Annotated in this window: 46 protein-coding genes and 1 pseudogene; 26 read left to right on the top strand and 21 right to left on the bottom strand. The window is 57.1% G+C overall.

Going from position 1 to position 45,211, the window contains the following annotated elements:
- From DXY37_RS13775 to DXY37_RS10175, 3 genes and pseudogenes are all read left to right on the top strand, one after another.
- Positions 1–74 (top strand): annotated as a pseudogene (locus DXY37_RS13775) (photosystem II protein D2); the annotation flags it as partial.
- A gap of 322 nt (positions 75–396) precedes the next feature.
- Entirely contained in the window at positions 397–1,797 is a 1,401-nt protein-coding gene (locus DXY37_RS10180) for a DUF2079 domain-containing protein (protein WP_115126582.1), read from the top strand.
- 198 nt (positions 1,798–1,995) lie between these two features.
- On the top strand, positions 1,996–3,531 hold the full coding sequence (locus DXY37_RS10175) for a DUF2079 domain-containing protein (RefSeq protein ID WP_244277076.1): 1,536 nt from the start codon (positions 1,996–1,998) through the stop codon (positions 3,529–3,531).
- Here DXY37_RS10175 and DXY37_RS10170 read toward each other — a convergent pair.
- Together DXY37_RS10170 and DXY37_RS10165 are read right to left on the bottom strand one after the other, a co-directional pair.
- Entirely contained in the window at positions 3,425–4,840 is a 1,416-nt protein-coding gene (locus DXY37_RS10170; RefSeq protein WP_115126581.1) for a DUF2079 domain-containing protein, read from the bottom strand. The two genes, DXY37_RS10175 and DXY37_RS10170, sit on opposite strands and share 107 nt — an antisense overlap.
- The gene (locus tag DXY37_RS10165; protein ID WP_244277074.1) at positions 4,827–6,374 is read right to left on the bottom strand and encodes a glycosyltransferase family 39 protein; all 1,548 of its coding nucleotides are present in this window, start codon (positions 6,372–6,374) and stop codon (positions 4,827–4,829) included. Before DXY37_RS10165 ends, DXY37_RS10170 begins: the two co-directional genes overlap by 14 nt.
- A 52-nt stretch (positions 6,375–6,426) precedes the next feature.
- Between DXY37_RS10165 and DXY37_RS13365 the strand changes: the two genes are divergently transcribed.
- The 5 genes from DXY37_RS13365 (at position 6,427) to DXY37_RS10140 (ending at position 12,466) form a co-directional block, all read left to right on the top strand.
- Positions 6,427–6,564, top strand: a complete 138-nt coding sequence (locus DXY37_RS13365) for a hypothetical protein (protein ID WP_170951848.1) — start codon at positions 6,427–6,429, stop codon at positions 6,562–6,564.
- 286 nt (positions 6,565–6,850) lie between these two features.
- Positions 6,851–8,479: an iron uptake porin gene (locus tag DXY37_RS10155; protein ID WP_115126578.1), complete on the top strand. Its 1,629-nt coding sequence runs from the start codon at positions 6,851–6,853 to the stop codon at positions 8,477–8,479.
- A gap of 197 nt (positions 8,480–8,676) precedes the next feature.
- Complete coding sequence (cysK, locus tag DXY37_RS10150) at positions 8,677–9,645, top strand: cysteine synthase A (protein ID WP_115126577.1); 969 nt, start codon at positions 8,677–8,679, stop codon at positions 9,643–9,645.
- Positions 9,642–10,370, top strand: a complete 729-nt coding sequence (locus DXY37_RS10145; protein ID WP_115126576.1) for a J domain-containing protein — start codon at positions 9,642–9,644, stop codon at positions 10,368–10,370. The genes cysK and DXY37_RS10145 overlap by 4 nt, the downstream gene beginning before the upstream one ends.
- On the top strand, positions 10,370–12,466 hold the full coding sequence (locus DXY37_RS10140; RefSeq protein WP_115126575.1) for a phospholipid carrier-dependent glycosyltransferase: 2,097 nt from the start codon (positions 10,370–10,372) through the stop codon (positions 12,464–12,466). The genes DXY37_RS10145 and DXY37_RS10140 overlap by 1 nt, the downstream gene beginning before the upstream one ends.
- Here DXY37_RS10140 and ndhO read toward each other — a convergent pair.
- Positions 12,445–12,702 (bottom strand): NAD(P)H-quinone oxidoreductase subunit O, encoded by a 258-nt coding sequence (gene ndhO / locus DXY37_RS10135; RefSeq protein WP_115126574.1) that lies wholly within the window; start codon positions 12,700–12,702, stop codon positions 12,445–12,447. The two genes, DXY37_RS10140 and ndhO, sit on opposite strands and share 22 nt — an antisense overlap.
- A 58-nt stretch (positions 12,703–12,760) precedes the next feature.
- On the opposite strand from ndhO, the gene DXY37_RS10130 reads away from it, so the two are divergent.
- Both DXY37_RS10130 and DXY37_RS10125 read left to right on the top strand, forming a co-directional pair.
- Positions 12,761–14,017: a cation:proton antiporter gene (locus DXY37_RS10130; RefSeq protein ID WP_115126573.1), complete on the top strand. Its 1,257-nt coding sequence runs from the start codon at positions 12,761–12,763 to the stop codon at positions 14,015–14,017.
- 27 nt (positions 14,018–14,044) lie between these two features.
- Positions 14,045–14,989: a TIGR01777 family oxidoreductase gene (locus tag DXY37_RS10125; protein ID WP_115126572.1), complete on the top strand. Its 945-nt coding sequence runs from the start codon at positions 14,045–14,047 to the stop codon at positions 14,987–14,989.
- On the opposite strand, the gene DXY37_RS10120 is transcribed toward DXY37_RS10125, so the two are convergent.
- From DXY37_RS10120 to DXY37_RS10105, 4 genes are all read right to left on the bottom strand, one after another.
- Positions 14,925–15,200, bottom strand: coding sequence for a hypothetical protein (locus DXY37_RS10120; RefSeq protein ID WP_115126571.1), 276 nt, complete (start codon positions 15,198–15,200; stop codon positions 14,925–14,927). The genes DXY37_RS10125 and DXY37_RS10120 overlap by 65 nt on opposite strands.
- Positions 15,197–16,402: a lipid-A-disaccharide synthase-related protein gene (locus DXY37_RS10115; protein ID WP_115126570.1), complete on the bottom strand. Its 1,206-nt coding sequence runs from the start codon at positions 16,400–16,402 to the stop codon at positions 15,197–15,199. The genes DXY37_RS10120 and DXY37_RS10115 overlap by 4 nt, the downstream gene beginning before the upstream one ends.
- Before the next feature lies 1 nt (position 16,403).
- Positions 16,404–16,823, bottom strand: a complete 420-nt coding sequence (locus DXY37_RS10110) for a hypothetical protein (RefSeq protein WP_115126569.1) — start codon at positions 16,821–16,823, stop codon at positions 16,404–16,406.
- 63 nt (positions 16,824–16,886) lie between these two features.
- A complete protein-coding gene (locus tag DXY37_RS10105; protein ID WP_115126568.1) occupies positions 16,887–17,297 on the bottom strand; it encodes an iron-sulfur cluster assembly accessory protein in 411 nt (136 codons plus the stop codon).
- A 111-nt stretch (positions 17,298–17,408) separates the two neighbouring features.
- On the opposite strand from DXY37_RS10105, the gene zds reads away from it, so the two are divergent.
- The 3 genes from zds to DXY37_RS10090 are packed head-to-tail and all read left to right on the top strand — an operon-like array spanning position 17,409 to position 19,864.
- Entirely contained in the window at positions 17,409–18,875 is a 1,467-nt protein-coding gene (zds, locus tag DXY37_RS10100; protein ID WP_115126591.1) for a 9,9'-di-cis-zeta-carotene desaturase, read from the top strand.
- A 4-nt stretch (positions 18,876–18,879) separates the two neighbouring features.
- The gene (locus tag DXY37_RS10095) at positions 18,880–19,329 is read left to right on the top strand and encodes an SRPBCC family protein (RefSeq protein ID WP_067098778.1); all 450 of its coding nucleotides are present in this window, start codon (positions 18,880–18,882) and stop codon (positions 19,327–19,329) included.
- Entirely contained in the window at positions 19,280–19,864 is a 585-nt protein-coding gene (locus tag DXY37_RS10090; protein WP_136975592.1) for a hypothetical protein, read from the top strand. The genes DXY37_RS10095 and DXY37_RS10090 overlap by 50 nt, the downstream gene beginning before the upstream one ends.
- Here the strand turns inward: DXY37_RS10090 and DXY37_RS10085 are convergent.
- From DXY37_RS10085 to DXY37_RS10065, 5 genes are all read right to left on the bottom strand, one after another.
- Complete coding sequence (locus DXY37_RS10085) at positions 19,843–20,652, bottom strand: uroporphyrinogen-III synthase (protein ID WP_115126566.1); 810 nt, start codon at positions 20,650–20,652, stop codon at positions 19,843–19,845. The genes DXY37_RS10090 and DXY37_RS10085 overlap by 22 nt on opposite strands.
- Positions 20,649–21,860 (bottom strand): glycosyltransferase family 2 protein, encoded by a 1,212-nt coding sequence (locus tag DXY37_RS10080; protein ID WP_115126590.1) that lies wholly within the window; start codon positions 21,858–21,860, stop codon positions 20,649–20,651. The genes DXY37_RS10085 and DXY37_RS10080 overlap by 4 nt, the downstream gene beginning before the upstream one ends.
- A 69-nt stretch (positions 21,861–21,929) precedes the next feature.
- Positions 21,930–23,546, bottom strand: a complete 1,617-nt coding sequence (locus DXY37_RS10075; RefSeq protein ID WP_115126565.1) for a glycoside hydrolase family 3 N-terminal domain-containing protein — start codon at positions 23,544–23,546, stop codon at positions 21,930–21,932.
- The gene (gene rbfA, locus DXY37_RS10070) at positions 23,539–23,940 is read right to left on the bottom strand and encodes a 30S ribosome-binding factor RbfA (RefSeq protein ID WP_115126564.1); all 402 of its coding nucleotides are present in this window, start codon (positions 23,938–23,940) and stop codon (positions 23,539–23,541) included. Before rbfA ends, DXY37_RS10075 begins: the two co-directional genes overlap by 8 nt.
- Before the next feature lies 1 nt (position 23,941).
- Complete coding sequence (locus DXY37_RS10065; RefSeq protein ID WP_066911775.1) at positions 23,942–24,148, bottom strand: DUF751 family protein; 207 nt, start codon at positions 24,146–24,148, stop codon at positions 23,942–23,944.
- A gap of 361 nt (positions 24,149–24,509) precedes the next feature.
- On the opposite strand from DXY37_RS10065, the gene DXY37_RS10060 reads away from it, so the two are divergent.
- From DXY37_RS10060 to DXY37_RS10050, 3 genes are all read left to right on the top strand, one after another.
- Positions 24,510–24,725 carry a hypothetical protein gene (locus DXY37_RS10060; RefSeq protein ID WP_115126589.1) on the top strand — a complete coding sequence of 72 codons (216 nt, stop codon included), beginning with the start codon at positions 24,510–24,512 and terminating at the stop codon, positions 24,723–24,725.
- A 113-nt stretch (positions 24,726–24,838) separates the two neighbouring features.
- Complete coding sequence (locus DXY37_RS10055) at positions 24,839–25,591, top strand: putative 2OG-Fe(II) oxygenase (RefSeq protein ID WP_115126563.1); 753 nt, start codon at positions 24,839–24,841, stop codon at positions 25,589–25,591.
- Positions 25,592–25,685: 94 nt separating this feature from the next.
- A complete protein-coding gene (locus DXY37_RS10050; protein ID WP_115126562.1) occupies positions 25,686–26,414 on the top strand; it encodes a glutathione S-transferase family protein in 729 nt (242 codons plus the stop codon).
- Here the strand turns inward: DXY37_RS10050 and DXY37_RS10045 are convergent.
- On the bottom strand, positions 26,386–27,096 hold the full coding sequence (locus DXY37_RS10045; protein ID WP_244277070.1) for a DUF6816 family protein: 711 nt from the start codon (positions 27,094–27,096) through the stop codon (positions 26,386–26,388). The genes DXY37_RS10050 and DXY37_RS10045 overlap by 29 nt on opposite strands.
- On the opposite strand from DXY37_RS10045, the gene DXY37_RS10040 reads away from it, so the two are divergent.
- Positions 27,095–27,358, top strand: a complete 264-nt coding sequence (locus tag DXY37_RS10040) for a chlororespiratory reduction protein 7 (protein ID WP_115126561.1) — start codon at positions 27,095–27,097, stop codon at positions 27,356–27,358. The two genes, DXY37_RS10045 and DXY37_RS10040, sit on opposite strands and share 2 nt — an antisense overlap.
- Before the next feature lie 3 nt (positions 27,359–27,361).
- Here the strand turns inward: DXY37_RS10040 and DXY37_RS10035 are convergent, their stop codons facing one another.
- The gene (locus DXY37_RS10035; RefSeq protein ID WP_115126560.1) at positions 27,362–27,937 is read right to left on the bottom strand and encodes a shikimate kinase; all 576 of its coding nucleotides are present in this window, start codon (positions 27,935–27,937) and stop codon (positions 27,362–27,364) included.
- Positions 27,938–27,988: 51 nt separating this feature from the next.
- Between DXY37_RS10035 and DXY37_RS10030 the strand changes: the two genes are divergently transcribed.
- Positions 27,989–28,909 carry a 6-carboxytetrahydropterin synthase gene (locus DXY37_RS10030; RefSeq protein ID WP_067098810.1) on the top strand — a complete coding sequence of 307 codons (921 nt, stop codon included), beginning with the start codon at positions 27,989–27,991 and terminating at the stop codon, positions 28,907–28,909.
- The gene (locus tag DXY37_RS10025; protein WP_244277068.1) at positions 28,887–29,591 is read left to right on the top strand and encodes a RibD family protein; all 705 of its coding nucleotides are present in this window, start codon (positions 28,887–28,889) and stop codon (positions 29,589–29,591) included. The genes DXY37_RS10030 and DXY37_RS10025 overlap by 23 nt, the downstream gene beginning before the upstream one ends.
- Here DXY37_RS10025 and DXY37_RS10020 read toward each other — a convergent pair.
- Positions 29,561–30,025: a hypothetical protein gene (locus DXY37_RS10020; RefSeq protein ID WP_244277066.1), complete on the bottom strand. Its 465-nt coding sequence runs from the start codon at positions 30,023–30,025 to the stop codon at positions 29,561–29,563. The genes DXY37_RS10025 and DXY37_RS10020 overlap by 31 nt on opposite strands.
- An 85-nt stretch (positions 30,026–30,110) precedes the next feature.
- Between DXY37_RS10020 and DXY37_RS10015 the strand changes: the two genes are divergently transcribed.
- Positions 30,111–31,292 (top strand): GNAT family N-acetyltransferase, encoded by a 1,182-nt coding sequence (locus tag DXY37_RS10015; RefSeq protein ID WP_115126559.1) that lies wholly within the window; start codon positions 30,111–30,113, stop codon positions 31,290–31,292.
- Between the two features lie 24 nt (positions 31,293–31,316).
- On the top strand, positions 31,317–31,691 hold the full coding sequence (locus DXY37_RS10010) for a DUF4346 domain-containing protein (protein WP_115126558.1): 375 nt from the start codon (positions 31,317–31,319) through the stop codon (positions 31,689–31,691).
- A 6-nt stretch (positions 31,692–31,697) separates the two neighbouring features.
- Here the strand turns inward: DXY37_RS10010 and DXY37_RS10005 are convergent, their stop codons facing one another.
- The 3 genes from DXY37_RS10005 to rimO all read right to left on the bottom strand — a co-directional run bounded on the left by DXY37_RS10005 (position 31,698) and on the right by rimO (position 36,133).
- Positions 31,698–33,272: a B12-binding domain-containing radical SAM protein gene (locus DXY37_RS10005; protein ID WP_115126557.1), complete on the bottom strand. Its 1,575-nt coding sequence runs from the start codon at positions 33,270–33,272 to the stop codon at positions 31,698–31,700.
- A 237-nt stretch (positions 33,273–33,509) separates the two neighbouring features.
- Positions 33,510–34,679: an MFS transporter gene (locus DXY37_RS09995; RefSeq protein WP_244277064.1), complete on the bottom strand. Its 1,170-nt coding sequence runs from the start codon at positions 34,677–34,679 to the stop codon at positions 33,510–33,512.
- 53 nt (positions 34,680–34,732) lie between these two features.
- A complete protein-coding gene (gene rimO, locus DXY37_RS09990; protein ID WP_244277062.1) occupies positions 34,733–36,133 on the bottom strand; it encodes a 30S ribosomal protein S12 methylthiotransferase RimO in 1,401 nt (466 codons plus the stop codon).
- A 75-nt stretch (positions 36,134–36,208) separates the two neighbouring features.
- On the opposite strand from rimO, the gene DXY37_RS09985 reads away from it, so the two are divergent.
- Positions 36,209–37,150, top strand: a complete 942-nt coding sequence (locus DXY37_RS09985) for a vitamin K epoxide reductase family protein (RefSeq protein WP_115126584.1) — start codon at positions 36,209–36,211, stop codon at positions 37,148–37,150.
- A gap of 46 nt (positions 37,151–37,196) precedes the next feature.
- On the opposite strand, the gene nadB is transcribed toward DXY37_RS09985, so the two are convergent.
- The 3 genes from nadB to DXY37_RS09970 form a co-directional block, all read right to left on the bottom strand.
- Positions 37,197–38,882, bottom strand: coding sequence for an L-aspartate oxidase (nadB, locus tag DXY37_RS09980; RefSeq protein WP_115126554.1), 1,686 nt, complete (start codon positions 38,880–38,882; stop codon positions 37,197–37,199).
- 91 nt (positions 38,883–38,973) lie between these two features.
- Entirely contained in the window at positions 38,974–39,351 is a 378-nt protein-coding gene (gene psbU / locus DXY37_RS09975) for a photosystem II complex extrinsic protein PsbU (RefSeq protein ID WP_066911821.1), read from the bottom strand.
- A 117-nt stretch (positions 39,352–39,468) separates the two neighbouring features.
- Positions 39,469–40,245 (bottom strand): DUF3120 domain-containing protein, encoded by a 777-nt coding sequence (locus DXY37_RS09970; protein WP_115126553.1) that lies wholly within the window; start codon positions 40,243–40,245, stop codon positions 39,469–39,471.
- A 41-nt stretch (positions 40,246–40,286) separates the two neighbouring features.
- On the opposite strand from DXY37_RS09970, the gene DXY37_RS09965 reads away from it, so the two are divergent.
- Genes DXY37_RS09965 through DXY37_RS09950 form a run of 4 tightly spaced genes read left to right on the top strand, consistent with a single transcriptional unit; the run spans position 40,287 to position 45,151 of the window.
- Complete coding sequence (locus DXY37_RS09965) at positions 40,287–41,195, top strand: undecaprenyl-diphosphate phosphatase (protein WP_115126583.1); 909 nt, start codon at positions 40,287–40,289, stop codon at positions 41,193–41,195.
- A gap of 19 nt (positions 41,196–41,214) precedes the next feature.
- A complete protein-coding gene (locus tag DXY37_RS09960) occupies positions 41,215–42,609 on the top strand; it encodes a TIGR03279 family radical SAM protein (protein WP_115126552.1) in 1,395 nt (464 codons plus the stop codon).
- A 24-nt stretch (positions 42,610–42,633) separates the two neighbouring features.
- On the top strand, positions 42,634–44,337 hold the full coding sequence (locus tag DXY37_RS09955) for a TolC family protein (RefSeq protein ID WP_115126551.1): 1,704 nt from the start codon (positions 42,634–42,636) through the stop codon (positions 44,335–44,337).
- A 10-nt stretch (positions 44,338–44,347) separates the two neighbouring features.
- A complete protein-coding gene (locus DXY37_RS09950; RefSeq protein WP_115126550.1) occupies positions 44,348–45,151 on the top strand; it encodes an inositol monophosphatase family protein in 804 nt (267 codons plus the stop codon).
- Positions 45,152–45,211 lie beyond the last annotated feature (60 nt).

The raw sequence follows: 45,211 nt of genomic DNA, 5'->3' as shown, positions 1-45,211 counted from the left end.
TGGCACCGGCTGACCAGCCGCACGAAAACTTCGTCTTCCCTGAAGAGGTTCTGCCTCGCGGTAACGCTCTCTGATCAAGCCAAAACATTCAATCATTGGGTCCCCATAGGGACCCTTTTTTTATTGCTTATGGCAATATTTTTCAATTCGTACGCTCAAACGATGGTTGCTTCCGATCTCAGTCACAGATGTTTTGTTTTGACATGAATTCATGGTTTTTCTGGTGGGGCAGCTTTAAAGATTTTTTGAAGGATTGGTATTGATCGAGGTGATGTTTTAATGTTGTTCGGTTGTGTGTTTCGAGAGCCTAAGGCCTGCAAAGTTTCGATTTAAATTATTTGTTGGAAGCTTATTGTGCCGTTCAGTGTTTTCTCGTCTGTCGAACGAACTCTGACTATGAAAGTATCCATTGCTTTGTCAGCGGTTTATGTATTGATCCTTTTTGTTACTGCAAGTGTTCAGCACTTCTTGTTAGGTACTGGCGTTTGGGATATTGGCTTGTTTGTGCAATTCAGTTGGCTGATTAGTGAAGGCAAAATTAATGCGATAAGTAGTCTGAGGGATATATCTCCGCTTCAGGATCATTTTTCTCTTTTGTTGCTTCCTTTGGGCTTGATTTATAGATTTTTCCCTTCTCCGTTTTCTTTGATAGGGCTCCAATCTATCGCTTTGGGATGTATGCCTGCAGTGGCCGGGTGGATTGCATGGCGGAGAAGAATTTGCCCTGAGCTGATATGGGCATTGCTAATAGCAATTGTGCTATCGCCGTACCCTTTTCTTGTAAACCGCGGTGACTTTCATCCTGATGTTCTGACAGTGCCGCTGATGTTGATTGCTATCTCGGATGTGCAAAGGACACAGCGGAATAGATATTATTGGTGTCTCTTTTTAACACTTTTTGCTAAAAATGCTCAGGCTTTATTCGGCTTTGGACTTGGATTGTATGCCTGCGCTAAGGGAAAGTATCGACGTGGTTTAATCACTATAATCATTTCCCTCGGGTGGTGGTTTTTGGCAACCGCACTCTCGAGTCAAGGAGGAGATCATGTCGCAATAAGGATGGGTTACTTAGGCGATACAAAGTTGGAGATGATGCTGACACTTTTGACTCGACCGTGGGTTGTTTTTGGTGTTGTTTCTGTTGAACAGGTTTTCTTGTACACCTTGGGTTTGTGCCTGCCATTTCTTCTTTTGTTTAGAAAAGCAGCCTGGCCTGCCTTGCTTGGATGCCTACCTGTTTACTTGACTAATGTGGTTTCTGCTTCTGGTATACAGCGTGAACTTGACCACCACTACTCTATTGCGATTTTCGTATTTTTAATAGCAGCCTGCCTTGACTGTATGCCTGATTTGTCAGTAAAAGCATCTCGTATTCATCGAAAAATTTTATATTTAACCATTCTCTTTTCGTTGGTAGCTTTTTTGGGTTACGCGCGAATTGCTTATTTCCAGAGTCGTTATTGGCCGCGTCTAGCAGAGGCTCAGGAGTTTTTCCAGGTATCAAATAAAATAGGAGGTGATGAATCGGTTCTCACGGTGAGTGATTATGCGGTTCATCTGGCAGGCAGGGATTTGATTGAGCAAATTGAAAAAAATAAATTTGAGAATTATTCTGATTTTGATGTAGTCGTTTTGCCTGGTATTAAAGCAAGCACTAATGATTCTTCTGGAAGGCTGAGACGAGTTAAGGATGTGAAGCTTGGATTGCTGGTATCAAGAGTCTTGGTCGGCGCTAAATCTGAAGGCTATAAATGTGATTCTAATGGTGGATATGTTACTACTTGCAGAAAGCAATAATTTGCAGTTCCTTTGCTAATAAATTTCTTCTATTTCCTTTGTCTCTCGGGTTTTCAGTTCCGTCGTTATCTGTGATGTCATGCTTTGTTTTGAAGTGCGATGTTTTTGGTCGGTCTGATGCATGAGTCTGATTTCAGCTCAGTGATTTGGCCTAAGCGTTTGTTGTGGCTCGCCTCTGGCTTCTGGATCCTTACTTTCTTGATCCAGCTTTGGCGCCTTGAGAGCCTCAGCGCCACTTATGACCAGGCTCTGTTTCTTCAGGAGCTTTGGTCAACGTCCCAGGGACGACTGTTCGAAAGCAGTTTGTCTTCGGTGCTTTCCGGAGCTGTGACGAGTGATGGTGCGCTCCCTTCGGTGAATTATCTCCACCTTGGTCAGCACGCGAATTTCTTGACCCTGGCGATCTCCCCGCTGGTGGTTGTGATGGGTCGTTGGGCCTTGCCTTTTGCCCAAGTTTCAGTTCTCACGGCTTCTGGCCTGGTGCTCTGGCGGATCGCATCGCGTTGTTTGGATGCCGATCTCGCATTCAGGATCACAGTGGCCTACTTCTTTAGTGGTGCCATTCTCGGTCCTGCGATTGAGAATTTTCACGATCTGATCTGGATTCCTCTCCTCGGTTTCCTGGTGGTGGAAGGCCTGATGGAACGACATCGATGGCAGGTTTTGCTGTCAGCAGTGCTCCTGTTGCTAGTGCGAGAGGACAGTGGTCTGGTTCTTTTTTCTCTGGGTCTATGGGCCCTGATACGGCGACCCTCTGAGCGTTATTGGGGCGTTGCGCTGATGTTGGGAGCTCTGGGATGGGTGTTGATCGTTACGGGATGGATCCAGCCTGCGGTTGATTCCTCCCTGGCCGATCGATTCCTTGCCGAAAAGTTTGGCCATCTTGTCGAGGATCCGTCCCGAGGCACGGTTGCCCTGATGCTCGCGATGCTCCGTGAGCCCCTGGCGGTCCTACAGGCACTCGTTTCACCGCCTGGCGCCACGCTCGGTTTCGTGCTTGCGCTCACGTTGCCGCTGCTATTCATCCCTCTTCTTTCTGTGGATGCTCTGTTGCTGGTCTCAGCACCATTGTTTGTTGCCCTTGTTTCGCAAGGACGCACCGCTCTTGCCGTCACGCTTCGCTACGTCCTGGCTCTTGTGCCTGGCCTCTATCTAGGCGCCGTGTTGTGGTGGCAAGCGCACCCACTGGCCTGGCATCAACGCCAAGTGCGCATGGTCTGGACTGGTGCTGTAACTCTCGGGCTTGTTCTTACGATTGTTGGTAACCCTCACCGAAGTTTCTCTGCGGTGATTCCTGACAGCTTTGTTCCCTGGATTCATGTCTCACCGAGGACCATGCTTCATAGACGCGAAGCAGCATTGAAAGCGGTGGCCAAAGTGCCAGCGGAGGCAAGTGTTGCTGCTGATACTCCACTGCTTCCCCTCCTGGCACAGCGCGAAGCACTGATCCGATTCCCGAACTCGGTGCGATTCAAGGATCGTGAGGGTGTGGTGCGTTCCGTGGACTATGTCGTGGCTTTCTCCGGTTACTACACACCCTTGGCGCCAGTTTTCAAACGTGAGCGACGTGTGCAGATCAAAATTCGCGCTCAGGTTCAAGAATTACTCGCCAAAGGCGATTACAAGCTTATTCATTGCGAAGGTGGTGCATTTGTGCTTCGTCGGGTGCAAGACAGAGTTCCAGACCAGAAGACCACTCCTGGCATTTCCAGCCATTGCGATGCGCTTGCTTGAGCAAGTCAGTCTGGATCGTTTTGGTTGAACCCCAGCCGGCATCTTCTGGATTCAGCAGCAGGGCTTTCCAGTGGCTGGTTCTCAGTGATCTTTCCGATTTCTTTTTCGGGAAGGCAATCCACTGGCGTTGACTTAGGTGAGGTGCCAGATAACTGGTACTGAGCACACGTGCTTCAGTGGGTACAAGGCTGATTGCTTCAGTTACGTCCTGACGCATGCCAAGCCGTTCCAGGTAAGGCCCTGTGAAGAACCATGGTTTGGCCAAGGCCAGCCAGCAGAGAATTGCCCAGCCCACCATCAGAGAACGCCGCCTGCGTGATAGAGATCGACCGTGCCTCTCGCCTGTGGCAAGACCGTCGATGGCGGCAATAACGGCGATGGCAGCCAGCGGCAGGCTGTAGTGATGAATCAGCGTGCGATAGCTGCTGGATGCAGAAAGCAGATTGACCACAACCAGTGGCAAGCCAATTAGCAATACCGGTAACGAGTTGCGTCGCCAGAGAACACCGCAGGGGAGTGCCAGGAGCAGGAGGTAAAAAGCTCCTCCGATCCAGTCGAGACGGCTTAAGACCTCGACCGGGCTGCCGCTGAGGTGGCCGAACATCCGTTCTGCCGCTTTGGGACCCTCGCCATGACGTAGCCAGGGATAAAGCCAGCGGCTGAGCGTCAGTAGCCAACCTGCTGATAACAGTGTGGCGGCTGTACTCCAGCGCCAGCGCCGCCGCCAGGCTTGTTCGATCGCCATGCCGGCAATCACCAGCAGAAGCCCGTCCCGGAAGCCCAGCAGCGTGAGCAGCAAGGTGATCCAGAGCAATGGACGGTCTGCCCTCTCGGCCCAGAGAGCGAGCGCTAGCACAGGCATCCCCCACACTTCCGGGTGGAAATCAAACAGGTTGCTGTTGAAGACCACTGGTTGAAGCCACCACAGCAGACAGGTCAGCCAGCAAAGCCTGCGTGGCAGTCGCGCCTGCGCTGCGAGCATCCAAATCGGAATGGCTGTGCAGCTCAACGCCAGGGCTTGGGATCCCAGTAACCAATCCAATGACGGCTGGATGGCGTAGAGAGCTCCACTCAGATACAGCCACCAAGCGCCGTGATCTGCCAGGAGGTGAACGCCTTCCATCGACGACACCGGTGGCAGCCCCTTGCTTACCAACCACGCCCATTGGTCAAAGAGACCCAGGTCGTAGGCGTTGCTCTGCAGAAGCCAATGTCGGGCAGCAGAACAGCTCCAGCCCAGGAATCCGATCAGAAGACTGATCAGCCACAGTTGATTCGGCAGCTTCAACGATTGGCTATCGCCCTTCATGGTCTGCTTCGAGGCTCTCTGGAGAGAATGGGCAGTACCAGAGCTGCCATGGGTCCTTGCCTGAGGAAGTTTTCAGTTGCGAATCGCTTACTTCGCATCCCTTGGGAGGTTTCTTGCTCACCACCCATTGGTGGCCAGTGATTTGAGTAGTGTCCTGCAGCATTTCTCGATTCGCATACCAGCCTAGAGATGGTCGTGTTGGGCCTTTGAGAATGACCTTTGCTTCGATTGGCAGCTTTCGAATAGCGCTGGCAACAGGACGAGGGTCCCAACTTTCATTGAGCTCCCAGAGCCAAAGTTGGCTGTGCCAAAGGGCCAGAAGAGCAGCACCCCATCCCACGATCAGCGTGACAAGCCCACGCCATCGCTGTTGTTGTTTGGCCTCAATCATTTGTCGGCCTCCTAACAGGAGGCCACTCCCGGCGCAGACCAAAGCCAGTCGCGGCAGTGCAATGGACTCACTGCTCAGAAACATGACCAGACTTGTGAGCAGCAAAGCTGCTCCCATCAGCAGCCAGAGTTTGCCAATCCATCGGGGTCTGCCGGAGACCAGCACTTGATCCAGACCTTCGGCACAAAGCAAAGCAATGGCAGGCCAGAGAAGGTGGCTGTACCAGGGCAGTTGGCTGCGCAGAGGTAACACCAGAGCAGCGCTCCCCAACAGCAAACCCAGTTGCCAGCGTCCAGCGGAATCACCTCGCTGTTGCCAGGCCAGTCTGATGCCAAGGGGAAGCAGAAGCAGCCATGGCCAGCCCCCCTCGAGTACCTCAGTGATCGGCATGATGAACGCTCCCGTGCTGTCTCCCACCACACCAGCTACACGACTGAAGCCCTGTCCGCCCCACATCACGAGCGCAGAACTACTTCTTTGGGAGAGGTGCCAAACATGCCAGGCAACCCCCGGGCTGATCCCTGCGCAAACCCAAACCATTGATGTGGCATTCCAGCGGCTTTGGTGCCGATCCAGCCTGCTGATGGCTGCGGTAATCAGCAGAAAGCCAATCAGGGCAGGTGGTTTCAGCATTAAAATGCCGGTGCCCCCCAGCCCTGCAAGCAATCCATGCCAAGGCACCGAACGGCTGCTGAGCCATCCGGTCCAAAGCAGCAGAGCGCTGGTCACCAGGCTCCCGTCAAGCATTGCCAGTCGCCCGTGGCGTGCTAACGGCATCAGTGTCATCAGGATCAAGGCGGCAAGCAGGGCCTTGTTCTCTGCGGCATGACCTCCAAGCTGACGACGCAGCAGCATCAATAAGGGGACGGCGAGGCTGGCGATCAGACATGGCATCAGCCGTACGGCCCAATCGTTGTCACCGAAGAACTGAGTGGATGCTCCGATCAGCCAGTGCAGGCCGGGAGGCTTATTGAGATAGGGCTCGTCCCATTTCCAGGCCAACAACCAGTCGCCTCCGGTCGACCCCCAATCCCATCGGGAGATGGTGGAGCGCGCCACGCTGGCGACCCGGCCTTCATCCCAGTCGCGCAGTGGCAAGTTCCCTAGTTCTGGAAGCCAAAGAAACAGGGTGAGTAGCCACATCAGCACAGGCTTTGCGGTTCCGTTATGGTTCAACTGTCCTGACCGCAGTGATGTGAAGTCATTTTCAGCCGTTCGCGGCTGGGATTGCTTCGAAGGCATCGCCGGCGTTCACTTAGCCATCCGGGAGGAGGTGTCCATGAGTTCCAGTTCTTTGATGCAGGGTCTGCTGATCGCGGAGAACGCCGGCTGACGGCTCTTTCTTCTGACTGATCAATCGGTTCCGCGCCAGAGCGGACCCGGCGAGAGCCCCCGGCTGGTTTTCCAGTCGGGGGCATCGTTTTTGGCTCTGCCCTGCAAGTGTTCGGCCCTAAAGGGAGCAGATTCTGTCGCCGTTCTTACACAAACTGTTTGTTTTTGTAGTGCTTACTACAAGTCAAGGCCTGGGCTGTCACAGGGGCTCTCCTGATAACTTCCTGCGTCGAGCAATTTAGATGTGGCGTTTTATACGCCGGTTCTGTGTGTGAGGACCCTTCTCCATGAAATTGTTTAAGCAACTGCTAGTTGCTCCTGCTGCTCTGGGCCTTCTGGCTCCTATGTCTGCTGGCGCGACTGAAGTCAACGTTGCCGGTGTTTCTGACTATGCCTCCGTGTCCCAGGACGTGGTTGCTGCTGAGCAGGTCACCAGCATCACCCAATTCTCCGACGTCTACCCGACCGACTGGGCTTATCAGGCTCTCAGCAACCTGATCGAGCGCTATGGCTGCGTCGCTGGTTACCCCAACGGCACCTACCGCGGTAACCGTGCCATGACCCGCTTTGAAGCGGCTGCACTGCTTAACGCCTGCCTCGACCGCGTCACCGAAGTGACCGACGAGCTCAAGCGTCTGATGAAGGAGTTCGAAAAGGAACTCGCCATCGTGAAGGGCCGCGTTGACGGTCTGGAAGCCCGTGTTGGCGAACTGGAAGCCACCCAGTTTTCCACCACCACCAAGATGTCAGTTAATACCTTCTGGGTTGTTGGCGCAGCTTCTTATGGCGGCGATGCCAAAGGTTATTACGACGGATCGACTCTCACAGATCCAACAGTAAAAACAGCTGACTATGCGGCTAGAACAGCTGGTGCAACTTCATTTTCTTATGACTATCGAGTTTTCCTCGATACAAGTTTTACCGGTAAAGACCTTTTAAGAACACGCATTCGTTCTGGCAACATTTCTGATCTTTACGCTGGCAACACTGTTGTAGGCCTTTGGAGTCAGGAGTACGGATACAACAGCGGTACGACTCTCAATGTTGACAGGATGTTCTATCAGTTTCCTGTGGGAGATGACTTCAAGCTGACTGCAGGCGCAGTAGTCCGTCAGGATGACATGTTGGCTGTTTGGCCTGCGGCTTATCCCGCATCCATGACGGTTGACTTCTTCACCTATGCAGGTGCTCCAGGTGCATACAACCTGGCTACTGGTGCTGGAGGAGGTTTCATTTATTCCAAAAATGATTTCAACATCAGTGCCAGTTATCTGAGTGTTAACGGAAACAACTCAGACCCCAATAAAGGTGGTCTTGCTACCGATGGGGCTGGCTCGAATGGTACGGTTCAGTTCTCCTATGCACCTGAGCGGTGGGGTATTGCGGCTGCTTACAATTATGGATCAACTGACAATGGTGTTGGCCTCTATTCAGGCAACGGAACACCTTACGCCAACAACCTTCAGGTTCACGGTGTAACAAACTCAGCAGCCTTAAGTGCATGGTGGATGCCTGAAGAATCTGGGTTCATTCCCTCAGTTAGTGTTGGTTGGGGAATCAATTCAACCGGTGATTCTTCTGGCAATGCCCCGATCAAATCTTCGACCTCTCAATCTTGGTATGTTGGCCTGCAATGGGATGATGCCTTCCTGAAAGGGAATGCCCTTGGATTTGCAGTTGGCCAGCCCACTTTTGTGACCAGCATTGATAGAAGAAGCTCAGACGATGACTTCGTTGCTGATGGCAACTATGCCTTCGAGCTTTTCTACATGTTCCAGGTCACGGATAACATCTCAGTGACGCCTGCTATTCATTATTTCAGCCGTCCTTTGGGTGAATACACGGGTGCGGGTGTCGACACTTCTGAATCGTTCAATAGTTTCGGTGGACTAATCAAGACCACCTTCAACTTCTGATAACAGATTCTGGCCTGATGCTTCGTTGCCCCCTCAATTGAGGGGGCTTTTTATTTGGAAAAGTTCGTTTTTAGTAAGCACTTTTCCGGCTTGAAGGGCAGCATATTGAACCCCTTTGGGATGTCGCCTTTTCAATAGGTATCGGTACAAGATGGATGATTGGATGGATTTGATGCTGCACACGACACCCGAGCCGAATGCCGATCGCTTCTGATATCACTGCGTTGGTAGGACGTACACCCCTTGTGCGGCTTAATCGTCTTCCCCAGGCTTTCGACTGCCAGGCCGAAATCGTCGCCAAACTTGAGAGCTTCAACCCCACCGCTTCGGTGAAAGACCGAATAGCAGGCGCCATGGTGGAAGCCGCAGAGCAGAACGGAACCATTGAGCCCGGGCTGACCGTTCTGGTGGAGCCAACTAGTGGCAACACCGGCATCGCTCTGGCGATGGTCGCCGCAGCTAGGGGATATCGCCTCATCCTCACGATGCCCGACACCATGAGCACAGAGAGGAGGTCCATGCTGCGTGCCTACGGCGCGGAGTTGCAGCTCACCCCAGGCAATGAAGGGATGCAGGGCGCGATCGCTCTTGCCAAGGAGCTGGTGCGGGAAATTCCAGGTGCCTATCTGCTTCAGCAATTTGATAACCCTGCCAATCCCGCCGTACACGCGGCGTCAACGGCGGAGGAAATCTGGCAGGACACCGAAGGCCGTTTAGATGCCCTGGTGGCGGGGGTGGGGACAGGAGGAACCATCACCGGTTGTGCTCGGGTGCTGCGCAATCGGCAGCAGGATCTTCAGGTGATTGCAGTGGAGCCGGCTGCCAGTCCGGTGCTGTCCGGTGGAGCAGCGGGTCCTCATCGCATCCAGGGAATTGGGGCCGGCTTTGTGCCTCCGGTGCTGGAGAAGGAACTCATTGATGAGGTCATTGCTGTGACCGATGAGGAGGCCATGGAGCTGGGCCGGCGTCTGGCCCGGGAGGAAGGGCTGCTCTGCGGAGTGAGCAGCGGAGCAGCTGTTGCAGCAGCACTGAAGTTGGGCCGGCGTCCAGCGATGGCTGGTCGCCGAATCGTGGTGATTCTTGCCAGCTTCGGCGAGCGTTATCTATCCACTCCGATGTTCAGTGCTGCAGCCGTTCTGCCGGCGCGCCGGGATGGTCAGCTTTGAGCCCTGCGTTCTCCAATCATTCGAGTCATCCTCAGGATCCCTATGCAGTGCTAGAGGTGTCATCCAGCGCCAGCCAGTCTGAGCTCAAAGCTGCTTATCGACGCTTGGTCAAGCAGCACCATCCTGATGCGGGAGGCGATGAAGAGCGAATCCTGGCGCTCAATGCTGCCTGGGAGCAAATCGGTGATCCCGAGGCTCGGCGCTGCTTTGATCGCGAGTTCGGATCCCCGGAGTCTGCCCGTGAGCAAGCACGGGCCCGTGGTGCCCGCAATGCCCGTGCCAGTCAGGCGGCACGGCGAGCATCGGGCCAGGGAGCCAGCGAAGATCAGGCACTGTCCACCTGGCTTCAGAAGGTCTATACCCCCATTGACCGTCTGCTCGGTCAGGTGATCAATCCTTTCGCTGGGGAACTGAAAGCTCTGTCGGCTGATCCTTACGACGATGATCTGATGGAGGCGTTTTGCAGCTATCTGGAACAGAGCCGAAACCGTTTGGACAAGGTCAAGAGCTTGTTCCAATCGTTGCCGACTCCGCCATCGGCCCGGGGCTTTGGCTTAAGCGTTTATCACTGCCTCTCACAGGTGGAGGATGCCGTTGTGGAGCTAGAGCGTTACACGATGGGTTACGTCGACAGCTATCTCCATGATGGTCGGGAGATGCTGCGGGAGGCCCGTCAGCGTCGCCAGCGTCTACAGCAGGAACGGCGCAGGTTGGAGATCGGTTGATGGGTGCTGGGCCATTCCGTGTCTGCCTGATCCTGATCTGGCTGTTGTCCACCGTTGCTGATCGTCTGTGGTGGGGCCATCACGCTGGTTTGCCGTCGTGGGATCAGGCGGATTACCTAAACAGCGCGCTTGACCATGGACGTGCTCTTGGCGTTCTGACCGGAGGCGGTTGGCAAGGCTGGAACGCTCTCCTAGACCTCTCGCCCAAAATCCCCCCTCTGGCCTCGTTGGTGAACGGCACTGTGATGGCAGTGGCTGGCGACGCTCCTTCTGAGGCGGCATGGACGTTGAGCTTCTGGAATGGCTTGCTGCTGGTCTCAAGTGCAGGTTGGGCGCTCCAGTTTCTGCGCCCAAGACGATCAGCCAGGGGATTCGCCTTGCTGGCTGCTTCATCTGTCGCCCTGGCCCCGATGCTGCTCGAACTCAGGACCGATTACGTGCTTGAACTGCCCTTGACCGCTTTGGTCACGTTGGCGCTTTGGCGGCTGGGAGCTTGGACGAGTCCACGCGCTGGAGGCCTTTGGTGGCAGGCGCTGCTCGCAGCTTGTGCTGTGGCGTTGTCTCTGCTGGTGAAACAGAGCGCTCTTCTGGTGTTACTGCCTGCTCTGGGTTGGTCACTTGTGACAGCCCAGCGCATCGGACGGGGCCGGCGATTGCAGGCGCTTGCGGGACTGATCTTGGTTTTGCTCTCAGTGTTCCCATGGCTTCGGCACAACTGGATCACGACCCTTGGTGGCACCAATCGAGCGGTGATCGAGTCCGCGGCCCGAGAGGGTGACCCGGGGGTCTTCAGCTTGTCGGGCTGGCTCTGGTATTTGCGTCAAGTCCCCCTTCAGATCGGTTCGGCACTGCTGTGGATTGGGCTGGCCGGCCTTGTCTTGCTGGTCGTGATGCGTGTCAGGCCTCGGATGGCAACGCTCAGCAATCAACAGGATCAAGCGGATGCCTGGCGCTGGTTGATGGGAACGCTGTTTCTGGGTTGGTTGGTGACCAATCTCAGCCCCAACAAAGACCCCCGTTACCTGGCTCCGTTGTTGCCGCCATTGTTGGTATTGCTGAGCCGAGGCTGGTGGCAGTGGGGCGTGTGGATCCGTCAACGCTGGCCCGCTCGATCAGCTTGGCTGCCTGGATTGGCTCTTACTGCGGGAGCACTGGTTGCGATCGCACCCGCTTGGACTGCCCAGTCCGCACGTCTGAAACCAGGACATCGTTATCCGCTTCAAGCGATCGTTGAGAAGGCTGGTGGCGCCGATCCCATCGCTGATCCAACCACGTTGATTGTTGTTCCCAGCACTCCGGATCTCAATCAGCACAATGTGAGTTACTACGGCCGCCGCAACGGGGGGCGGTTGGTGGGTCGCCAGCTCGGCGGCAGCACTGATCACATTCAGCCGGTGCTGGCCCATGCCAACTGGGTCTTGCTTGCTGAAGGGGACCAGGGGTCGGTGAGCAGGTCTGCAAGTTCCTTGGATCAGGCCGTGCGTGAGAGCGGGATCTTTGAGGAGGTCGAGGTGTTTTCGCGTCCAAAGGGAGGCAGTTACTCGCTCTGGAAGCGACGGCTCGATTCAGCGGTTCCCGAGGGTTTCGAACAGCGGTTTCCCCAGCTCGCTGCAGGAATGGCGCAAGGACCTGCAGGGCTCGATCCCGTCTTCAGCAGTGTGGCGATCGAGCACATGCTTGACGGCCATTTCAGTTATCGAGCACCGCTGCGGCGGGCGGCTCTTGAACGCCTCAAGCAGGATCCATCCGATGACACTGCTCGCTGGAGTCTGGCCCTATTGGCGGTCCTTACCAATCGGCCGGCTGAGGCTGCTCACCATTTCGAGCGGCTGGAGACTTCCAACCCTGAAAGTCCGTGGCCTAGCGCTTATCGCAGCGTGGTTCTGCTGGCGGGCTGGAATCCCTGGTATGCGTCCTCGGTGGCCTCAGCTGCAGTCGAGCGACATGGGCAACATCCCATTTTGGTGAGCCTTGAATCGCTCGCAGCTGTTCTTGGTGGAGCCATCTGGCGGCTTCCTGAGGCTGTTCAGTCGGTGCCCGCCGCGATCACCAAAGTTGAGGAATCGCTCAATCCTCAGGCGAAAGGCTCGAGCTGATCGATGCGCAACCAGACATCGGGTACGGGACGCCGCCAGCGGACCTGCCCGTAGTCGCCCTTCACCACCAACAATTCTCCAGGACCATCGAAGATGTAGGCCGGTGGATAAGGATCGCTGGCTCCGGATTCAACACTGCCGGCATAGGCCGCTCGGTTGACCCGCACCAATGCACCTTTTTTTAGGGGAGCGGGGGGCTTGGCAGCTGCTGCAGGGCTCGACTCTGTCTCTGCCATCACGGGTCGTTATTCGCGGCTCAGGCTAGAACCCTTCAAGACCACTTCCGCAGTTGGTTTGGACAACGGCCTCTCGCTTTATCTGGTGGCATTCGGCGGGTTGCTGCTGGTTTCAGTTCTGCTGGATGACCTTGCGGCCCGGGTGAGGGTTCCTGGAATCCTCATGGTGCTGCTGCTCGGTCTGCTGATTGAAAATCACGTGGATGTTTCCGGCAGTAGTGAAATCACACTGCTGAGTCTTGATCAGGCCAAGCAGATCACTGAAGCAGCTCTTGTGCTGGTCTTGTTTTTCGGAGGTCTCACCACCAACTGGCAGCAGGTGCGTGGAGTGATTCGCCCAGCGGCTCGTCTTGCCACCATCGGTGTGCTGATCACGGCAGCACTGATCACGTTGGTGGTCTTTGGCTTCGGTCTGGCGCAAGGAACGGAGTCGAGTTCCGTCCTCCTCCCGCGCAGTCTTTTCGTTGGGGCCATGGTCGCGAGCACCGATGCTTCAGCTGTTCTGGCTCTGCTCCGTCCGCTTCAGGGCCAACTGCCGAAGCCGCTCACCGATCTGATCGAGTGCGAATCCGGGTTCAACGACCCCATTGCTGTCGTGCTTGCTGGACTGGCTCTGGCACTGGCCGCTGGTGAGGGCGTCGGCGCTGGTTTGCTGGTGACGGATCTGATCCGTCAATTCTTGCTCGGGATGCTGATCGGTTTCCTCGGCGGCAGTCTCACGGTGCAGTTGCTGGGAACACGCATGGGGCTGAATCAGACCTCGATGCTGCCGGTGGTCAGCCTCGCCTTGCTGATGGTGCTCAGCGGTGGCACTTCGCTGCTGGGCGGCAGTCCATTGCTCGCGGCCTACGTCGCAGGGCTAGTGCTTGGCAACAGTGCCGATCTTGACCAGAACGGCCTGGAGGAAGCACATTCCAGCTACGCAAAAATGGCCGAGCTCCTGCTGTTTCTCTGCATGGGGCTTGTGGTGAATCCTCAGGATGTGGTTCACGCCGTCGGTCTGGCTTTCGTGCTGTTTCTGGTGATGCAGCTCGTGCGCTTGCTGATGGTGCAGATCCTTCTCTGGCGGACGCCCTTCAGCCATGGCGAACGGATTTTTGTGTGTTGGGCAGGCCTGCGCGGCGCCGTCCCCATCGCGATGGCCATCAAGGCCTGGTCGACTCCGGGTGTGGGCTGGGGTGTGGAGATGCCTCCGCTTGCTCTGGCCGTGGTGCTGTTTGGCCTCTTCATCCAGGGCTTTGCGCTGGTGCCCATGGCGCGCAAGATGAATCTCACCTTGCCAGTTGAAAACACTGATCCCTCCGTCGCTTCCTAACCTCGAGCACTTGACGCCGCCGTTGCAATGCGCCTTCTGCTGATTGGATGCACGGGCTTGGTTGGTCGTGGTCTGATTCCCGTTCTGCAGGCTGCCGGTCATCAACTCACCATCGTCAGTCGCCGTGCCTCACCTGCGGCCTTCCCCTCAGACGTTGCAGGACGTCTTCAATGGATTCAGGTGGATCCAGCGGTGACATCTAGCTGGTCTGAGTCCACGCCTCTGCATGATGCGTTGGCCGCCAGTGATGGCGTTGTGAATCTCGCTGGTGAACCGATCGCTGAACAGCGATGGACTGTTCAGCACCTTGAAACCCTCGAGTCCAGTCGTCTTGAGACCACCCGTCATCTTGTGAGTGCTCTGGCCACGCTGGCCAAGCCTCCATCCGTGCTGGTGAATGCCTCGGCTGTTGGCTATTTCGGCACCAGTCTTGATGGACGCTTTGATGAGAGCAGTCCCGTTGGTCAGGATTTTCTGGCCCGTCTGTGTCAGAAGTGGGAGCAGGCTGCCGCTGAAAAGCCCGCTGCAACTCGGCTCGTTGTGCTGCGGATCGGCATTGTGTTGTCCTCTCAAGGAGGTGCTCTCGCCAAAATGTTGCCGGTGTTCCGCGCCGGCTTCGGCGGCCCGATCGGCTCCGGTCAGCAGTGGATGAGCTGGATTGAACGTGGCGACTTATGCCGGATCATTCAGAGTTCCTTGGAAACAAACTCCTGGTCTGGAGTGATCAACGCTGTGGCTCCCGACCCTGTGACCATGGCTGTCTTCGCGGGAAGTCTTGGCCGTTGTCTCGGCAGACCAAGTCTTCTGCCGGTGCCAGGTCCGATGCTGCATCTGCTGCTGGGTGATGGCTCCAAGGTTGTTCTGGAGGGGCAGTTCGTGAGTTCAAGTCGCCTCGAGGCGCTTGGTTTCAACTTCCTCTGCCCGACTCTGCCCGTTGCACTCGACGTTGCCACCAGCTCCAGCAACCGCTGAGCACGGCTGCGCCCATCAGCAGGCCGATGGCTGGTGTGAACAGAGGTTCCCACAGGCGCATGAACAATGTCATCGGCGCCTCCAGGCCCTGACTGCTGCCAATCACTGCAACAGCGAACCATCCAGCCCCAGCCATGACCAGGAAGACATTCAGGACGAGGATGCGATCCAGCCAGCGTTTCCAGGCGGGTTCGGAGTTCGGCTCACTCATTCGGACGGCTGCAGCAGCTGAGAGATCGATGCCGCCATCCTGCTGCCGCCGCCGGCTTTGCCGAGGCGGTTGAGTGCTTCGTCATGGCAGCGTCGCCGTAGCTGTTGATCAAGATGGCTGCGCTCAAGGAGCTCGAGGGCTAGTGCAGCTGTGCGTTCAAGGGTGGCTGGTGCGCCCACCTCGCCATCCGCACAGAACACGGTTGGACCCAACAGACGGCGCTGGGCTTCCGCAAATCCTGCAGTGAACTGAGGACCTCGACCCACCAACTGCAGCACCGGTCGGGCCAGACCCACGGCCTGTTCCGCTGCCGTTCCTGCCATGCACAGCAGCAGATCGGAACTGTGCAGGACTGCTCCGAATCCACCCCGGTGGATCTGTACCCGATGGGCCTTGCGAAACAGAAGGGCTGTTGGTCCGTTGTCGGCCTTTTGAAGTCTCCAGCCGATGGGGTCAATCAGCGCTGACAGTGCAGTGTCGGAGAGTGAGGACACCAATGCCAGCTCAAGCTGCAGCTCACCACTGCTCAGCAACGGTGCCGGCAGTTGTTCCACCACTCTCAGCAGAAGCACCAGGTTTTGCTCCAGTTCAGGTCGGCGGCTTCCTGGTAGCAGTCCCAGTCGTCGGCGTGCCTGTGGCAAGCGACGATCGTCCCTCAGGATCGGATCCATGAACGGATTGCCCAGAAACATGACTGGCTTGCGCAGCTGTGAGCTCAGATCGTCTGCACTGAGTTGATCGCGGCTGAACACGGCCTGAAAACGAGGGCTGCGCAAGCACTCAGCGCACGGCCAGGGCAGGCGTAATTTCCCCTCATAGTGACTTGAGTAGGCCACGAGGTAAGTCGTGACAGGCCGTCTGCAGAGCCAGGCGGCCATCACTGGAATCACATCGCCAATCACCACCACTTGGTCGTAGCGCCCGGCGATACGCAGCAACCTCAGCAGGCGTCGCAATAGATAGACCACCTGTCCCTGCAACAGCTCGGTCAGTCGACCACGCAAGCTGGTGTAACCCAGGCCACCCGTGCTGAATTCCTGGGTGCCTCCGATCAGTGCGATGCCTGCGTCCCGATAAGGCTGTCCTTTGCCCACAAGAGGAAGAGCGTCCACTGCATGGCCTTCGCACTGGAGTGCCTGTCCAAGCAGCGCACCAGATAGATCCTCCCCATGGCCGTTGCTGAGTAGCAGCAGTCGACCCACGTTAGAGCTCCAGCCAGGCCTTCACCTTGAGCAGTGCCGGCCACGCCGGTCGGCGTTTGAGACCGTCATCAATGGATTCCTTCAGCTCAGCTCCCACTTCGGGTGCAAGTGCCAGCACCTGCTGAACCACTTCAATCTGATCCCTGACGCCTTTGGCTTTGGTTTCCAGCATCGCCAGACACAGATTGATGCGGGCCTGAGGATCCTGATTATTCAGCTTGACGGCCATCCGCGCAGAACGCAGAGCTTCTTCTGACTGATCACTCAGTAACTGCAGCCATGCCAGACACGTCCAGCCTGCTGACTGGCGAGGGGCCGCTGCGGTGATGGTCTCAAAATCAGCGAGCAACTCCTGCGCAGGAGCTCCTTGCTGGTAACGGTTCATCGCCTGCTGGAAGAGACTTTCCTGGCTGGACTCCATGGAGTGCTGATCGGTCGGGCAATGCCTTCAGATTCCCACAGCAGCTTGATGCTCCTCGAGGGATCAAACGGCGAAGGAGCTTCCGCAGCCGCAGGTCTGAGTGGCGTTGGGGTTGGTGAAATTGAAGCCGCCGCCGATCAGCGCAGTACTGAAGTCCAATTGCATTCCGTAGATGTAGAGCAGGCTTTTGGGATCACAGATCACTTCAAAACAGGCGCCATCGGGTGCTTCGTATTGATATCGCTCATCGTCGTTCTGAATGTCTGTCGCAGGAACAAAATCCATCGTGTAGCTCATGCCGCTGCAGCCTCCAGAGCGCACGCCCACCCTCAGGACCTGCTGGTCTCCTTGATCGCTGCAAAGTCTGGCCAGCTGCTGCATGGCAGGCCCAGTAATCAAGATGCCTTTACCGTCTCTTGCGGTATGAGACTCACTGGCTGTCGCAGTCTCAGCTGTGGTTTCGATGCTGGACATCGGAGGCACTGGCACTGGATCATGTGCTCACTTTATGAACCCTTCGCTTGTTCTGCCTAAAGCAGTTGAGCCTGATCAATTCATAGAGTCCTCCCAGTTGCACTGATGACGGTGCGGGTCGCGATTGTGGGTTCTGGGCTGGCTGGCCTCTCCGCTGCTGTGGATTTGGTGGATGCAGGTCATGAGGTGAATCTCTATGAGGCTCGTCCTTTCATGGGCGGAAAGGTGGGCAGCTGGGTGGACCCGGATGGCAACCACATCGAGATGGGGTTGCATGTCTTCTTTTTCAATTACGCGAACCTGTTCGCGTTGATGCGCAAGGTGGGTGCTTTCGACAATCTCTTGCCCAAGGATCACACCCATTTGTTTGTCAATCAGGGTGGTGACCTGCGGGAACTGGATTTCCGATTCCCTATCGGTGCCCCTTTTAACGGGCTTAAAGCCTTTTTCACCACCCCCCAGCTGGGCTGGATCGACAAACTGCGCAATGCTCTAGCTCTCGGCACCAGTCCGATCGTTCGAGGTCTGGTCGATTACGAAGGCGCGATGCGTACTATTCGAGCGCTCGATTCAGTCAGTTTTCAAGACTGGTTCGTCGGCCATGGCGGCAGCCCAGAGAGCATTCGCAGGATGTGGAACCCGATTGCTTACGCACTTGGTTTTATTGATTGCGAAACGATTTCGGCCCGATGCATGCTGACCATCTTCATGATGTTCGCGGCCAAAACTGAGGCCTCCAAGCTCAATCTGCTCAAAGGATCACCCCATCGTTGGCTGACGGGTCCCATTCTCGATTACATCCAGCAGCGTGGTGGCAAGCTGCATCTCCGCCATCCTGTGAAGCAAGTTGAGTTCAGTGACGGGGAGCACCCCGAGGTCACGGGCCTGAAGTTGAGCACCCCTGATGGCGAACAGCATGTTGTTGCCGATGCCTACCTGGCCGCTTGTGACGTGCCTGGCATCCAGCGTTTGCTTCCAGAGGAATGGCGTCGTTTCCCTCAATTCGAGGCCATTCATCATCTCGAGGCGGTCCCTGTTGCCACTGTCCAGTTGCGTTACGACGGTTGGGTCACGGAACTCGGTGAGAGCAAGGGCGAGAGTCGTGGCGACCTCAGTCACCCCGCCGGTCTGAACAACTTGCTTTACACCGCAGATGCCGACTTCAGTTGTTTCGCGGATCTTGCCTTGGCGAGTCCCGAGGATTACCGCAAGCAAGGTGAGGGTTCGCTGCTGCAGTGTGTGCTGACGCCTGGTGACCCTTGGATGCGCAAGTCTGTTAAAGACATCGTTGAGCACACCGATCGTCAGGTTCGAGAGCTGTTTCCATCCGCCGCAAATCTCAAACTCACCTGGAGCAACGTGGTGAAGCTGGCGCAGTCTCTCTACAGGGAAGCGCCAGGAATGGAGCCTTACCGACCTGACCAGAGCACGCCGATCAGCAATTTTTATCTGGCAGGAAGCTATACCCGCCAGGATTATATCGACTCCATGGAAGGAGCCACCATGAGCGGACATCTGGCCGCTGCTGCCATCCTGGGGCAACCGGCTCGACTTGCCGTGAACACCGCAGTGGCTTGAATCGATGGGACGTTGGCTCGAACATTCCGTAACCACCGAAGTCAAGGCTCCCGTTGATCAGGTTTGGCATGTCTGGAGCGATCTGGAGGCGATGCCCAAATGGATGCGCTGGATCCAATCCGTTAAAACCCTCGATGATCCCGACCTCACCGACTGGACACTGGCAGCACAGGGTTTCCGTTTCCATTGGAAGGCCCGAATCACCCAGAGGGTTGAAGCTCAGCAACTCCATTGGGAATCGGTCGGAGGTCTGCCCACCAAAGGAGGGGTGCGCTTCTACGCCGAACAACCTCAGCTCACGGCCGTGAAGCTCAGCGTGACCTATGAACTGCCAGGTGTTCTGGCCCCCTTGATGGAACCCAGCATTCTTGGTGGAATCGTGACGAAGGAACTTCAGGCCAACCTTGACCGATTCCGGGATCTGGTGGAAAGCGGATACGCAGCGCAGAGCTGAGGTGACGGCCTCCTGTATCTCGGCCTCAGTCTCTTGGGCGTCTTTGCTGTCGGTTGTCGTTTTAGGTGGTCTTAGCGGATGTGGACAGGAAGACAACAAAGCGCCATCAGCCGAGGCGCTGCCGTCTCATCAGCCTCCGGCAGAGATCTCTTTGTCCAGGCCCTCCTCACTTGCTACCGGCCTGATTCCCCTGCCAACTCGTGAACAGGTCTTGTCATCCGTGCCGGAGGGTCGGGCTGACCCTTTCGCGCCCACCATGGTCAGCTCGACGGCCATGACCTTTCAGGTCGATCCGGACGCGGCAGCCGGTCCAGATTTCAAGGTGAGGGGTGTGGTGGCCGTCGGTGCTGAACTGCGAGCGCTTATCAGCCTCTCTGAGGTCTCCGGGACGGTCTGCGTTGGACCCCGCGGCCGTTGCCCCGGTGATGCTGCGGCCCTGCTGCCGATCGGTTGGACTGTGAACAGCATCGATCTGGATCGAGGTTGTTTGAGTCTTTCAATCGCCAGAGAATCTCAGCGACTCTGCATTGCCTGAATGCAGGCCTGTACCAGTCCCTCCATGTCGTGAGGTGTCGCCTCCTTATCCACTCTGCCTAGTAGTTCTTTGCAGCGTTGGCTGGTTTGTGGCCCGATTGAAACCACTGCAGGCTTTTTGAACAGCTGCCCAATGTCTGAATGTCCGAGGGCATCCGCCAGCAGCTGCACGGTGTGGGTGACGGTTTTCCCGCTGCTGAAACTGATCACGTCGACCTCTCCATTCCCCAGTGCTTTCAGGGTGTCTGCCGGAATGGATGTTGGGCAGCGCGATTCGTAGGCCGCCACCTCCACCACCCTTGAGCCGGCTTCTCCGAAGGCTTCTGCCAGAAGAGTGCGTCCGCCGCTTTGCACCCGCGGCAGCAGGATTCTCAACCCCCAGCCAGACACAGGGAAATGATCAATCAGGCTATCGGCCACGAATGTGGGCGGTACGAAATCGGCCGGTGCCCCAAGTTCTTCCAAACGCTGAGCAGTCTTCCTTCCCACGGCTGCAATCTTGAGACTTTCGGGGCGTTGCATCAGACCCTGTCCCTTGAGCTGCAGCCGCGACTCCACCGCGTCCACTCCGTTGGCACTGGAGACAATCAACCAGTGAAAGTTCTCCAGGTCAGCGAGGGCATCGTCGAGCGGAGCCCAGCTGTCAGGCGGGCCGATTTCCAGAGCTGGTAGATCGAGAACCCTTGCGCCAAGCGACTGAAGTAGCCTGCGGCCTTCGCTCTGCTGTTCACGGGCGCGTGTGATCACCACCGTGGTTCCCAGTAAAGGTTGGGTGTGATCGGCGCTCATGCGCTGGCCTCATCGTCCAGCTTCACCAGTCCATGCACCTGGGCATGCAGGGCGTTGGCTTCTCCCTGTCGCTCCTGTGCGCGCAGCAGCGCGATGGCCTGTCGGAAGCCTGTGCGTGCACCATCGATATCCCCCCCCATCAGCCTTGCCACTGCCAGGTTCTGATGGCTTTCCGCGTGGGAGGGATTCACGCTCAGGGATCGCTCATAAGCCTTGATCGCAGCCAGCAGATCGCCACGACGGCGCTCCATCAGCCCCAGGTTGTACCAGGCGAGTGCCACTTCGGGCGCCCGTTGACAGGCGGTTGTGGTGAGCTGAATGGCTTCTTCCAGTTCATTGCGCTGCATCAGCAAGGCCGCCAGGTTTAGACGCGCACCCAGGCTTAGACGGGTCTCCAGTGGTTGTTGAAGCGCCTCTCGATAGCACTTCACGGCAGCCTCGCTGTCTTCTGAAGCCAGCGCGATTCCGAGATTGAGTAGCAGTTCATAGCGTTCAGCACTGCTGCTATCGCCTTCGGGCAACTGCTTCAGGCCGTGGCGAAGAAGCCTGAGCCCCCTGTCCCGGTTGCCGTCGCTGACCTCCAGAGCTCCGAGCTTGGCGCAGGCATAAGGGTCATTGGGCTGGTCTTTCAGCCAGCTCTCCATCGAATGACGCAGCCTGTCCGCCTTATCCGATCCAGCCAGCAGATCCGGTCGATACCCCTCATGCAGCAAAGCTGGTTCAGTGCAGTTGGCAATCCGCCAGCCAGGCTCCTGCTTGAGCAGCGCATCCACGCTCTCGTCGATCATTGAGTGGTAGGGCTTGCTCCATCGCAGTCGTGGATGTCGGCGAAACAGGCGGCTCACGTTGGAGTAGGGAGCCATTGCGGCTCCCAGTTCGTGTCGCAGCAGATTGATCACCAGCACATCCGGTTGTGCCATCAAGGCTTTGAGCTGCGGTATTGCTTCTGAGCGGAGCTCTTCGTCTGCATCGAGCACCAGCACCCAGTCACCCTTCACGAGCTCTAGGGCCGCATTGCGTGCCGGCGCAAAGTCTCCTGGCCAATCCATCCGTTCCACCCGAGCGCCGCAGGCCTCTGCCAGGGCGATGGTGCGATCCACTGAGCCGGTATCGAGAAGAACCATCTCATCCGCGAAGCCCTTGACAGACTTGAGGCAGTCCTCGATCCGCGCTTCCTCATCGCGCACGATCATCGAGAGGCTGAGCATGGTGGTGAAGAGCACTGCCGCAGAGGCTAAGGCGGTTCCAACGCTGCGGTTTCGACAGGCTTCGTTTGTTTAGTCGGTGAAGTCTTGGCGTTCGTGCGCCTCCTCCTTCAAACCCCACATCCGATTCAAGAGCTGCTGCTGTGCTTCAGGCATCTGCCCCGGGCTGTACCCCGCAGGAATGCTGTCCGGGATGAGTTTGCGCAGAGAGTCCCACCGGTAGGGACAGCCATAGACTGCTAAGCCCGATAGGCGCTCAACTCCCAGCAATTGCTGGATGGCTTCAGCCCAGGATTCTTGGCGCTGCTGGCCGGCGCGGAATGGATTGCCGCGCAGAAACAACTGCAGGAACACGGGCCCCTCTCCCAGTCGCTCCAGATCAAGCGGCCCGGCGGGGAATTTGTCGGTGCTCCAGGGCTCAATCCCCCTGTCGTGGCAGATCAGAGTTTTGTATCCATGGCGTTCGGGTGTGGTGATCGCCGCAGCACTGGCATGCAGGAATGGGCAGGGGAGAACGCCATCCACCCTGATCAAGGTCGTACCAGTTTGATCACGATGTTGTGAAAGCATTGGGCCCTGCACCTCCAGTGAGCTGTCGATCAGTTCCATGCACAACGCTCGGTCTGTTGCTGTTTCGAGCTCAACCTCGGTGTCGCCGAAGCAGAGCTTTTCGCAGCGATGCAAGGCTTCTGTCCGTCGCTTCAGTGACTCGTGCAGGCGGGATTCAGGGATCCTTCCCTCTGCCAGTGCTGCACAGATTGCATCAATCGCCGCATCGGCATCAGCGGGCATCAGGATCAGATCGGCTCCAGCAGCAAAGGCCTGAACCGCGGCTTCTCCAGGACCTGTCGTCCTGCTGATCGCCTCCATCACCAGTGCGTCGGTGACGACAAGGCCAGTGAAACCAAGCTCTGATCGCAGCAGATCTGTCAGCACCGCTTCCGACAAGGTCGCCGGCTGCGAGTCGTCCAGGGTCGGAATCAGTAGATGTGCTGTCATCACACTGGCGATTCCCGTGTCGATCAATCTCCGGAATGGCACCAGTTCCACCTGGTCGAGCCGGCTGCGTCCGTGATTGATCAGAGGAAGCTCCAGGTGGGAATCCTGGTGTGTATCGCCGTGACCGGGAAAGTGCTTGGCGCAGCCGAGAACACCAGCGGAATCAAGGCCACGTTGAAACGCTGCCACGAGATCCGCAACGGACTCAGGTTGATCGCCCCATGCCCTCACGTTGATCACAGGGTTTTCAGGATTGCTGTTCACATCGCAGACCGGGGCTAGCACCCAGTTGAGGCCGCAACGTTGCGCTTGCTCCCCAGTTGTGCGGCCGTGACGCTCAGCCAGCTCTAGAGCCTGTTTCGGGTTGTTTTGATGCAGCCTGCCCAGCGCCATCGGTGGTGCCAACCAGGAAGCACCAGGGAATCTCTGGCCAATTCCTTCTTCCACGTCGGCGCAGAGCAGCAGGTCTTCGCTGTCGCTCCAGCTGCGGAGCGTTCGACATCGCTGCTGCAGCTCCGTGGCTGTGCCACCCAGCAGGATCACCCCGCCAACTCCCGACTTCAGCAGCCGCTGCAGTTCACGATTGCAGTGCTCCCAACGTGGGTACTGCCTCTGCCGGTCTTCGCGATGGCCGCTGGCACGGATGACCAAAAGCCTGGCTACAGAACGGCGACGCTCAGCCTCAGTCATTGAAGTCTGAAGACTCGGCGTCGTCGCTGCCTTTCACCTCTCGCTCTCGCTCCAGTTCTCCGAGCAGGTGCAAAACGGACGTCCCCTTCTCGAGGCCGCGGTCGAGCTGAAACACCACTTCAGGCGCTCGTCTCATCTGCAGACGACGACCCAGTTCCCCCCTGAGGTAGCCACTGGCGGCCTGGAGACCATCCATGACCTCTCTGCGAGCTTCGTCGTCCGCCAGCACGCTGACAAAAATTTTGCAGTGCTGAAGGTCGCCGCTGACCTCAACGTTCGTGATGCTCACCATGCCCTGATGCACGCGCTCATCGCGGATGCCGTTGATCAGCAGCTCACTGATCTCTCTCCGGATGAGGGCTGCCACGCGTTCAACCCGACGTCCCGGGGCCATGTCAGCTCTGCGGTGCTGAAGACACCATGGCACGCAGGACAAAGCTCAGACTGAGGAACCCACTGATCAGAGCGCCGATTAGGGCGACGGCAGTGACCGGATTGCTGCGACGACGTGCGAGTGGTTCTGCGACTGAATTGATCACACCCAGGCTGAAAGCGATCAAGTAGCGCGGGTAGCGCGTCACGTTGATGAAAAATTCTTTCATGGCCAGTTATTGCAGGGTGTCTTGGGAACTCCGCCGGTGCTTCCGGAATGGCTGAGACTTGCGGCAGAGGAGAAGGCGCTCAATGACAAGCAGCAAGTTCTCAATAAGAGGACCTTCTTGACACATTTCAGTCTATCCGGAGCAAATACAGAAGAAGAACGACCTTCTGGTTCAGGGGCTTTTCGTCCAGGCGACCTTGGACTCAGGAACACTCCGAGGCGGCAGTGAGTCATTTGCTACAGCAGCTAGTAATTCTTGTTGATCCAATTAAGGGGAGGTTAACGACCTGTGAATCACCCCAAGATTGGGGGAGTCGGCAGCGTGATTGCTAAGGAGGGATTGAATGTTGTTGAGCTTGGAAATGAAAGGTTCCTTCCTTGTGAAGGCCCTGCTGTTGCTCGGGTTCTGCGGTGGCGCCTATGCCGGATCAGTCACGGTTGAGGGCATGGGTCGAGAGATCACGATTAATCAGGCTCGGAGCAAAGTGCCCCATGGGAAAAAGGTGACTGACACCTCCTGCACCACCATTGAGGTCCGTTTGGATTCGAGATATCGCTGCACTGTGATCTGGGAGTGAAGTCACATCCGCTTCACCCTTTCAGCTGAATCGGCAATCAGGCATTAGTCATCGCTGTGGACAGTCAGCTCAAGTTGTCGCTGGCACTGTGTACTTCAGTTTTTGCTTGAACCTTGGAGATCCTCGATCTTTTCCCGAGATCCATTTTCAAGGACCATCTGCCGGAACAGCTTTTCAATCAGCTGCTCAGCATCAGCGCCGATGTGCTGGCTTATCCCGGCGCTAGTCCTGACGCTTCAGTCAAGCTGGCGGGTCAACTCAGCCAGCAACGTGAGCTCAGTGGGGGGCATCCCGCGATTCAGCAGTTGTGTTCAACGCATGTGCTCCCGGCCTGTGACCGCTGGATCGCCCATGTGATGGGTCGTCAGCCTCCTCATGGCCGCGGTCCATGGGTGCCTGGTCGCTATCAGTTGCAGATGGTGGATCTCTGGCTCAACTGTCAACGAGCTGGCGATTACAACCCCACCCATACCCATGGGGGCAGTTTTTCAGGCGTGATCTTTCTGAAAGTGCCGCCACAAATCGATGGCCAATGCTTTGACGGTCAGCTCTGCTTTCACGGTCCTGAGGATTGGCATCTGCAGTCGTTTCGGACCGGCATGGCTCACTACGTGCTGCCCGTGCCAGGTGAGTTCTACGTCTTCCCCGCATGGCAACCCCACTCCGTTGCACCCTTCCGGGGTGATGGAGAGCGTTGGTCGATTGCGTTCAACGTGCTGGCGGTCCCTCTTCAAGCGTCGAAGCCGGCTCAATCCACTGGTGTCTCGACCCAGCAACGCATCGGAGGCGTATCGCCTCGAAGCTCGCAGTCAACGCCAAGGAATGTCTCGCTGTCCAGTGGTCGAACAATGCCGAGGGGATTCTGAGCGAGGTGGGGGTCAGTCGAGATGGCTGCTCCAGATCCGATGGCGAGGAGCAGATCTGAATGGCTACCGTTCCAGCGCCTGACCTGGCTTGGACATGCTGGAGCTTCATCAGTTTCGTCACTCGGCTTTCTGCCTCAAGGTGCGGATGGCGTTGCAAGCCAAGGGACTCAGTTTTCGCGAGGTTGAGGTCACGCCTGGCATCGGTCAGATTTCACTCTTCCGTCTTTCCGGTCAGCGGCAGGTCCCTGTTCTTGTGGATGGGGATGAGGTGGTGTCCGATTCCAGTGCCATCTGCCGATATCTGGAGGAACTCAGGCCTGAGCCAGCTTTGATTCCAGCGGATTCTCGCCAGCGTGCTCAGATGCAGCTGATTGAGGATTGGGCTGACACCACTCTTGCTGCTGCCGTCAGGGCTGCGCTTGTTCAGGCGGCTGCCGATGATGCTCAGCTGCGCGACGTGCTGCTTCCGGATGATGTCCCCTCACCAGTGCGCCAGGTGATGTCGGGTCTGCCAGGTGGTTGGCTCAGCAGTCTTGGAGAATTGCTTGGTCAGGAGCAGAGAGCGTCGATGCTCAGCAGTCTGTGCGCCGTCGCCGATGGCGTGGATCTCAACGGCTATTTGGTTGGAGATGGCATCAGCCTTGCGGATCTTGCGGTTGCTGCCCAGTTGTCGCTGCTGCGTTTTCCTGCTTCCTCGGGAGAATCACTCGCCGGCCGAGGGGTTCCAGGGATCAGTGATCATCCACGTCTTCAGAATCTGTTTCGCTGGCGCGATCAACTGGAGACCCGGCTGATCAACCTTGCTCCAGCGCCAGTGGTCTGAGCGTCAGTCTGAAACGGCTGCTGCGTCCCTCCAGCGTTTGATCAGTTTTGAGCCCGGGCCCTGAATGGCTTACCTGACGCTGGTCGGCGCAGATGTCATCTCCACAGCGCACATAGTGCGTGAGAGTCTCAATCCGGCTCAGTCGCGGCGCCCCAGGTCCGTGCAGGATCTGCAGGACGAGTTCATCGCTGAAAAAATCAGTGGCCTGTTTTGGGCTCGTCTCTCGCCGGCCAATCACGGTGGTTTCGAGCAACACATCGTCTCGAAACCTCGCTAGCTGACGGTTCACCTGGCTGGAGTCCTGTTCGACCGACAGCAATTGCTCGCCAAGCAGTGCTTTTCCCACTGCGGCAGCGTTGAAAGGGCGGTCACCGATGAGTTCGCTGCGACGGTTGCGCAGGAAACGAACCTCATGCACCAGGGGGTGATCGTTGGGAATGGGTTGGCCTGAATCATCCAGTTCCTCACTGGTGACTTCCCATGTCCCTGAAAACCAGTCGGGATAAATCAGGTCTTGTTTGGCGCGGGGGCGAGGTAGAGGTGCCGGCAGGGACCATTGCGGCCAGCTTTTGAACCGCTGCTCAAGGAAGCTGATTCCACGATCACTGGCCGCGGCGGCGGACTGGACTGACACAAGCTGCAGCAGCATGGTGATCAGCAGTGTCAACAACGCTTTTGCCATGTCCGACCCTCTGATTCGATCCCTCGATCACTATGTGGTGTTGGTGCCAGGCGAGCCTGAACAGCTGCTGACCGCGGCCGACACCCTGACATGGCTTGCCGGCCGACTGCAGGATCTGGACCCCTGGCCTTCGGATCTCAGCAGTTGCGAGAGCCCGGAACAGGCGGCAATGCGCCTGTTGGATACAGCCTGTGAACTGGAAATCTCGCCTGGCATCTCTCTGCAGTGGTATGCGGTGCGTCTCGATCCACCCGGCTCCTAAGCCTCATTCCGGACGTTCTTTGGGTGGATCCTTGATCAATTCCGGCAGCAGCTGAATGATTCCGTCTGCAACGACGTCGGCTGATTCGGATTCGATCACCACTGTGAGATCGGCCTCGTCGTACAGAGGGCGTCGCTGCTTGAGAATCTCGTCAAGTGTTTCGGCAGGATCCCCTGTCATCAGCAGCGGCCGTTGCGTGGAGTCGCTCTGCAGGCGTTGCAGCAGCTGGCGGCGTTCGACATCGAGCCAGATCACAATGCCCTGGTGCATCATTCCCCAGTTTTCGGTCCGGGTGACAACGCCGCCACCGGTCGCCACGACAAGGGAATGACGTTCGCTGATGGAGCGCATCACCTGCGTTTCGAGGCTGCGGAATTCCTCTTCACCATCACGTTCAAAGATTTCGGAGATGGTGCAGCCAGCCACTTGCTCGATCACCGCATCTGCGTCGATGAATCCATACCCCAACCTCTCCGCTAAAGGCCTGCCGGTGCTGGTTTTGCCGCTGCCCATCATGCCTACGAGATAGAGACTGCGTCCTCCCAGACGCTGCCGCAGGGTTGGAGTGGTCTCCGCCATGACTCGGAATTGCCGTTAGCTCATTAGGATGCCCCCTGGCCGGACCGTCACATGACTGAAATGAAGTCAATTGCACGTCATGGCCGCGGACGTGGCTGCGTCATTACAAGACGTGCCTGTTTCAGTGCAAGCCACCGGTACTGGTTGCCTGAATTGTCCGCTGATGACAATGCCGCGCGCTTCGGCCCCTGTGCACTGGCTCCTGGGCATGGTCACAACTATGAGCTGATCGTTTCGATGGCCGGTGGCCTTGATTCGCATGGCATGGTGCTCAATCTCTCGGAGGTGAAGCACGCCATCCGCAGCGAGGTCACCGGTCAGCTCGACTTTCGCTTTCTCAACGACGCCTGGCCCGAATTCGATGTGTCCAAGCCGGAGGGTTGTCTACCCACCACTGAGGCCATCGTCCGGCAGATTTGGGCTCGTCTGAGTCCCCATCTGCCCATCACGGCATTGCGCCTTTACGAACAACCAGGCCTCTGGGCCGACTATCTCGGACATCCCATGGACGCCTTTCTCACGATCCGCACCCATTTCGCTGCTGCCCATCGTCTGGCAAGACCTGAACTCAGCCAGGAAGAGAACGAGCGCATCTACGGCAAGTGCGCACGTCCCCACGGTCATGGTCACAACTATCTGGTGGACGTCACGGTGCGAGGCTCCATCGATCCGCGCTCAGGCATGGTCTGCGATCTGTCCGCGCTGCAACGCCTCGTAGACGACCTTGTTGTCGAGCCGTTTGATCACACATTCCTGAATAAGGATGTGCCCTTTTTCGCTGAATGCGTCCCCACCGCTGAAAATATCGCCCTTCATATCGCCGATCGCCTTTCGTCTCCCATCAAGGCGATTGGTGCCAATCTCCACAAAGTGCGCCTCCAGGAAAGCCCTAACAATGCGGCTGAGGTTTATGCCGAAGTTCCACAGCTGGAGATGACTCCTTCTGCGCTTGAGGCGGCCCTTCCTGTCTGAATTCTCCTCATCGCTTCAGCGTCCCACGGTTCGTCTGGTGCTGGCTGTCAGTCTTGACGGTCGTCTGGCTCCACCGAGCGGAGGAGCTGCACAGCTGGGTGGATCGGCTGATCGTCGTGTCCTTGAGGAGGCGCTCGCCTGGAGTGATGCTGCCCTGATTGGAGCGGGCACACTCAGAGCCCATCACTCCAGTTGTGTGATCCGTGATGGTGATCTGCTGAACCAGCGTCAAGTCCAAGGACGCTCGCCTCAGCCAGCAGCGTTGGTGGTCAGTCGTGAGGTTGGATTTCCTCTGGAGTGGCCTTTTTTCCAGCAACCTTTCGAACGTCATCTGCTGTCTGGATGCGACGGGTCTTCTCCTGGCTTCCAGTCCTGTTGTCGATTGTCGTCCTGCTGGAGAGAAACGCTGAACGATCTTGCCTCCAAAGGCTGGTTGCGGCTGGTCCTACTTGGTGGCGCTGTTTTGACTCACTCTTTCCTGGCCCAGGATGCGGTTGATGAGTTGCAACTGACCTTGAGTCCAAGGATCCTGGGCGGATCCTTTAACTGGTTGCTGCAGTCCGACACTCCACTACCAGCGTCGCTGGCGTCTTCCCAGGCGTGGAGTCTGATGGAGGCGCGTTCCCTCGCAGACCATGAACTCTTGGTGCATTACCGGCGGAATCGCTCCATCAGTTCCTGAACGGGACTCTGATTCAGGCTGGATTGGGACAGACCAGTCAGGGAGGCCAGGCAACGCCTTATCACCGCACGCGCGTCGTCGCCGACTCTGCCTCTCAGGAGTTCTGTCAACACTCCCAGCTCTCTGCCGCTGCGGCTGGTTTCTCTGATCAGACACTCACTCACAGGGCGGGCCAGTGTCTGGCAGGGCTGCTCAACAGCGCTGTTCAACCAGCTTTTCGGAGCAATTTCGGCAGCAACGCCATCCAGAGCCTGTTCAGCCAGCTGAAGGCATTCGCTCACAAGCTGGCGTTCAATCCGTGGTTGTAATAGCTGAATCAACGGCTGGAACAGCCCCGCTTTGGCGTTTTGATGCCAGGAGCTCACCTCCAGAAGCAGCGGCGAGAGCAACAGAGCTGTGGCCCATCTCAGGTTGTGCCGAGTCCATTTGGGCATGACCACGGCCCAATCGCGTCTTCATTGTCTCCCCTTGGGGTTGCGCTGGTTAGTGTCATTGCCGAGGCGTTTCAATTGGCCCTGGATGGCATCGCTCACGGCTCGTTGGCATCGCAGCATCCATGAGATTCCCCAGTCGCAATGGGAGGACTTGCTCGCACAACAAGTGAGCCCCTTCTATCGCTGGTCCTGGCTGGAAGCTCTGGAACACTCAGGCAGTGTGGCTCCGGATCAGGGCTGGCAGCCACTGCATCTGTCGCTTTGGAGGGGCGAAGAGAGCCTGATTGCCATCGCTCCTCTTTATCTCAAGGGTCACAGCTATGGCGAATTCATTTTCGATCAGTCTTTCGCACGCCTGGCAGGTGATTTGGGACTGCGCTACTACCCCAAGCTGATCGGCATGAGCCCCGTCAGCCCTGTTCAGGGCTATCGCTTCCATATCCATCCCGATGAAGATGCGCAGGACATCACTGTCATGATGTTGCGGCTGATTGATGAGTTTGCTGCTCGCAACAACATTCTCAGCTGCAACTTTCTCTACGTGGACCCTCTCTGGCAGCCCTTGGCGGAAGCTGCGGGCTGTGCGGCATGGGTGAATCACCAGAGTCTTTGGTCAGCAGAAGAGCAGAAGGATTTTTCCGACTATCTCGCAAGCTTCAATGCCAATCAGAGGCGCAATATCAAGCGGGAACGCAAGGCGGTCAACCAGTCAGGACTGGTCGTGACCCCATTGACCGGACCAGAACTCACGCCTGAGCTGCTGGAGCGGATGCATTCCTTCTACGAGCAGCATTGCGCCCGTTGGGGCCCTTGGGGGAGCAAATATCTTCAGAGCACATTTTTTGATCGACTGGTTGACCCCGCTCTGGCAAGGCATGTGGTGCTGTTTAGTGCTCACCGTGGAGATCCCGTTGAGCCTGTAGCGATGTCTCTTTGCATTCAGGATGAGTCCCATCTCTGGGGGCGCTACTGGGGCAGTGAAGAAGAGATCGATTGCCTGCATTTTGAGGTCTGTTATTACGCTCCGATCGAGTGGGCTCTGCGTCGGGGCCTGCACAGCTTTGATCCAGGAGCGGGTGGCAGTCACAAGCGCCGACGTGGTTTTGTGGCTCAAGCCCGGACCAGCCTGCATCGCTGGTATGACCCGCGTATGGATGGTTTGATCCGTTCCTGGCTACCGAGGGCGAATGGTCTGATGGAGGAGGAGATCGAGGCCATCAATGACGAGCTTCCCTTCCGCAGCAAGCCGCCTGAATTGATGGCCTGAGGGGATCATTTGTAAGGTGTGATAATGGCAGAAGGCACCTCCTCACTTGATGATCAGCTCTCGCAGCGATTCATCGAGCTCGACCCGTCTGGTTACTTCCTGATCAAGCTGGATGCCGAGGCCGGCGAGCTCGTAGCTGAGCATTACAGCAATGATCTTGATGAGCGAGGCCGTGCGACTGACCCGGAGACAGGCGAGGTTCTCGCCTGCCGTGGCGGTGGCCCTCGTAAGCCGAGCACAAGCTTCCGTGGCAGAACCGCAAAGGAGTTGGGCATTGCGCTGACCGAGGCTGATGGAACTCGTCCCGTCAGCCGTCTGGATCATGCTCTGTATTTAGGCCGAGAGTTGCAAAAAGCAGAAGCCTGCCTGAAAGCTGGAGTGGCCTACACGCAGGACTAAATCAGTTCAGGCCGTCATCAGTTCGCGGGATGTGCTGGGTTCTTCGGGAGGGAGAGATTCCAGCTGTTCACGAATTTCGCGTTGAACGATCGCGCGGTATTCAAGGAAGTGTTCGTTGTGGGCGAGCACCACCAGGAATTGCTCCAACATGGCTGGATTGCGTCGAGCCATGCTGAGCATGTAACGCCAGAAGCGACTGCGGGTATCCCGTTTGATTCCCTGTCTCCAAACCACGATGGACAAAGCTCTGATATCGGTCCAGGTGGGCAGTTTTGATGTGCCCTTCCAGCGGGGAGCTCCCATTTTCAGGTAGTAGGAGTAAACCCGATCCATGTATGCGTTGGGTTCGTAGAGCGCACAGAAGGCATCCACGTATTCGTTGGCGATGTCCCGGATGGGGCGGGTGGGTTTGAAATTCAGCAGGTTGGTCTGGTTCACACCCTTGGCGGCGGACTTGTCCTGGATCAGTCGGCCCTCTTTCTCAAGGCGATGCCAAAGCGCTGTATTCGGAAGGGCCTGCAGCATGCCCATCATCGCCGCCGGGATTCCGGTTCTGGTCACGAACTCAACGATGCGTCGGCCAGCGCCGTCTTTTTCACCGTCGAAACCGATTATGAAACCTGCCATCACACGGATGCCGTTTGCGGTGATCCTGTCAACGGCAGCATCCAGAGGGTTGCGAGTGTTCTGAAGTTTTCTGGAGGTTTCGAGACTCGCCTCGTCGGGAGTTTCGATGCCGAGAAACACACTCTCAAAACGCGCTTCGTGCATCATGCGCATCATCTCCTCGTCGTCGGCCAGGTCCACCGAGGCCTCAGTCGCGAAGCTGAAGGGATAGCCGCGCTCTTCCTGAAACTGTCTGATTTGGGGGAGCAGCTGCTTGGCGTTGCGCTTGTTGCCGATGAAGTTGTCATCGACCAGGAAGATCGATCGCCTCCATCCGAGGTCGTGCAGATACTGAAGCTCAGCGATCAGCTGTTCCGGTTTTTTCGTGCGTGGCTTGCGTCCGTAGAGAACGATGATGTCGCAGAACTCGCAATTGAACGGACAACCCCTCGAGAACTGAACGCTCATCGAGTCGTAGGCCTCGAGCTGTAGCAGATCAAAGCGAGGGATGGGAGTGGAGGTCACATCAGGCTTGTCACCTTCAGCACTGAAACGTCCGCCGCTGTCACCTCGCTGGATCGCTTCGATGAACAAAGGCAGGGTGATTTCCCCCTCATCGAGCACTTTGAAGTCGGCCTGATCAATTTCAGGCGCATCCGGAGTGGAACTGGCATAGGGGCCTCCTACAGCAACTGGAATTCCACGGCGCTTGGCCTCGGCGATCTGAATCTGCATGTCGTCCTTTTGGACGATCATTCCCGAAATCACAACAAGTTCGGCCCAGTTCCATTCGTCTTCAGTGACCTCCCGCACGTTGCGATCCACCAACTTCATGTCCCATTCCTGGGGAAGCAGCGCCGCTACCGTTACTAACCCCAGCGGGGGAAGCAACACCTTGCGATTCACCAGCTCCAGAATCTTCTCGTAACTCCAGAAGGTCTTCGGGAAGAGGGGATAGATAAAGAGGGTGCGCATGATCCGTAGCGAGGGATTTGGTCTGTCTGTGACGTGCGGTTGACCCTGCGGACAGAACCTTCCGTTTCTATTTGATTTCGTTGTGCAGAAGCTTAAGGGGGATTGGGTAATTCCAGGCCTGATGTCTGATGTAATAGGGCTTGCAATCTTTGACAGTAATGGGCGTCCTCATCTACGTGGGTTTGGTCGGAGCAGGGCTGGCAACTGCTGTGACGATCAGTTTTGTTCTGCGCCGGATCAAACTGATCTGACTTCAGTCAGCACAGAGCCGCCTTGGCGCCAGATCTCAAGCAGCGCCAGAACAATGCCAAGAGTGCCGCTAATGGCGAAGGTTGCCTGAAGACCAAAAGTGACAGTGACTTGCGCGGCGATCAGACCACTGAGCCCACCGCCACCCAGAAAGGCAATTTGACTAAGACCCGCCATACGTCCGCGCAGGATCTGGGTCGAACCCACCTGGGTGATCAGGTTGCTGCTGCTCAGAAGCCCTGCGGTACCAGCTCCGATTAAGAGAGTCATGGCAAGCAAGAAGGGCACATCACCTCCAATGGCCATCCCCAGCTGAGCCACTGCGGTGACTAATGCAAACCCTGCCAGGGTCAGAGAGGGTCTTCGGCAGAAACGATGACTGTTGCGTTGCAGCAGCAGTCCACCAGCAATGCTTCCCAGGGCCAGAACGCTGGTGAAAGTTGCAAGATCCATCGGTGCATTGCCTAGCTCACGAGCGGCGATCAAGGGCCCAAGTCCAGGGTGGAAGAACCCCACCACACACATCAAGCCGGTGAACATCAGCACATGCCTCAGGGTGCTGCCGCATTCCCGCCAGGCCACCCGTAACGACGCCTTTTTCCCAGGAGCACTGCGCTCCTCCAGTTCCGTTTTCGGATTCAGCAGCCAGATCACACTGGCGATCGGGAACAGATACGTGGCTGAATCTAGAGTGAGCGCCGTGGCCGGACCCGCCAGAGTGATCAGTAGGCCCCCCAGAAGGGGGCCCACCAGCTTGCCGACGTTGAAGACCACCGAGAAGCTCGTCAGGAAGGGTGCCAGCTCGGAGTTGTCGTCCACCAGCAGAGCGCAGTACTTGTTGCGAGCCGTGAGTTCATAGGCACCGGCAATGCCCACCAGCAAGGTGCTGGCCAGCAGCATCAAGACCTGTGCTTGTCCGTCGAAGATCGGGATGGAAAGCGCTCCCAGCAGGCTTGCGCATAGCAGTGCCCACTGTGCCTGGATTAACACCCGCTCACAGCCAACACGATCGGTGCGCACGCCTGCCGGGCCGCTTACCAAAATTGTGGGGAGGGTGAGTGCGGCAAAATTCAGTGCCAGCACCATGGGTGCCTTGGTTTCATCCATCAGGATCCAGCCTTTGGCCGTGATCCCTGCGAAGGAACCGGCAGTGCTCAAGCCGGATGCGATCAGGAAGATGATGCGTTGGCGTGCATGTGAAGAAGGGTGGCTCAATGGCTGTTGCGAGCTGACGCAACCATCTCGCTTGCCCCCACGATCTCGCCGCTGAGGTCGTAGATGTCGGCTCCGTTGATTCGTACTGGAACCATGGCTCCAGGTTGTGCTTGCAAGCCGTCAGCACGAGGCTGAACCTGCACTTCGCCATCCACCTCAGGTGCGAAGCGAGCGCAGCGTCCGATCATGGCTCCTGTGGTCGGGTTGTGCTGCTCGATCAGGACATCCACGGTGCGTCCAACCCAGCGGGTGTTGGCTTCGGCTGAGATCGGTTGTTGCAGGGTCATCAGCCGATCTTTCCTGGCGGTGGCAATCTCGGCTGGGACGGGGTTCGGGAGCTTGGCCGCAGCGGTCCCTTCCTCCGCTGAATAAGTGAACACCCCAACGTGATCGAATCGCTGGCTTTCAAGGAACCCAGCCAGGTGGTCAAATTGCTCCTCTGTTTCACCGGGGAAGCCCACGATCAGCGTGGTGCGCATCACGGCATCCGGCAGCTGCTCCCGCAACTGACTCATCAATCGTTCGTTGACATCCGCCTGCCAGGGACGGTTCATGGCTCTCAGCACTTTGGGGTGGCTGTGCTGGAGAGGCAGATCGAGATAGGGAAGAACATTAGGGACATCCCTGTATGCGGAGATCACTTCAGGAGTCAGGCCTGTGGGGTAGGCGTAATGAACCCGAATCCAGGGAATCTCCACTTCGCCGAGGGCCCTGAGCAGGTCTGCAAGCCGAGGACGTCCGTAGATGTCCAGCCCGTAATTGGTGGTGATCTGGCTTATAAGAATCAGTTCCTGAACGCCCTGTTCCGCCAGTTGATGGGCTTCGGCAACAATTGATTCGATCGTTCTTGAACGCTGATTTCCGCGTAGATGCGGAATGATGCAAAACGCGCAGCGATAGTCGCAACCTTCGGCCACTTTGAGATAGGCAACCGCTTCGCCAGTGGTGCGATATCTGGGCAGTGTTTCATCGCCGACGAACGTCGGGTTTTTGCTGACCCGATTGACGCGTTCTCCAGCTTCGACCCGCTCAAGCACTTCCACGATGTGCTGGTAATCGCCAGTGCCCACAATGGCTTTGGCTTCCGGCAGGGACTCGAGCAGCTCCTCCTGAAAATGTTGTGCCAGGCAGCCGGCGATGATTAGTTCCTTGCCTTGCTCAGCGAGTCCCACCAGTGTGCGGACTGATTCTTCCCGGGCTTCCTGGATGAAGCTGCAGGTGTTGACCACCACCACGTTGGCGTCACTTTCGTCACTGCTGACGCCATAGCCCGCTCGCGTCAGCAGGCCGAGCATGTGTTCAGTATCGACCCGGTTCTTTTCGCATCCCAAATGGGCGAAAGCCACGGTCGGGCGTGTGCTGACCATGCCGCGTCCGGGAGCTTGGTCCGGTGACATGGGCACGACGCATCAACTTTCACCATAAATCTCGTGCTGATTGCTGCCAAAATTTCAGCAATCAGTTTCGTGCGCATGGGCACCACCCGACTCACCAGCCGACGTCGTCAGGATCAGGGCTTCAAATGGGCACGCATCAGCATGGCAGTGCTGGCAACCGTCGGGGTGATCGATACCGCTTCGATCACCCTTAAGCGTTGGGGGATGTTGGGTGACCTCACCTGCCCGATGGGTGGAGATGGGTGCGACACAGTCCTGAATAGCCCGTGGGGGACCCTTGTTCAGACGGATGGCTTCAGCATTCCGTTGTCCTTTGCCGGTCTGCTTGCTTACCTCGCTGTTCTGGTGATGGCTCTTGTGCCATTGCTGCCGGGGTTGATGGAGAACCGCAGTGATCTGTCCCGGCGCACCTGGTGGGGACTATTCACTGTTTCTCTGGGAATGGCTGTCTTCAGCATGGTGCTGTTGGGCTTGATGGTCTTCAAGATTCAGGCTTTTTGTTTTTTCTGTGTGCTTTCAGCGACGTTGTCGATTCTGTTGCTGATCCTTTCCGTGATCGGCGGTGGATGGGACGACCCCTCTCAGCTGTTCTTTCGGGGCATTCTCCTGGCTTTGGCAGTGTTGCTCGGCAGTCTGATCTGGGCCTCGGTTCTGGACCCTGAACGCCCCGAAGCTGCCGTGACCGGCCCTGGTGCACCTCCGCTTGTGACGACCGAAAGCACTCCTGCCAAGGTCGCGCTGGCTGAACATCTCACCGCCATGGGAGCTGTCATGTACAGCGCCTATTGGTGTCCTCACTGTCATGAGCAGAAGGAGGACTTCGGTTTAGAAGCTGCCAAAAAGCTCACAGTCGTTGAATGTGCTGAGGATGGTCAGAACAGTCAACGCGCCCTCTGCCAGAGTAAGAAGATCGAAGGCTTCCCCACCTGGGAGATCAATGGAAAGCTTGATTCAGGCGTCAAAGATCTGAAAACCCTTGCAGGTTTGTCCGGCTTCAAGGGAGATACCAACTTTTGAAGGCTCTTCAACCTCTGAGTAGCCCACTGTCTGCCACTCCTGTTGGTTATTCAGTGACGCTGCGGGTCTGAATCCCTTCTCCTCTCACCTGCCGACTGTGTCGGCGCCACTGGGGAAGGGAGCAGGGGGCATCACTGCGGAAATGTCCTCCCCGACTTTCGGTTCTAAACAGACAGGCTTCCAGGAGCAGGGCAGTGGTGCGCTGACGATGGATGAGATCGAGTAGCAGGTTCAGTTCCTGGCGACTGGGCTCCTCCAGTTCCAGCAATTGTTGATGGGATTGGCGATGAACGATGCACAGCAGTTCTTCCCGCTCCAGCGGACTCATGGCACTTCTGGTCATCTGCAGCAGTGTCTCCATCCCCGCGCGGGAGCGGTTGACTCCTGCCACATCCCAGCACTGTTCACTCAGCTGATCGATGCTGCGCGTGAGCTCGCCGATGCTGGTGTTGCTGCGGGCATGGATCTCACTCGCGCTGATGCTGTCTTCCCGGTTCCTCCAGTGTTCTCTTTCATCCTCTGAAACAGCTGGCAGGTCGATCGCTCTCAGTTGGCGAGCAAAGACGAGGCATTCCATCAGGGAGTTGCTCGCCAGACGATTGGCACCGTGCAGCCCGGTGCAGGCCGCCTCCCCAACTGCGTAGAGGCCTGGCAGCGATGTCGCGGCATTCAGGTCCGTTGCTACGCCTCCCATCCAGTAGTGGGCTGCAGGCGCCACGGGGATTGGTTGCTCAAGAGGATTGAGATTGTGGTTGCGACAGCGCTCAAGAATGGTGGGGAAGCGGCGCTCAGCCTGGTCGCGGGGGATCCCTGAAAGGTCCAGGCCGATGTGATCGATGCACTGGAGGCGCATGCTTTTCAAGAGTGCACGGCTCACCTGGTCTCTTGGAGCGAGATCAGCCCCTGGCAGGTCAGTGACCGGACTGTTTCCCGCGGCGTCAACGAGTCGTCCTCCTTCTCCACGCACGGCCTCGGAGATCAGAAAACAGGGAGCTCCGGGAAGCTTCAGAGCTGTGGGATGAAATTGAACGAACTCAAGATCTTCAACCGCGGCCCCTGCAGCCCAGGCCAGGGCGATGCCCTCTCCTGCGGCTTGAGCTGGATTGGTGGTGTTGGTGTAGAGGTGCCCTCCGCCTCCAGTGGCGAGGACCACGGCTCTCGATCGAATCCATTGCAGCCTGCACCCGTCAAGAACCTGGACGCCGCAGCAGCGCCCGTTCTCCACCCAGAGCTGGCTGACGCGAACACCCCGCCGATGAAGCAACCCAGGCCTCTGCTCGGCATGCTGCCGAAGCACATCGACCAGAGCATGGCCGGTTCGGTCCTGGACATGCAGCACACGGTGATGACTGTGCGCAGCCTCGAGGGTTGTGGCCAGGCTCCCGTCGCTGTTCCGATCGAAATCCATCCCCAGCTCGAGCAGCCTGTCGACACAGTGCGGAGCCTGTTCAACGAGCAGACGAACAGCATCGCCGTCGCAAAGACCTGCGCCGGCGTGGATGGTGTCTGTCGCATGGCTTCCGCTGTGGTCCTCGCGACGAGTGACGGACGCGATTCCGCCCTGGGCCCATCGGCTCGATGAGCGCTGGCTGGTGTTGCGGTTGACCAGCAGCACTCGCAGCCCGTCTGGTAGCTCAAGGCAGGTCATCAGACCTGCGGCTCCAGCACCAACCACCACCACGTCCCAGGGGCCTGAGGGGATGGGTTCGCTGCCAGTGCCCAAGGGTTTCATGTCAGCACCAAAAAACCGCCGGGTTGTCCGGCGGTTTGACCGCAATCTGAGCAATCCAATCAGTGGCGATCGGCGTTTTCAGTGAGCTGCCTCAGCGGTACTGGCCATCATTGATCCGATCGAAACCCTCGTTGAGAGCAATTGATGGTTCGGTCACCGTGAAATTGTCGCGATACTTCTCGAACAGCTCTTTCTGCCGATCGGTGAGATCCAGCGAGAGAACGTCATTCACACTTTCGTAGGGGCCACCCAGCACGATCTTGCCGGCGAGGGTGGGATACATGCCAGGAAACTGCTGGAAGCGACGAACGGAGGAATTGTTGAGATCCACCTTCTCGCCACGCTCGGCGATCTTGTCGTCAGCCACGTTGCGGATGTCAGCCGCCTGAACGCTCGCGGGTAGCAACAGGCCCATCAGCAGGCCTGCCATCACAAGAATGCCTGTCAGCCAGGACAGCAGACGCTTCATGGAACTCTCCGTCTAGAAGATCGGAACGGGATGATTACCGGCACTGCCGGCTTGCAAACCATACAAGTGCCATTGCCGGGATCTGCTGCAAGAGGTCGCAGTTTTTTGCAGTTCGTTTCAGACCAGGCCGCTTAGTTCTGGCGCGAGCAAAGACAGCGACAGGAACAAGCCATCAATCAAGAGGGTTGTGAACAGCACTGCTGCTGCTACAGCCCAGCCTCGATCTGTCGCCACCGACAGGCTGCTGCGAGATCTGCAGTATTGAACGAGTTGAAAAATGATCATTCCTGCAGCGCTCACCGTCAGCAGAGAGCTTGGCCTCATCACGAAGGCCGCAGCGTCCTGGAGCAGAACAGAGGCTTCTGCCGGGGATGCTGCTGCGATCACCGCAGGCCAGAGGGCCATTACACCGGTGAGTGCCATGGCTAGATCCGTAAAAGCTGTGCCTAGCAGCGATGCCAGATAGAAGGCACATCCAAGACGCCATCGTGTTTGTAGGCCGGTGATTGCCAGAGGCAAGGCAAACGCTTCCACAGGGAGATGCAGCAGGGGGTGGCTCGCGAGCCACCCCCAGAAAAGGCTGCCAGCCAGCCAGCTGCCACTAAAGCCAACCAGCAGAGCGCCGAAGTCCTTCCATCGATTGGGTGCGATCGAATGGGTGATCACGCCCACTGAGAGGAGCACAAAACCGAACAGGCAGGAGCTGAAGGGCTGTTCGCGCACCCATGGAGCCTGCACAAAGACAGGCAGCACCACGAGCATCGATGCCCAGAAGGGCAATCCGACCCACCCAAGAGCGATCGGCTGGACCGGCTCAGCAAGGGCTTGGTTGCGTATCAGCCCACTAAACAACGATCCACCCCCGCCTGAACGTGAAGAAAGGACTGTGACCATAGAAGATTTGCGCCTCATTGAGCGTTTTTGTGAGGCGTCTGATGTCATCGGACGTTGGGCCTGGCGATAGCGTCCTCAAGGTTGTGTACAGGACGTCAGAGGTGTCAGAAACCGGGCTTCTCGAGGCCATCTGGAGAAATATCGTCCTGGGTGTTGTCCAGGGGCTGACTGAGTTTCTGCCGATCAGCAGCACGGCTCATCTGAAGGTGGTGCCCGCTCTAGCCGGCTGGCAGGACCCCGGTGTGTCGGCCACAGCGGTAATCCAGCTGGGCAGCATCGTTGCGGTGATCGGCTACTTCCGCGACGAACTTGTGGGGGTTTGGAAGGGAATCAGCGCTGCCTTGCGGAGAGGTCAGTGGCGTGAGCCGGAAGCCCGCCTGGGGATTGCAATGGCCATTGGCACCGTGCCGATCCTGGTGGTGGGGCTTGGCATCAAATTGTTCTGGCCTGGTTATGAGACGTCTCCGCTGCGCAGCGAACCGGTGATTGCCGTGGTGTCGATTGTGATGGCGTTGCTACTCGCCCTGGCGGAGAAGCTTGGCCCGCGCCTCAAGCGTCTCGATCAAGTGCAAGGGCGTGATGGCCTGGTGGTGGGTCTGGCGCAGGTGCTCGCTCTGATCCCTGGGGTGTCCCGATCGGGAAGCACGCTCACCGCCTCGCTGTTTGACAGCTGGAAGCGTCCGGATGCGGCCCGATTTTCATTTCTGCTGGGGATTCCAGCCATCACCCTGGCTGGTTTGGTGCAATTGAAAGATGCATTCAGCGAGCCCAGCGCTGGCGGACCGCTGCCTTTATTGATTGGAATTGTTTCTGCAGCAGTGGTCTCCTGGCTGGCGATCGACTGGCTGTTGAAATACCTGCAACGTCACAGCACCTGGATTTTTGTGATCTACCGACTCCTTTTCGGAGTGTTACTGCTGGTGTGGTGGTCCGCCGCCGGCCCAAACTGAGAGCAGTTGCCTCCTTGCTGTGTGGAATGAGCCTTCCGCAGGAGTTGCTGTCACGGCTCTGGATCCTGCAAGCCCCTCACGACAGCCTGAACCTGCTGTTGTGGCCTCGGTCGAGTCAGGCTCCATTGGAGAGGAACTGGGATTTGAACCAGGAGATCAGCTGCTCAGCATCAATGGAGTGCGTCCCCGTGATCTCATTGATTACCGCTATCTCATTGTTGAGGAGGAGCTGACGCTTGAGGTTCGTGACAGCGCCGGTGAGCTGCACTGCGTCGAGTTGGAGAAGGATGCCGACGATGGTTTGGGGCTTGGTTTCACCGAAGCTCTCTTTGATGGCCTTCGTCAATGCACCAACCGTTGCCCCTTCTGCTTCATCGACCAGCAGCCGCCTGGCCATCGAGACAGTCTTTACCTCAAAGATGACGATTATCGACTGAGCTTTCTTTACGGCTCCTATCTCACTCTCACCAACCTGGGTGATGCCGATTGGGAGCGGATTGAGCAGCAGCGGCTGACACCACTTTTCGTTTCAGTGCATGCAACAGACCCCGATCTGCGCTCCACTCTTCTCGAGAATCCACGAGCAGGAAAGCTGCTGCAGCAGCTGGAGTGGTTCGCGCAGCGCAAGTTGCAGATTCATGCGCAGGTGGTGGTGTGTCCAGGTCTCAATGACGGTGATGCACTCGTCAACACCCTGCGCGATCTCGCTCGTTTTGCAGGTGTTGAGTGGCCTGCTGTGCTTTCAGCGGCAGTGGTGCCGGTGGGCCTGACGCGCTTCCGACCGCCTGGTGATGGGTTGCGGGCCGTCACCCCTGAAGATGCCTCGAGGGTGATTGATGCAGTGGAACCGCTGCAGTCGGAGTTCCAAAAGCGTTTCGGCAGTCGTTTTGTTTGGCTGTCGGATGAGTGGTATCTGATTGCGGGTCGTCCCCTTCCCCCTCGCGTCAGCTACGAGGATCTTCCTCAGCAAGAGAATGGTGTGGGGACGATCCGGGCGTTCCTCGAGTCGCTGGATGAGGCGACGGAATCATTGCCAGAGCGTGTTGAGCCGCTGCGCAGCAGCTGGGTGGTGGGTCGTCTCGTGGATAAGGCTCTGGAGACCGTCACTGAGCGCCTTAACGGGATTGAAGGCGTCTGCCTGAAGATGCATGGTCTTCCAAGCCCCTACTGGGGACAGGATCAGGTGGTCACCGGTCTGTTGACTGGTCAGGATTTGCTGGATGGCCTCAAGGATCAGGACCTGGGGGATCAGTTGCTGTTGCCATCAGTGATGTTGCGGCAGGGCCAGCCTGTATTCCTCGATGACATGACTCTGGACCAGGTTCAGGCACAACTTCCTGTTCCGATTCGAATCGTGCATGGAGCAGCTGACATCGTGGCTGCGGTCCTCGGAGATCTTGAGAAAACCACCTAAACTCCGCCAAGTTCAGGTTTTGATGTGCGTCAGATAGCTGCAAGCCTTCTTCTGATCGCAGGCATCGTGCCCGTCCAAAATGCTGGAGTTGCCTCCGCTCAGGAAGCTTCTGATCTTTCCTCAGACAATGGTGCTGCCCTGATTGATCAGAGCACCCTGCCGACGGCCATTGAAACGCAGGGTTCCAGGCCGCAGGCTGATCCCTCGGTTATGCCGCCGGCTGCGACAACGCTGCCTGAGACGCTCAAGACCTTGAACTCTCCACCGAGCCTTGCATTGCCGGATCAGCCTGATCAGGTGCGCATTCGAGAGTTAAGACCGCTCACGCTTGTGGAAGTGGAGCAGTTGGCTGAAGTCAACAGTCCTCGTTTGAAGGCTGTGGCATTAGAAGTTCAGCAAGCGAAGTCCAGTTTGAGAGCGGCCATCTCAAGCTGGTATCCAACACTTAATTTAACGGCCAATGGTCTTCCTCAATATCTTTCTTCCCAACAGCAATTTTACGACAGGAATGTCATCAACCCAGATGGCTCTTCTGGTCAGCAAGAACCAGTTCGATTTACAGAAGAAGATTCAGTCAACTTCACTGCGCAACTGAACTGGAACTTGATTGATCCCAGGCGAGTTCCAGAGATTTCCGCTGCGCGTGACACTTTTGAGAGAGCACGTGACTCCTACCTGATTGCTCTGAGGGATTTGCGATTATCAACGGCCAGTGCCTACTATGAACTTCAAAGATATGATTCTCAAGTCAATGTTGGTAGGCAGTCTGTAGCTGCTTCAATGTTGAGCTTGCGTTATGCAAGAGCACGTTTTCAGGCAGGAGTTGCAACCAAGCTCGAAGTTCTTGAAGCTGAAACGCAGCTTTCTCGAGATAAAGATAATTTGTCAGGCTTTTTGAATTTCCAGCTTCGAGCCCGAAGAAATCTCGCTAGAATTATTAATTTGCCTCAGGACATCACTCCGACGGCCGCTGCACCATCAAAAATTGTTGGTATTTGGGAGCCGTCTTTACAGGAAAGTATCATTGCCGCTTATGCCTTCCGTGAAGAATTAGATCAGTTTATACTTGAGATTTCAATTAATAATAGCGGCGCTAATGCTGCCTTGGCAGCAGTCCAGCCTGTTCTTGGTCTTTACAACAATTTCACAGCAAGGCGGAGCGATTCCCAGGTAACACAAGAACCTTCTACTAGCAGTGATGTATATGGGTGGAATATGGGCAATTCTGTTGGTCTTCGGGCAACTTGGAATATTTTTGATGGTGGCCGTGCTCGGGCTGAGTACCGGCGTAGAAAGCAGGCCGCTGAAGCGAGCGCTTTTCAATTCGCCAATCAACGTGGTCTCATCCGATATCAAGTCGAGCAGAGCTTCTATGATTTAAGAACTAATCAGCAGAACATTCGTACAACTGCTCGAGAGGTGTTGTCCCAACGAGAAGCGTTGCGACTGGCAAGGCTTCGTTTTGCTGCAGGCGTGACAACTCAGCGTGAAGTAGTTGATAACCAGAGAGACCTCACAAGTGCAGAAGTTCGCTACGTCAATTCTCTGGCTGACTACAACATCACCATTGCTGAGTTGAGGCGTTACACCGGGCTCGACCAAGTTGTCTCTTGTCCTCCTTTGGATCTGCCAGCTGACAAAGCACAAACCCCTGAATCTGAAGAGGTTCAAATTAAGCCCACACCCACCATCCCAGCTTGCCAAGCTTCCATGTTGGGATCTGGATGATGGGGCAACGTTGACCTCAAGACTTCTCACCCCCCAGCAGTTACTCGCTGTTCATCAGCTGCTCGACAGGGTTGCAGATCGGCAAAGGCAGGATTTCGGAAACATCGTTTCTGATACCAAGGCTGATGGATCCTTGATCACCGCCTGTGACCGTTGGAGCGATGAGGCTTTGGTTAACGGTCTGTCTACGCTGGCTCCCGGTGAATTCACCCTCAGCGAGGAGGGAGAGAAGAATTGTCCATCCTCCTCAGCCTTCTGGGTTGTTGACCCTCTCGACGGCACCACCAATTTCGCTGCCGGAATCCCTTACTGGGCGATTTCTGTGGCTCGTTTTGTCGACGGCCGACCTGCTGAGGCTTTTCTGGACATCCCCTCTCTGCGTCAACGGATTGTGGCGATTCGCGGGCGAGGAGCCTGGCGCAACGGCAACGCTCTTTCTCCAGAGACGCGTCTTCAGTCAGGCAGTACCTGTGTTTCGCTCTGTAGTCGAGCAATTCGGGTGCTGCAACGCCGGCATCAGGATCCTTTCCCCGGAAAAATTCGCTTGCTTGGTGTTGCCAGCCTGAATCTGGTCAGCGTGGCCATGGGACAGACCGTTGCAGCCCTGGAGGCCACACCCAAGATCTGGGATCTGGCAGCAGCCTGGCTGGTTCTCAGCGAACTGGGCTGTCCCCTGCAATGGCTTGATCACGACCCGGCGGCGCTGACGCCTGGACAAGATCTTTCCGATGTCAGTTTTCCTGTGATCGCAGCGAGTTCGCAGGCTGAACTTGAGCGTCTCAGGCCCTGGGGAGAGTCGTTGCTGCTTCCCTAACTTGTCGATCAGTTGCGTTAGGGGATGTTTGTGAGTTATGTTTTTGGACTGCGCGGCAGG

Source organism: Synechococcus sp. GEYO (assembly GCF_900473955.1).
Lineage (GTDB): Bacteria > Cyanobacteriota > Cyanobacteriia > PCC-6307 > Cyanobiaceae > Synechococcus_C.
The sequence above is the reverse complement of the archived record's forward strand: the minus strand, read 5'-3'. Positions and strand labels throughout refer to the sequence as shown.

Coding starts and splice junctions, on each gene's coding strand:
- DXY37_RS09965 (WP_115126583.1), top strand. CDS start 40,287: ATGTCATCGGACGTTGGGCCTGGCGATAGCGTCCTCAAGGTTGTGTAC.
- nadB (WP_115126554.1), bottom strand. CDS start 38,882: ATGAAACCCTTGGGCACTGGCAGCGAACCCATCCCCTCAGGCCCCTGG.
- DXY37_RS10015 (WP_115126559.1), top strand. CDS start 30,111: ATGGCATCGCTCACGGCTCGTTGGCATCGCAGCATCCATGAGATTCCC.
- rbfA (WP_115126564.1), bottom strand. CDS start 23,940: ATGGCCCCGGGACGTCGGGTTGAACGCGTGGCAGCCCTCATCCGGAGA.
- DXY37_RS09970 (WP_115126553.1), bottom strand. CDS start 40,245: ATGGTCACAGTCCTTTCTTCACGTTCAGGCGGGGGTGGATCGTTGTTT.
- DXY37_RS09985 (WP_115126584.1), top strand. CDS start 36,209: ATGGGCACCACCCGACTCACCAGCCGACGTCGTCAGGATCAGGGCTTC.
- DXY37_RS10050 (WP_115126562.1), top strand. CDS start 25,686: ATGCTGGAGCTTCATCAGTTTCGTCACTCGGCTTTCTGCCTCAAGGTG.
- rimO (WP_244277062.1), bottom strand. CDS start 36,133: ATGTCACCGGACCAAGCTCCCGGACGCGGCATGGTCAGCACACGCCCG.
- DXY37_RS10040 (WP_115126561.1), top strand. CDS start 27,095: ATGTCCGACCCTCTGATTCGATCCCTCGATCACTATGTGGTGTTGGTG.
- psbU (WP_066911821.1), bottom strand. CDS start 39,351: ATGAAGCGTCTGCTGTCCTGGCTGACAGGCATTCTTGTGATGGCAGGC.
- DXY37_RS10005 (WP_115126557.1), bottom strand. CDS start 33,272: ATGCGCACCCTCTTTATCTATCCCCTCTTCCCGAAGACCTTCTGGAGT.
- DXY37_RS10110 (WP_115126569.1), bottom strand. CDS start 16,823: ATGGAGTCCAGCCAGGAAAGTCTCTTCCAGCAGGCGATGAACCGTTAC.
- DXY37_RS10165 (WP_244277074.1), bottom strand. CDS start 6,374: ATGTGGCTACTCACCCTGTTTCTTTGGCTTCCAGAACTAGGGAACTTG.
- DXY37_RS10065 (WP_066911775.1), bottom strand. CDS start 24,148: ATGAAAGAATTTTTCATCAACGTGACGCGCTACCCGCGCTACTTGATC.
- DXY37_RS10180 (WP_115126582.1), top strand. CDS start 397: ATGAAAGTATCCATTGCTTTGTCAGCGGTTTATGTATTGATCCTTTTT.
- DXY37_RS10140 (WP_115126575.1), top strand. CDS start 10,370: ATGGGTGCTGGGCCATTCCGTGTCTGCCTGATCCTGATCTGGCTGTTG.
- DXY37_RS10020 (WP_244277066.1), bottom strand. CDS start 30,025: ATGCCCAAATGGACTCGGCACAACCTGAGATGGGCCACAGCTCTGTTG.
- DXY37_RS10030 (WP_067098810.1), top strand. CDS start 27,989: ATGACTGAAATGAAGTCAATTGCACGTCATGGCCGCGGACGTGGCTGC.
- DXY37_RS10095 (WP_067098778.1), top strand. CDS start 18,880: ATGGGACGTTGGCTCGAACATTCCGTAACCACCGAAGTCAAGGCTCCC.
- DXY37_RS10155 (WP_115126578.1), top strand. CDS start 6,851: ATGAAATTGTTTAAGCAACTGCTAGTTGCTCCTGCTGCTCTGGGCCTT.
- DXY37_RS10085 (WP_115126566.1), bottom strand. CDS start 20,652: ATGAGCGCCGATCACACCCAACCTTTACTGGGAACCACGGTGGTGATC.
- DXY37_RS10060 (WP_115126589.1), top strand. CDS start 24,510: ATGAAAGGTTCCTTCCTTGTGAAGGCCCTGCTGTTGCTCGGGTTCTGC.
- DXY37_RS10035 (WP_115126560.1), bottom strand. CDS start 27,937: ATGGCGGAGACCACTCCAACCCTGCGGCAGCGTCTGGGAGGACGCAGT.
- DXY37_RS10125 (WP_115126572.1), top strand. CDS start 14,045: ATGCGCCTTCTGCTGATTGGATGCACGGGCTTGGTTGGTCGTGGTCTG.
- DXY37_RS10105 (WP_115126568.1), bottom strand. CDS start 17,297: ATGTCCAGCATCGAAACCACAGCTGAGACTGCGACAGCCAGTGAGTCT.
- DXY37_RS10120 (WP_115126571.1), bottom strand. CDS start 15,200: ATGAGTGAGCCGAACTCCGAACCCGCCTGGAAACGCTGGCTGGATCGC.
- DXY37_RS10170 (WP_115126581.1), bottom strand. CDS start 4,840: ATGAAGGGCGATAGCCAATCGTTGAAGCTGCCGAATCAACTGTGGCTG.
- cysK (WP_115126577.1), top strand. CDS start 8,677: ATGCCGATCGCTTCTGATATCACTGCGTTGGTAGGACGTACACCCCTT.
- DXY37_RS10045 (WP_244277070.1), bottom strand. CDS start 27,096: ATGGCAAAAGCGTTGTTGACACTGCTGATCACCATGCTGCTGCAGCTT.
- ndhO (WP_115126574.1), bottom strand. CDS start 12,702: ATGGCAGAGACAGAGTCGAGCCCTGCAGCAGCTGCCAAGCCCCCCGCT.
- DXY37_RS10010 (WP_115126558.1), top strand. CDS start 31,317: ATGGCAGAAGGCACCTCCTCACTTGATGATCAGCTCTCGCAGCGATTC.
- DXY37_RS10080 (WP_115126590.1), bottom strand. CDS start 21,860: ATGCTCAGCCTCTCGATGATCGTGCGCGATGAGGAAGCGCGGATCGAG.
- DXY37_RS10075 (WP_115126565.1), bottom strand. CDS start 23,546: ATGACTGAGGCTGAGCGTCGCCGTTCTGTAGCCAGGCTTTTGGTCATC.